This window comes from Gelidibacter maritimus, from assembly GCF_014062315.1.
Taxonomy (GTDB): domain Bacteria; phylum Bacteroidota; class Bacteroidia; order Flavobacteriales; family Flavobacteriaceae; genus Gelidibacter; species Gelidibacter maritimus.
Genome location: NZ_JACGLT010000010.1, coordinates 71,452 through 129,122, shown reverse-complemented (window position 1 = coordinate 129,122; position 57,671 = coordinate 71,452). Strand labels below are relative to the sequence as shown.

Annotated in this window: 48 protein-coding genes (1 of these 48 running past the window's edge); 26 read left to right on the top strand and 22 right to left on the bottom strand. The window is 37.0% G+C overall.

The window, feature by feature from the left end:
* Nucleotides 1–373, top strand: the final stretch of a protein-coding gene (gene ettA / locus H3Z82_RS13080) for an energy-dependent translational throttle protein EttA (RefSeq protein ID WP_182205957.1). The gene continues 1,319 nt to the left of window position 1, outside the view; the window shows 373 of its 1,692 coding nt (coding positions 1,320–1,692); its start codon lies off the left edge, out of view; it ends in the stop codon at nucleotides 371–373.
* Between the two features lie 230 nt (nucleotides 374–603).
* On the opposite strand, the gene H3Z82_RS13075 is transcribed toward ettA, so the two are convergent.
* Together H3Z82_RS13075 and H3Z82_RS13070 are read right to left on the bottom strand one after the other, a co-directional pair.
* Nucleotides 604–837 carry a hypothetical protein gene (locus H3Z82_RS13075; protein WP_182205956.1) on the bottom strand — a complete coding sequence of 78 codons (234 nt, stop codon included), beginning with the start codon at nucleotides 835–837 and terminating at the stop codon, nucleotides 604–606.
* 126 nt (nucleotides 838–963) lie between these two features.
* Nucleotides 964–1,749: an MBL fold metallo-hydrolase gene (locus tag H3Z82_RS13070; RefSeq protein ID WP_182205955.1), complete on the bottom strand. Its 786-nt coding sequence runs from the start codon at nucleotides 1,747–1,749 to the stop codon at nucleotides 964–966.
* A 177-nt stretch (nucleotides 1,750–1,926) separates the two neighbouring features.
* Here H3Z82_RS13070 and H3Z82_RS13065 point away from each other — a divergent pair, with 177 nt between their 5' ends.
* The 7 genes from H3Z82_RS13065 (at nucleotide 1,927) to H3Z82_RS13035 (ending at nucleotide 11,699) form a co-directional block, all read left to right on the top strand.
* Nucleotides 1,927–3,276 carry a coiled-coil domain-containing protein gene (locus H3Z82_RS13065; protein ID WP_182205954.1) on the top strand — a complete coding sequence of 450 codons (1,350 nt, stop codon included), beginning with the start codon at nucleotides 1,927–1,929 and terminating at the stop codon, nucleotides 3,274–3,276.
* A gap of 251 nt (nucleotides 3,277–3,527) precedes the next feature.
* Nucleotides 3,528–4,589 (top strand): hypothetical protein, encoded by a 1,062-nt coding sequence (locus H3Z82_RS13060; protein WP_182205953.1) that lies wholly within the window; start codon nucleotides 3,528–3,530, stop codon nucleotides 4,587–4,589.
* 434 nt (nucleotides 4,590–5,023) lie between these two features.
* Entirely contained in the window at nucleotides 5,024–6,982 is a 1,959-nt protein-coding gene (locus H3Z82_RS13055; RefSeq protein WP_182205952.1) for an AAA family ATPase, read from the top strand.
* Nucleotides 6,983–7,054: 72 nt separating this feature from the next.
* A complete protein-coding gene (locus tag H3Z82_RS13050) occupies nucleotides 7,055–7,642 on the top strand; it encodes an NUDIX domain-containing protein (protein ID WP_182205951.1) in 588 nt (195 codons plus the stop codon).
* A 63-nt stretch (nucleotides 7,643–7,705) separates the two neighbouring features.
* Complete coding sequence (locus H3Z82_RS13045) at nucleotides 7,706–8,989, top strand: DUF6638 family protein (protein ID WP_235982452.1); 1,284 nt, start codon at nucleotides 7,706–7,708, stop codon at nucleotides 8,987–8,989.
* A 386-nt stretch (nucleotides 8,990–9,375) separates the two neighbouring features.
* Complete coding sequence (locus H3Z82_RS13040; RefSeq protein ID WP_182205950.1) at nucleotides 9,376–9,900, top strand: hypothetical protein; 525 nt, start codon at nucleotides 9,376–9,378, stop codon at nucleotides 9,898–9,900.
* A 104-nt stretch (nucleotides 9,901–10,004) separates the two neighbouring features.
* Nucleotides 10,005–11,699, top strand: coding sequence for a hypothetical protein (locus H3Z82_RS13035; protein WP_182205949.1), 1,695 nt, complete (start codon nucleotides 10,005–10,007; stop codon nucleotides 11,697–11,699).
* 55 nt (nucleotides 11,700–11,754) lie between these two features.
* On the opposite strand, the gene H3Z82_RS13030 is transcribed toward H3Z82_RS13035, so the two are convergent.
* Together H3Z82_RS13030 and H3Z82_RS13025 are read right to left on the bottom strand one after the other, a co-directional pair.
* Nucleotides 11,755–12,045, bottom strand: coding sequence for a hypothetical protein (locus H3Z82_RS13030; protein ID WP_182205948.1), 291 nt, complete (start codon nucleotides 12,043–12,045; stop codon nucleotides 11,755–11,757).
* Nucleotides 12,032–13,066 (bottom strand): formimidoylglutamase, encoded by a 1,035-nt coding sequence (locus tag H3Z82_RS13025; RefSeq protein WP_182205947.1) that lies wholly within the window; start codon nucleotides 13,064–13,066, stop codon nucleotides 12,032–12,034. The genes H3Z82_RS13030 and H3Z82_RS13025 overlap by 14 nt, the downstream gene beginning before the upstream one ends.
* Nucleotides 13,067–13,180: 114 nt before the next feature.
* Between H3Z82_RS13025 and H3Z82_RS13020 the strand changes: the two genes are divergently transcribed.
* The gene (locus H3Z82_RS13020; RefSeq protein ID WP_182205946.1) at nucleotides 13,181–14,065 is read left to right on the top strand and encodes a chromosome partitioning protein ParA; all 885 of its coding nucleotides are present in this window, start codon (nucleotides 13,181–13,183) and stop codon (nucleotides 14,063–14,065) included.
* Between the two features lie 98 nt (nucleotides 14,066–14,163).
* Here the strand turns inward: H3Z82_RS13020 and hutI are convergent, their stop codons facing one another.
* Nucleotides 14,164–15,402: an imidazolonepropionase gene (gene hutI, locus H3Z82_RS13015; RefSeq protein WP_182205945.1), complete on the bottom strand. Its 1,239-nt coding sequence runs from the start codon at nucleotides 15,400–15,402 to the stop codon at nucleotides 14,164–14,166.
* A gap of 121 nt (nucleotides 15,403–15,523) precedes the next feature.
* Nucleotides 15,524–16,921, bottom strand: coding sequence for a class II fumarate hydratase (fumC, locus tag H3Z82_RS13010; protein WP_182205995.1), 1,398 nt, complete (start codon nucleotides 16,919–16,921; stop codon nucleotides 15,524–15,526).
* A gap of 553 nt (nucleotides 16,922–17,474) precedes the next feature.
* Between fumC and H3Z82_RS13005 the strand changes: the two genes are divergently transcribed.
* Complete coding sequence (locus H3Z82_RS13005; protein ID WP_182205944.1) at nucleotides 17,475–17,672, top strand: hypothetical protein; 198 nt, start codon at nucleotides 17,475–17,477, stop codon at nucleotides 17,670–17,672.
* Nucleotides 17,673–17,773: 101 nt separating this feature from the next.
* On the opposite strand, the gene H3Z82_RS13000 is transcribed toward H3Z82_RS13005, so the two are convergent.
* From H3Z82_RS13000 to prfB, 5 genes are all read right to left on the bottom strand, one after another.
* A complete protein-coding gene (locus H3Z82_RS13000) occupies nucleotides 17,774–20,290 on the bottom strand; it encodes a TonB-dependent receptor domain-containing protein (protein ID WP_182205943.1) in 2,517 nt (838 codons plus the stop codon).
* A 4-nt stretch (nucleotides 20,291–20,294) separates the two neighbouring features.
* Complete coding sequence (locus tag H3Z82_RS12995; RefSeq protein WP_182205942.1) at nucleotides 20,295–20,708, bottom strand: hypothetical protein; 414 nt, start codon at nucleotides 20,706–20,708, stop codon at nucleotides 20,295–20,297.
* 83 nt (nucleotides 20,709–20,791) lie between these two features.
* Nucleotides 20,792–21,133: an arsenate reductase (glutaredoxin) gene (arsC, locus tag H3Z82_RS12990; RefSeq protein ID WP_182205941.1), complete on the bottom strand. Its 342-nt coding sequence runs from the start codon at nucleotides 21,131–21,133 to the stop codon at nucleotides 20,792–20,794.
* Nucleotides 21,134–21,214: 81 nt separating this feature from the next.
* Nucleotides 21,215–21,832, bottom strand: coding sequence for an HAD family hydrolase (locus H3Z82_RS12985; protein ID WP_182205940.1), 618 nt, complete (start codon nucleotides 21,830–21,832; stop codon nucleotides 21,215–21,217).
* Nucleotides 21,833–22,062: 230 nt separating this feature from the next.
* A protein-coding gene (gene prfB / locus H3Z82_RS12980; RefSeq protein WP_182205939.1) for a peptide chain release factor 2 occupies nucleotides 22,063–23,173 on the bottom strand; the annotation gives its coding sequence in 2 pieces (ribosomal slippage) (nucleotides 22,063–23,109 and nucleotides 23,111–23,173; 1,110 coding nt in all).
* Nucleotides 23,174–23,284: 111 nt separating this feature from the next.
* Here prfB and H3Z82_RS12975 point away from each other — a divergent pair.
* The 3 genes from H3Z82_RS12975 (at nucleotide 23,285) to H3Z82_RS12965 (ending at nucleotide 28,120) form a co-directional block, all read left to right on the top strand.
* Nucleotides 23,285–25,699, top strand: a complete 2,415-nt coding sequence (locus tag H3Z82_RS12975; RefSeq protein WP_182205938.1) for a zinc-dependent metalloprotease — start codon at nucleotides 23,285–23,287, stop codon at nucleotides 25,697–25,699.
* A gap of 5 nt (nucleotides 25,700–25,704) precedes the next feature.
* A complete protein-coding gene (locus H3Z82_RS12970) occupies nucleotides 25,705–26,724 on the top strand; it encodes a threonine aldolase family protein (protein WP_182205937.1) in 1,020 nt (339 codons plus the stop codon).
* A 343-nt stretch (nucleotides 26,725–27,067) separates the two neighbouring features.
* A complete protein-coding gene (locus tag H3Z82_RS12965) occupies nucleotides 27,068–28,120 on the top strand; it encodes a glycosyltransferase family 2 protein (RefSeq protein WP_182205936.1) in 1,053 nt (350 codons plus the stop codon).
* A 20-nt stretch (nucleotides 28,121–28,140) separates the two neighbouring features.
* Here H3Z82_RS12965 and H3Z82_RS12960 read toward each other — a convergent pair whose 3' ends face one another.
* On the bottom strand, nucleotides 28,141–28,464 hold the full coding sequence (locus H3Z82_RS12960) for a YbaB/EbfC family nucleoid-associated protein (protein WP_182205935.1): 324 nt from the start codon (nucleotides 28,462–28,464) through the stop codon (nucleotides 28,141–28,143).
* 177 nt (nucleotides 28,465–28,641) lie between these two features.
* Here H3Z82_RS12960 and H3Z82_RS12955 point away from each other — a divergent pair, with 177 nt between their 5' ends.
* From H3Z82_RS12955 to H3Z82_RS12945, 3 genes are all read left to right on the top strand, one after another.
* The gene (locus H3Z82_RS12955; protein WP_182205934.1) at nucleotides 28,642–30,702 is read left to right on the top strand and encodes a S9 family peptidase; all 2,061 of its coding nucleotides are present in this window, start codon (nucleotides 28,642–28,644) and stop codon (nucleotides 30,700–30,702) included.
* A gap of 71 nt (nucleotides 30,703–30,773) precedes the next feature.
* Nucleotides 30,774–31,814: a PLP-dependent cysteine synthase family protein gene (locus tag H3Z82_RS12950; protein WP_182205933.1), complete on the top strand. Its 1,041-nt coding sequence runs from the start codon at nucleotides 30,774–30,776 to the stop codon at nucleotides 31,812–31,814.
* 227 nt (nucleotides 31,815–32,041) lie between these two features.
* Complete coding sequence (locus tag H3Z82_RS12945) at nucleotides 32,042–33,301, top strand: aminotransferase class I/II-fold pyridoxal phosphate-dependent enzyme (RefSeq protein ID WP_182205932.1); 1,260 nt, start codon at nucleotides 32,042–32,044, stop codon at nucleotides 33,299–33,301.
* Between the two features lie 129 nt (nucleotides 33,302–33,430).
* On the opposite strand, the gene H3Z82_RS12940 is transcribed toward H3Z82_RS12945, so the two are convergent.
* A complete protein-coding gene (locus H3Z82_RS12940) occupies nucleotides 33,431–34,552 on the bottom strand; it encodes a GTP cyclohydrolase (protein WP_182205931.1) in 1,122 nt (373 codons plus the stop codon).
* Between the two features lie 9 nt (nucleotides 34,553–34,561).
* A complete protein-coding gene (locus H3Z82_RS12935) occupies nucleotides 34,562–35,536 on the bottom strand; it encodes a transporter (protein WP_182205994.1) in 975 nt (324 codons plus the stop codon).
* Nucleotides 35,537–35,742: 206 nt separating this feature from the next.
* Here H3Z82_RS12935 and H3Z82_RS12930 point away from each other — a divergent pair, with 206 nt between their 5' ends.
* The 4 genes from H3Z82_RS12930 (at nucleotide 35,743) to H3Z82_RS12915 (ending at nucleotide 41,379) form a co-directional block, all read left to right on the top strand.
* A complete protein-coding gene (locus H3Z82_RS12930) occupies nucleotides 35,743–36,018 on the top strand; it encodes a DUF4834 family protein (RefSeq protein ID WP_182205993.1) in 276 nt (91 codons plus the stop codon).
* 30 nt (nucleotides 36,019–36,048) lie between these two features.
* Entirely contained in the window at nucleotides 36,049–38,478 is a 2,430-nt protein-coding gene (locus tag H3Z82_RS12925; RefSeq protein WP_182205930.1) for a YfhO family protein, read from the top strand.
* Between the two features lie 118 nt (nucleotides 38,479–38,596).
* Complete coding sequence (locus H3Z82_RS12920) at nucleotides 38,597–39,886, top strand: glycosyltransferase (RefSeq protein ID WP_182205929.1); 1,290 nt, start codon at nucleotides 38,597–38,599, stop codon at nucleotides 39,884–39,886.
* Between the two features lie 35 nt (nucleotides 39,887–39,921).
* Entirely contained in the window at nucleotides 39,922–41,379 is a 1,458-nt protein-coding gene (locus tag H3Z82_RS12915; protein ID WP_182205928.1) for an MATE family efflux transporter, read from the top strand.
* Nucleotides 41,380–41,545: 166 nt separating this feature from the next.
* Here the strand turns inward: H3Z82_RS12915 and H3Z82_RS12910 are convergent, their stop codons facing one another.
* Nucleotides 41,546–42,826 carry a hypothetical protein gene (locus H3Z82_RS12910; RefSeq protein WP_182205927.1) on the bottom strand — a complete coding sequence of 427 codons (1,281 nt, stop codon included), beginning with the start codon at nucleotides 42,824–42,826 and terminating at the stop codon, nucleotides 41,546–41,548.
* A 275-nt stretch (nucleotides 42,827–43,101) separates the two neighbouring features.
* Between H3Z82_RS12910 and H3Z82_RS12905 the strand changes: the two genes are divergently transcribed.
* Together H3Z82_RS12905 and H3Z82_RS12900 are read left to right on the top strand one after the other, a co-directional pair.
* Nucleotides 43,102–44,103, top strand: a complete 1,002-nt coding sequence (locus tag H3Z82_RS12905; protein ID WP_182205926.1) for a sterol desaturase family protein — start codon at nucleotides 43,102–43,104, stop codon at nucleotides 44,101–44,103.
* Between the two features lie 269 nt (nucleotides 44,104–44,372).
* Complete coding sequence (locus tag H3Z82_RS12900; RefSeq protein WP_182205925.1) at nucleotides 44,373–45,446, top strand: DUF3667 domain-containing protein; 1,074 nt, start codon at nucleotides 44,373–44,375, stop codon at nucleotides 45,444–45,446.
* Between the two features lie 127 nt (nucleotides 45,447–45,573).
* On the opposite strand, the gene uvrA is transcribed toward H3Z82_RS12900, so the two are convergent.
* Nucleotides 45,574–48,357: an excinuclease ABC subunit UvrA gene (gene uvrA / locus H3Z82_RS12895; RefSeq protein ID WP_182205924.1), complete on the bottom strand. Its 2,784-nt coding sequence runs from the start codon at nucleotides 48,355–48,357 to the stop codon at nucleotides 45,574–45,576.
* A 227-nt stretch (nucleotides 48,358–48,584) separates the two neighbouring features.
* Here uvrA and H3Z82_RS12890 point away from each other — a divergent pair, with 227 nt between their 5' ends.
* Entirely contained in the window at nucleotides 48,585–49,169 is a 585-nt protein-coding gene (locus tag H3Z82_RS12890; RefSeq protein ID WP_182205923.1) for an RNA polymerase sigma factor, read from the top strand.
* Between the two features lie 283 nt (nucleotides 49,170–49,452).
* Here the strand turns inward: H3Z82_RS12890 and H3Z82_RS12885 are convergent, their stop codons facing one another.
* Nucleotides 49,453–50,109, bottom strand: coding sequence for an endonuclease III domain-containing protein (locus tag H3Z82_RS12885; protein ID WP_182205922.1), 657 nt, complete (start codon nucleotides 50,107–50,109; stop codon nucleotides 49,453–49,455).
* A gap of 37 nt (nucleotides 50,110–50,146) precedes the next feature.
* Here H3Z82_RS12885 and bcp point away from each other — a divergent pair, with 37 nt between their 5' ends.
* A complete protein-coding gene (gene bcp / locus H3Z82_RS12880) occupies nucleotides 50,147–50,599 on the top strand; it encodes a thioredoxin-dependent thiol peroxidase (protein WP_182205921.1) in 453 nt (150 codons plus the stop codon).
* Nucleotides 50,600–50,776: 177 nt separating this feature from the next.
* Here the strand turns inward: bcp and H3Z82_RS12875 are convergent, their stop codons facing one another.
* Nucleotides 50,777–52,231 (bottom strand): TonB-dependent receptor, encoded by a 1,455-nt coding sequence (locus tag H3Z82_RS12875; protein ID WP_182205920.1) that lies wholly within the window; start codon nucleotides 52,229–52,231, stop codon nucleotides 50,777–50,779.
* A 90-nt stretch (nucleotides 52,232–52,321) separates the two neighbouring features.
* On the opposite strand from H3Z82_RS12875, the gene H3Z82_RS12870 reads away from it, so the two are divergent.
* Both H3Z82_RS12870 and H3Z82_RS12865 read left to right on the top strand, forming a co-directional pair.
* Nucleotides 52,322–53,083: an MBL fold metallo-hydrolase gene (locus H3Z82_RS12870; RefSeq protein ID WP_182205919.1), complete on the top strand. Its 762-nt coding sequence runs from the start codon at nucleotides 52,322–52,324 to the stop codon at nucleotides 53,081–53,083.
* Between the two features lie 6 nt (nucleotides 53,084–53,089).
* Nucleotides 53,090–53,299: a hypothetical protein gene (locus H3Z82_RS12865; RefSeq protein WP_182205918.1), complete on the top strand. Its 210-nt coding sequence runs from the start codon at nucleotides 53,090–53,092 to the stop codon at nucleotides 53,297–53,299.
* A 153-nt stretch (nucleotides 53,300–53,452) separates the two neighbouring features.
* Here the strand turns inward: H3Z82_RS12865 and H3Z82_RS12860 are convergent, their stop codons facing one another.
* Genes H3Z82_RS12860 through H3Z82_RS12845 form a run of 4 tightly spaced genes read right to left on the bottom strand, consistent with a single transcriptional unit; the run spans nucleotide 53,453 to nucleotide 57,615 of the window.
* The gene (locus tag H3Z82_RS12860) at nucleotides 53,453–54,109 is read right to left on the bottom strand and encodes an alpha/beta hydrolase (RefSeq protein WP_182205917.1); all 657 of its coding nucleotides are present in this window, start codon (nucleotides 54,107–54,109) and stop codon (nucleotides 53,453–53,455) included.
* 2 nt (nucleotides 54,110–54,111) lie between these two features.
* The gene (locus H3Z82_RS12855; protein WP_182205916.1) at nucleotides 54,112–54,438 is read right to left on the bottom strand and encodes a DUF4870 domain-containing protein; all 327 of its coding nucleotides are present in this window, start codon (nucleotides 54,436–54,438) and stop codon (nucleotides 54,112–54,114) included.
* 1 nt (nucleotide 54,439) lies between these two features.
* Entirely contained in the window at nucleotides 54,440–55,693 is a 1,254-nt protein-coding gene (locus H3Z82_RS12850; protein ID WP_182205915.1) for a dihydroorotase, read from the bottom strand.
* Nucleotides 55,690–57,615, bottom strand: a complete 1,926-nt coding sequence (locus H3Z82_RS12845; RefSeq protein WP_182205914.1) for a BatA domain-containing protein — start codon at nucleotides 57,613–57,615, stop codon at nucleotides 55,690–55,692. Before H3Z82_RS12845 ends, H3Z82_RS12850 begins: the two co-directional genes overlap by 4 nt.
* Nucleotides 57,616–57,671 lie beyond the last annotated feature (56 nt).

Sequence of the window (57,671 nt, the reverse complement as noted above, 5' to 3'; positions counted from 1 at the left end):
TAACTTTTCCGGAAGTGAACAGAATAAAAAAGTGAAATTGCTTTCTGGTGGGGAGCGTAACCGTTTGCACTTGGCCATGACGCTCAAGGAAGAAGGTAACGTTTTACTTTTAGATGAGCCAACCAACGACTTGGATGTCAACACTCTAAGAGCCTTGGAAGAAGGTCTTGAGAATTTTGCGGGCTGCGCCGTCGTAATCAGTCACGACAGATGGTTTTTGGATAGGATCTGTACGCATATACTAGCATTTGAAGGCAACTCTCAAGTATATTTCTTTGAAGGTAGCTTTAGTGAATACGAAGAAAACAAGAAAAAACGTCTTGGGGGCGATCTAACTCCAAAACGACTTAAGTACAAGAAATTAGTGCGATAATGCTAATAAAAATGCCGCTCATCGAGCGGTATTTTTTTATTGAGTGAAAGATTATTTATTGTTATTATTAATTGATTTTAATTTTGCTTTAAGCTTATATACTTTATAAATATTCAAACCTAATAAAATCAGTAAAGTAACAACTGCTATTGATAAAATACTGACTATTTTATTAAGGTCTTGAGTGGTTGTGATAATAATACTGAAATTACCCATAATTACGAAATTGCTTAATTATTGTCATATAAATGACCATCCGTAAAATCTTTATAACTCTCATCCACTTCTGCTTTAAAAGCATCGCTATCCGTTAACCGTTTGTTTTCAGCCTTTAATTTGTACATTTTGATTACTGCTATTGCAATAAAAAATAAAAATACGCCTGCAGTTATAAGTAAAACGATAGTAAGATGTTCGGTGCTTACTACGGCGAATTGGGAGACTTTGTGAAATGTAGGAGACATAATTGCAAGAAATTAGATTCGGTTGGCTGTCCAAATATACACTTTTAATTTATTTCGTAACTATATCAAAATAAAAAAGTTACAGCGACGGATTGTTTTTTGCTATAAAATGGATTCGATAAATAGTTACTCATACCAGTCTAACTGCACAACTTCAATGTCAGAATTCGTTTTGTTAACAATGGATCTAAACTTATCAACATCACTCATTCCGTCAGTTCCTCTATAGTGGTACGGATATACTTTTTTGGGTTTAAAATCCAATACCGCACTTGCTGCACTCTCTACCGTCATCGTATATGGAAGATTCATACAAACAAAGGCAATATCAATGTTTTCGAGGCTCCTCATTTCCGGAATGTCTTCAGTATCACCTGAAATATATATTCTTTGATTGTTCCAAGTTAAAACATATCCGTTACCTCTACCTTTTTCATGAAATTTTAAGGCTTCTTCTCTTAAATTATACATAGGGACAGCTTCAATAGAAAAAGCTTCAAGTTCTTTGTTTTCCCCATTGTTCATCACGATAATTTCTTTGGCTTTTAATTCCGGTAATTTTTCTTTCACTGCTGGTGGCACAATAAGTGTCGTTGAATCCAGCACCATATTTTCTAATGTGGATACATCCAAATGATCGCCATGGATATCTGTGATCAGAATATAGTCTGGTTTCTCTTGATCTGAAAATATATTAGAACCACCAACAGGGTCTACATATACCACTTGGTCTTTATATGCCAAAATCATGGTAGCGTGATTAATTGGAATGATATTTATTGCTTCTGGCTGCGTCGACTCGTGAAAATCGTCAGCCATCTCGGAGGCCACTTCTACAGCTTTTTCTGTACTGTGTTTGCAGCCCATCAATAGCATTATAAGTAGTGCTGTAACAATATTTAAATGTTTCATTTTATTTTCATTTTTGTCACTTAAAGATAATGACTTTAAAACTTATTTCTATAGTCTGTAACAATTTTATAAGAATTCATACCAATAAATTAAAGGAATAATAATTTTGATACTGATTTATTTTAACGAAATTGCTGTTCATTAAATTACTTTGAATTCACTTAAATATGAAACTATATGTCAGATGATTTTGATTTATTAGAAACCAATTCCAACGAAAAAACTGGTAAAGTGGATGTCAATTGGGGGAAAGCCGTTGACACCATGAAGTCTAAGCTCGCCCAGGAAGACGATCCACAGTCCCGCCAAAAAATCTTAAATGCCACACTTGATGATGTGGTACATATGGCTGAGAAAGACCGAACAACACTCTTGGATGCCATCAAGGACCTTACAGATTATCAGGACGAAGTGGGGATTATCTTTGAGAAGTTTTCTTCTCTCAATGCCGATGAGCAACGGGTTATTGATGATGCCCAAAAAGCATTGGACCGTGCTCGCATAGAATTGGAAGATGCGCGCAATAAGCCCGATACCTGGTGGAACAATCTATGGGGACGTAAAAGCAAAATCAAACAGGAAGAACAGGAGTTTAAGGAAGCAGAGAAAGTTAGGGCGGGTGCTGATAATAAGGCCAAAGCCATGTTCCAAGAGCGTATTGAAAGCGCCGATGTACAAACGCTTTTGGCCGAACTGTCCTATAAGAGTCAGGCTGCGGTATCCCGTTTAAAAAACAGGGAAGTTGAGATTAAGGAGGTAGAAGATAAGCTTCAAATAGCTATTGTTGAGGCTACTAAAAATCATACCCGTGCCTTAGAAAAGAAAAAAGAAGTAGAAGCCAAACTCGATGATAACTACGCGCTGTTAAAACAGGCCCGCCAAGAATTGGATGAAATTGTTGATAAGCAATCGGCCGACTATGCCCAGTCTGTAGGCAAAGTGACAACCTTGGAACAAAAAATAGAAGAGTTGGAAGGCCTTAAAAACGCCTATACCACATTGGCGGCGAGTAAAGATAGCTTTGTGCATAAGCATAACCTGACCATTAAGGTATTGACATCTCTACGTAGCAATTTACAGACACACCGTGCTAAACTAAAGAGTGATACCGAAGAGCGACTTAAATATTATGACGGTTATGTTGTGGCTTTAAAAGCGCGCACAGATCAGGAATTCGCGGCTATACTTGAACATTTGGGGGTCAAGACCGATGAGCATATTGGAGAAACCTTAGCATCAATGCATACCGCAAGTGCAAAAGCACGTCAGGAAATGATGGATAATATTCCTGTACACGAAAAAGTGATGCAAGGAGTTTATAGCAGTTACGCAGAAGCTTTACAGGAAATCCGTACTAAAGATGCCGATATTCAAAAGAATTTCGCCGAGCGCTACGGTATTGACATGAAAGAGATCTTTGAGGATTACTATAAGGCTGACGCTACAAAACCCTCAGGTAATGACGATGCAGGAAAACCTGCGGCAGCGCCAAAACCAGAAACCAATTCCGACGATCTATTGTCTTGATTCAACGAATGATAGTTGACCTGACTGATTTTCAAAATCTGTCTGGTCTATTGAGTGTTTTGTTCAAAGCGTTCCCACGCGAAAAGCGTGGTCAGGCCTGCCTGCTGGCAGGTAGGTGTTCCGCTGTATCTTTTTTGTTTGAAGGTTTGGCTAAACTCAACCTCCAAACAAACAAGGATGCCGCTGCATCCCTTAACGCGTGTTTAGACTGTAGTTACATTAGCAATAATTCATAATTTTTAAATATAAAAGTGTCCATTAATCACATCGTAACACCATTAGATTCTGCATATCTCGATTCCAAGGAGCAGTATGTGTTTTATCATAAAATGGTCGATTTTGTACTAAAAGAATTAATAGTGAGTGCACAACGTGAAAATCTGTGCACCCACCAGGAACTCATTTTTTTTAAACAATATGCTGATTTGCTATTGTATTCCATTGAAGCCATGCGGGTCAAGTACATGTATGACGAAGAGGAGAATATGAAAGTGGATCTGACCGAATCTGGTTTTCCCAATTATTTAGAATTCCGGTATCTGTTCAATGATTTGTCATTAAAGGCAAACTACGTCAACAAACTTAAAGATGTGAGTGAGTTACAGGAAGAGTTTTTGGATACCTTGCTCCGAAAGAAAGAACCCATCAAAAAAAGTAAATTGTTTCAAGCGGCCTCCATTGTTTATTACACTTCAGTAGAACAGAAGTTTATTTTCAATCGGTTTGTCCAAGGAAAAATCATCAAGGCACCTGAAAATTCTGAAGCCGAATTCATGACCAGTTGGAGTTTTTTTGATGTAGGTTGCAACCGACCTTTTATCTGTTATATGTATTTTGACTTTGAGGGTGCCACTATTGAAGCCCATAAAAAACAGATTTACGAAGTGCTTAAAACCACCGCAGATCGGGTGATGAGTTTAGATGTTATGGCCTATGGTATTGACCGAAAATTGAAGGATATTCGGCCGAAACACATCAAGCGTATTGATCTGGGACCGTTTCATAATGTTTTTGCCAAGGATGAAAATCAAATCACCCATGCTATTCTCAAGAATATTGCAGATAAAGTGGTGCCACTGGAATCCTACGCATTGTCTTTAAGTGTTGACGAAGTATTTTCAGGCAGCGAATTTAGTGAAGGAGGCTATTTTTCAAAGCAAATTTTACAGAAATGGAATGACCCTGTGCATAAAAATTATGTCATGGCGCGACACCGTATCATTCAGTTGTTATACAGTAAAACACCGGAAATAATGAATGGTTTGGCTAAACCGCCGATTCAGATGGCGGATTTGAAAATAAGTGAAGTGTAAAATAGAAGTTAGACCGCTGCGCTTAAAGTACAAAGAATCAAGACTTTTAATTGTTAAGCATTGAAAGTTTTTTAAATAAACGATAAAAAATTCCTTCTCTATTTAAGGGAAGGTGGATTAAATTCCCGTGGAGGAATTTAAGGCGGAAGGGTGTAATCAAGAATCTCGTGGACCTTCAGACCACCATGGGCGGTCAAGCCCACGAGGAGGTATGAATAAGGAATTGCCTTTTCAATCGGGGCAAGCCTCGGGTTATTGAAACCGACTTGAGAGAATCAACCACATCGTCTTCATCCCGTTTTCTCGGGATGAATCCACTCCTCCTATCAAAGGAGCAGAATTAAAAGAGATTATAAAATTTATATAGTCGTACACCCGCCTGAACGGATGGGCAGGTTCGTGGCTAATTCAATACATAATTCATAAATCAACCAATGCAACAAAACTCAACCTTTCCCATAAAACAAAATGATCTCGATATGCTTCGTGACGAAGCCGCGTCGTATCTTAAAAGTATCCAATGGGAACAAGGGCAACGCGCCAAGAACAAAGATAAGGACGCCAAAGACGATTCCATTCTTCTCTATCTTTCAAGGGCCAATAATGGCTCCAATATGGCAGAAACAACGGCAGTTTCCAAAACTATTTTAGAGCTTAAAAAGCGTTTGCTTCCAGATTCCATTGCCATTCCAGTATTACTTAACCAAACGCTGTATGCCGTTCAAGAAGGTTTGACCTTAGGTATTTGGATCAAGGATAGCTACTATGATGCTTCAGGACTATCCAGTTTAAATGAGCGAAAAGCCTCATTGGACAGCATGGGGAAAAGAGAGTATGAAAGCAAAATGCATACGGCAACTGGCTTCATGTTGTTTTCAGCGGCCTATAATATTTTGCACAACTTAAAACCTTATGCATCTGACGATTTGAGCGTGATGAAGCAAAAATTTGCGGGTATCCCTGAAGTTTCGCTTTTATCGCCTCTAAAAGGTGTGGCCTGTACCTTGTTTTATTATGACAAGTATTTGGGACATCCAGATATCATCAAAAGTGATAAGGATGTGGCCGATTTTACAGTGGTCTTCTTTGAAGCATTGATTGATGAAATTCAAATGCGAAAATCTACTTTGGAGTATCAGGAAACCATTGTGGACAGAACTTATAAACTTGAGCATTCCGAATTTGCAATTTCTGGGTGGAATAATGTTTTTGCCGGTGCTGCTAAAAGCGTCGAATTCAACAAAATTAAGTTTGAACAGATTGTCGGAAACAAAGACGCCAAACATTTTGCACGCCGATTAACCGAGCGCATGCTGAGTTACGATTTTACCGCCAAAAAGAATCCGTTTCAGGAATTGGGCGGCTTTATGCCAGTCTTTATGGGTTACGGTATTCCTGGAACAGGAAAAAGTATGCTTATAGCCGCAATTGCTACAAAACTAAAGGAACATTGTGACCATTTGGAGATCCCATTTTTATTCCATCCGATGCCCGATACCTTGATTTCCACCTTTCAGGGCGGTTCTGCCGAAAAAATGGTGGAATGGATGAAGCCCATGCAAGATCCTTCAAAATTGATTTTCGCACCTATTGACGATGCTGAAAACAATCTGCAGGAACGTACTGCTCAAGGCGTTTCTGCTGGCGTTAAAGAGGTTATTGGGGTGTTTTTAAGATACACGGAAGGGGCTTACGCGGTAAATTATGGTAATAGCTCTATCGGATTATTTACTAATTTACCGGAAATGCTGGATAAAGCTGTGATTTCAAGGGTGCAAGGTCGATTCAAAATCGACGGTGCACGTACCGAACATGACTTTTTGGACCAAGATCATTTATGGTGGCGTAAGTTAGAAAAAACGATGCCCGATTTTATAAATATGAAAGATCCAAAACACTATAACTATCTCCAGGATCAAGGTTTGGCCAAGAACATGGGAGAGATTTTAAGCGCCGTGAATAAGCCTACTGAGCAGCGCGTCCATGCTGTTTATGATCAGGTTGAAAAGCAGTTTCAAACCAATGAACATCAATTTTATGCCAATTTATATAAAGAAATCCAAAAAATTTTTCCGTTCTTTTCATCAAGGGATGTGAGAAATATCCAATCGGCCATCTCATTGCGTTTAACCGATTTTGATTTGGAACCCGCTTGGTTCGATAATCCCGAGATCTATTTTAAACAGACCTACGAGACCAAATTCAACATGCTGCAGGAATTGATGCGGGCCAATATGAAAGGTCTCAATTTTTCTGAAATAAGGCGTCAGGAAGTTGTGCGTTATTTGGATAATGTTGCCACCATTGCCGACACCGATTTCAAACGTCAAGTGGATTCAAGGGTCAACCAACTCAACATCGAATTGGAAGCACGAAAAAAGTTTGAAAATTAGGGACTAATTAGTGATTTTTTTGAAATTTAGACAACCGACAACCGACAACCGACAACCGACAACTCAAAAACAATGTCAAAAAACATAAAAAACATCATCTATAAAACACTTTCCAAAGCTTGGGCTACTCTACTGGAGATCAATTATGATTACCGGTTTAAAGATGGCACATGGAAACGCGTTTCGAGAGAAAGCTATGATCGTGGGCATGGTACTGGGATTTTATTATACAATATTGAAAAAGGGACTATTATATTGACAAACCAATTTAGGATGCCAATTTACCATACCAATAAAGACGAAGCGATGTCCATTGAAGTCTGTGCTGGTGCTATAGATGATAATGATTTGCCGGAATCTACAATAATTAGAGAAGTAGAAGAAGAGGTTGGATATAAGGTAAGGGATGTTAAAAAGGTGATCGAAACATATATGTCACCTGGAGCCTTAACCGAAAAGATGTATTTGTATGTGGCACCATATTCTGAAGATATGAAAGTCAGTGAAGGTGGCGGATTGGCAAGTGAACATGAAGAAATTGAAGTTATGGAAATACCGTTTACCAGAGCCTTGGAAATGATAGAGTCTGGAGAAATTCGGGACGCCAAAACTATTATTTTGTTGCAATATGCTCAGATAAATAATTTAATTAAGCATTAAGAACAAAGAAAAACGAGCCTGCACATCCGCTTTTTTTGAAAATCATGTAGAAGCAGGCAGCAAATGAATATCGGAAAAAATAAAGAGATTCCCACCTTTGTGGGAAATGATATGGAAAAACTAAAAACAGCACAATTATTTAGAAACGATCTCATCCCTATCAGTGGGAAATTGGTAGAGCGCTATAATCAATGTCTAAAAATTTTGGGGTTGACTGAAACAAAACTCACAAGTTTTTCAATCGACGGCTTGGGTTGGAGCCCTGAAATTGCTGAAGAAAAAAAGGTAATCCATTATCTGAATAATGGAGAGGCCAATCCGAATGCCATTATCATTACACCATTACAAAAAGGAAAACCGGTGTATATGCCATTTCATACGTTTGATCGGGAGATGATGCAATTGATTTTCAGAACTCATGGTGATATAATTAATGATATTACCAGAGACTGTGCTATTTGCGTTGACTTTGATCAATTTATTGATGCTTTTTATGAACCTTTGGACGTGCTGAAATACAAGGATATCTCCATTAGCTTTAAACTGATCAACAATCTTAATAAAATACAAAAACAACAGTTTGAGTTGATCGACAGGTTTAAACAAGGACATAATTTTATTGACGAAAATCTGCACCAACGCTTGTTGAATTCAGCAAAAACTTATGGCGACTTAAGACACCGGAATTTGGACCTTAAAGAACTATATTTTACTACGGACTCTTTTTACACGAAGGCTTTTGGAGGTGTGTATGTTTTGCGTGATTTCATTACGCCCATTGTGGTTTTTGAAGATGAAAAGTGGCATAAGGAAGCCATTAAGGATACCTCTCATGACGTATTGATTTATCACATTTCACAGCCTGAGTTGTTAGACAAGTTACGCGACCATCTGATTATTGAATATAATTTGGATGACGTGGTTAAGACCGCGCGCTATGAGCGGATTAAAAAGTTCATGTTTTCGCAATTTTTACAAGAAACGCAACATCCCATTAAGGATATTTTGGATGATAAGGTATTATTCAAAGGATACTTGAACAAATTGCCTATTGAGGATCGGAAAAGAGTGATGAGCGTGGAATTGTATCTTGAAAAAATGGAAGTCAGCAATCAATATAAATTAGCAGATACTGTCGATGAGGAACTTTTTGAAGCCTTGCAAAAGCCACATTCGTCCTTAAATGCAAAACATCAGGATTTGATTTGGAAATTGTTGGTAAATATTTCGTCTTTAGATGTTTTGTTCCTGTATTGGTATGACAAAGAACAGTTTTATGAAAAGTATAGAAATTGGGATGATTCGCTGAAAGATTGGGTGATTGCAACGATTCGTAACAATATATAAATTTTTTAGACTAATTTTAAGGGAGGTGAATAGTTTCAAGTTTTCTTTACATGTTCATTGCGTTTGTCGAATTGAATTTGGATTAAATCAGAGAGAAAGCCTTTTAAATGAAGAATAGGTCAACCACCTCGTCTTTACCCCGTTTTCTCGGGATGAATCCACTCTTCCTTTTAAGGAGGAGAAATTTTGAGATAACGATTATTAAAAAAATCCTTCCCTTGAATGAAAGGGAAGGTGGATTTAGGCTCAGTATAGAGCCTGAAGAAGGAAGGGTTTATTCGTAATTATATCAAAACAATCAAAATAGATATTAACGAACTCTTCTTCGCTTTGAAAGCATAATCCTTCTCCTTTAGAAGGAGTTTAATTTATAAAAACTAAAAAAAATGACCTTAGAGATCATCGTTTTCATCGGCTCAATTCTATTCGGAATCCTCCTTTATTGGAGAGAATCTACAGGTAACGGGATGTATCGCTTTTTCAATAAAATGATGTATTCCAAAAAACTCCAAATGTCACCAAATGATCCCACGGGCTTTCTGTATCAGCAAAAATTTATTTTACGTTTGGTATTTATTGCCATGATTTTTCTGGTTGCAATTTTAATTGCGCGCTTTTTGATTCCGATTGATATTGCAACAATCTCCGTATTTGCCTCAAGTATTGTCGGGACGCTCTTGGGAACTTATATTGGAGGATTTGTTTTAAAATCCGAAAAAGTTATCGATGCCCATAGTGAAAATTTAGAAGAAAAATTTGATCATGCCATAGAACAAAGCAAGGATTTTGTTAAGGATATCACTTCAAGAGAACCAAAAGTGGTGGAAGAAGCCAAAAAAGAAATTGAAGAAGAACCACAGCCACCAAAAAAGAGCGCTAGAGAGCGATTGAAAGATAAAGGATTAATGTAAATGGGATTTACGATTTTTGAATGGCGATTTTTGATTAACAATTCATTATTATCTTAACAACCGACAACCGACAACCGACAACCGACAACCCACAACAGAACACTATGATAAAGAACTATTGGAATAAAGGATCAAGACAAAAAACCATCACCATCATTAGTGCCTTGGTTTTAATAATCTTGTTGTTTTTTCTTCGGGACGATTACCAACCATTTTTGTTATTCATTAGAAAATATATTTTTATAATTCTCTTTATTGGTCTGGTCTTATTTTTTGGGCTGCGAAAGTTTAGAAATGCCGTTGGTGTGGGGCGCCGTTTAGGAATCTTAGGACTTTTAATTCTGTTTCTTGGGTTGCTTTATGTAGTAGGTTGGCATTTTAAAATGTATGATTATATGAAAACCTATAATGTTTTCAATAACTTGAATAGAGTTGAAATCAACGAATTGCCATTGACACAAAACGAACGCATCCAACCATTACGCAATATCTTTTCTATGGCCAATGAGTCGGTTGGAGAAACAAAAGATGTGTCTTTGCCTCATTTGGTAAGAATAGATAATGAGAACAGATGGACAATGGCCATCCAGCCTTCCGAGAAATACACCATGCAGCAAATTAGTGAGAATACGGAGGAGATTTTTTCTGTTTCCAGTACGTCGCCATTTCCGAGGTTTTCAAATGAGAATCGGATTCCAGTGACCTTCTCGATTGGCGAATCCTTAAAATTCAGTCGTAATACCTACAATGCGGTGGTGCAGCGCTTCAATATTTTTCAGTTGTTTACCATGGAGCCCGGTGACACCTTTTATATGAAGAACGACTCTGGAAATTGGGTGGAAGTAGTCAGTTTAATCAAGTGGAAGGGTTTCTTTTTTCCTTATCCAACTTTTGGTGGGGTGATGATCATTGATAGTGGAAAGCACGATTTTAACGACTATTTGGAGCGCGTCTTGATTGGAAAAGGCACTTATATCAGTCCTGAGGAAATGAAAAACCATCCGTTTTTGACCAAACAAAATACCTTATCAGAAAATATATCGCGCTTGCAAGCAGAGTCCTTAAAGTTTTTGGGAGGATTTACAGATCCTCTGCCATGGAAAATGCAAACTGCTGTAAAAATTCCGGATATGCCCGATGACCAAAATGAACAACCTTTTGTAACCGATTTTAATTTTGAAGACGTTGATGCCAAGGCTTATAGCGGTTTGTACCATTGGTTTGGATTGGAACCGATTGGCGATGAACGTACCAGTTTAACTTATAGTGTTTTTGTGCCGGCAGATGGCACTGATCAACTTTATTATTATGATCACGCAGCTAAAAAGCAAGGTTATGCCGGCGTATCTGCTATGCCATTAAAAATTATTGAATCGCGAAAGGAATACGACTGGTCAGTGAATAAGCCGGTAGAGTTCAGGCCGTATATTAAAGATATTGCCGGACGCCGGCGCATGTTTTTCTTAGGAACGGTATCAGCCGTACAAGCCGATTCACAAAAGTTTGACGGTTCGGCAACCCCTGATTTGGCTTTGGTGGACAGTGAATATCGGAATGTGATCTGGATTGATGTCAAACATCCAAGTCAGTGGGACAAAACCGTATACGATGAGTTAAATGAAGCTTGGAGAGCAAGTGAAGGAATCGGGTACTATTATAATGAAACCACCGTGCCAACAGACGCGGATGTTCAAAGAGTTATAGATTCCATCCAATCCATTCCTAAAGTCAATGCCAACGCTGATGAAATCGAAAAATTGCAACGTGAGATTGATTCTTTGAGGTCGGTAGGAAACTAAGTTCCAACACCAGTGGATGAACATGTTAGGTTGTTGATTTCTGAGTTTAAAAGAACTAAGCCAATGTGGTATATCCGATCATTACTGCAGCCAATAATGAAAAGAGTAAAGTTAAGATTGCCAATGAAGTGCTGACGGTTTTTTTTACAATAAACCTAAAAATTACAACTAGAGGGATAAAAGCCCCCATAATAAATATCGGAATTGTAATCCACTCCATAATTGCTTTGAAAGTGTTACTACCTGAATCTTCAAACATAAGGTTCATAAATAAGAGGTACAGTAAAACTGAGATACTGCCTATAAATAACCATAAATCGATACGATATTGTTTATTTTGTTTCATAACTTGATTGGTTTGCCCTCATAAAATCGGTAATTAAATAGGTAATGAGTTTGCCCACAATAGTCTCTGTCTCCGGTGTTGGCGCTGCTTCACAAATATGTAAATAAACAACATTTTTTTGTTGTCCGAAATAGTTCACATAAGTTCGAGCTCTTTTGATACTGAAACCGCTTGGTGTCATGGCACTGCTTGGAATATACTGAATGGCATCACAATCTAACTCGACTCCAAAAGGTTTGTCGGCCACATGCTTTGCAGCGCGCGACAATTCCGCTTTAAACTTTTTGTCTTTTCTAATGGTTAAAGCTTCGAAGGTATTGAATTGTAATGCTTTAAATCGGTCTAAGATCTTAAAAATATGATCGGAAGTATAATTTTCATGCAGGCCGAAAATAAAATAGTTCTTCAAGAAACCTTCAGCAAATGCGTAACTGAATCCATTGCCACTATGTCTGCCTTCCTCTCGTCTAAAATCAGAATGAGCGTCAAAATTAACGACATTAATTGGTTTTTTAAAAGCCAATGAGCTACCTTTTAAATTACCATAAGCATTATTATGTCCGCCACCAATAACAATTGGCTTTTTCCCTGAACGCACAATTTGATAAACGAGATCGGTAACATGCTTGTCTATCTTTTCAGTAAGTTTTCTTGCTTTTTCGATGTGTTTTTTGTCGTTTGCATCATATTTATCAATCTTGTCCATTTCTTTGGAGAAGTCTAAATGACCAAGAATGAGGACTTTTTTTACATTTGTAAATCTATTACTTTGAATGTTTAACAAAACCTTTAGAGTTGCTTCCCAGGCCTTGGCTGCACCTCGATTTCCATAGTTTGCAAACACACCTACATCTTCCGGAATTCCAAATATAACGTAGTCAACGTCCAAAGATGTTAGCGAATCGTATATATGGGTAGAATTGGAAAGTAATTGGACATGTTCTCCAAATTTGGATTCATTAGCTCTTTTTATAAGTAATTTATCTAAATCATTTTTATTAAATAGAACAAGTTTCTCCATTTTTGAGAATTTAATTTTACATTTGATGTATTAAAATTACATCATAATTTTTTCCAATAATCAAAAATAACAAAACCAGTGTTAATTTAAGTATCAATAACTAAAACAAAACTTATGGAAAGTTCAAACAGTAACAAAAATACCGGATTAAAGATTGCCTTGGGGATTTTATTGGCCTTGTTTATCGGAACAGGCTTTTATACCTCAAAATTATATAATGATAAAAAACAAAATGAAGCTGAGTTAACCAAAGAGAAGCAGTTGGTTATGAACGATTTAAGTAATATGGCAAAACAGTATGATATTGCCATTGGAGAAAATAAAGTCGCAAATGAAGATTTAGCAGAAGCCAGAAATAGAATTCAAGGTTTAATGGATTCTTTGAAAATATCTCAAAACAGTGTAAACAGTTTAATGAGCTTCAGAAAGAAATACCGATCATTACAAGAAGAAATGAATACTCTTTTAGCTGAAAATGATAAGTTAAAAATTGAAAACTCGTTATTGGCAACCTCTTTGGATAGTACAAATGTAAGATTAGCTGAACGTACAATGTTTACAGATTCACTATTGGTCCAAAATACAGAGTTGGCAACTGTGGTTGAAAATGCTGCGGTTTTACAAACGGTAGGATTAAAAGCATTTGGTGTGATTGAGAGAAATTCTGGAAAACTGATCCCGACCGAAAGAGCGCGTCGAAGTGATAAAATCAGATTGTGTTATACAGTTGCAAAGAACACTTTAGTAGGTGCTGGTGATAAAGAGCTGTATGTTCAGGTTTTAGATCCGAATGATAACGTTTTAGGCGCCAATGAGCAGATTCAATTTGATGAAACAGTATTAAATTATAGTTTGGTAAGCAAGTTTAATTACGAAAATAGAAATCTTAATATTTGTGAATTTGTATCTCCAAATGGTGATTTTTCGAAAGGTAGATACGTGGTAAATATTTTCAACAAGAAAGAGTTGGTGTCTACTACAGAATTCACATTAGAATAATTATAGATTATTTGATATAAAGAAAAACCCGAAAATCTAATGATTTTCGGGTTTTTTTATGGTATGAAAAATAGATAAAACCGTATGATGAGACTTAATTATTCCAATACTTTACCATTTATAATTACCGTGTCAATAAGATTGTCGCCAAAAGCATAAGGCAGGTTATAATAACTCTCAATAGTTTTGGTAATGATTAAATTAGCTTTTTTCCCTCTACAGATACTTCCATACTGATTTGAAATACCCATGGCATAAGCGCCATTGATAGTAGCAGCATTGATAGCTTCTTCAGGTGTCATTCTTAATTTAATGCACGCTGTACTTACCACAAAGTTCATATTTCCACTTGGTGTGGAACCTGGATTATAATCTGTTGCCAATGCCAATGGTAAACCCGCATCAATAATCTGACGTGCTGGAGAATATGGAATGCTCAGGAAATAGGAGCAGGAGGGAAGCGCTACGGGCATTGTAGAGCTATTTTTCAAAACCTCTATGTCTTCTGATCTCATTTCCTCAAGATGGTCTACAGATAGAGCCTTATGCTCCACAGCCAGAGCTACGCCACCAAACGCATTGAATTGGTTGACATGGATTTTAGGCGTGAGTCCCACTGCTTTCCCAGCTTTCAAAATTCTATCTGTGTCTTCCAAATCGAAATATCCTTTTTCACAAAAGACATCAATATAATCGGCAAGTTTTGATTGGGCAACTTCCGGAATCATTTCAGAAACCACGAGATCTACAAAACCTTGCTTATTGTCTTTAAATTCCTTCGGAACTGCATGTGCAGCAAGTAAAGTGCTTTTGATAGTGGCCAAAGACTCCTTTTTCAGTCGTTTAATGACGCGGAGCATTTTCAATTCGGCTTCAACTGTCAAGCCATACCCCGATTTTATCTCAACTGCGCCTGTGCCCAATTGCATCACCCGATTCAGTCGTTTGAGTGACTGTTGATAAAGATCTTCTTCAGAAGTATTCTGTAGAACTTCTGCGGAATTTAAAATACCGCCGCCGCGTTCAGCGATTTCTTCATATGATAAGCCATTGATACGATCCACGAACTCCTGAGATCGGTCTCCTGCATACACAATATGGGTATGGGAATCACACCATGCTGGAAGCACCATCTTGCCATTGGCATCAATGACCTCCTCAGCTTGATAATCAACATAATCTGACATCGGACCATATTCAACTATGGTATCATGCTCAATAATAAGATAGGCATTTTTAATGGTTGGAAGCGTTTTCATATCAGCTCCCTTGACAATGGTCACGTTGTTTTCTCTAACTTGAATCAGCTCTTTGATATTGATAATGAGTATGGACATAATTTTATTTTGTATAAATTGACTGCGTATTAGGTAAAAAAAAAGCAAGTTATTAAAATAAACTTGCTTTTTTATAACATTATGAAGGCTTTAAATCTTTAAAAGCCCCAATCGGGACTGATTATTTAAGTCCGCCAACCATGTCTTCTGGTTTCACCCATTCGTCATATTCTTCTGCAGTAACATATCCTAAATTGACAGCTTCTTCTTTCAAGGTGGTACCGTTTTTATGTGCTGTGTTAGCAATTTCAGCAGCTTTATAATAGCCTATTTTAGTATTTAAAGCAGTCACCAGCATTAACGAGTTATTCAATAAATGTTCAATGACATCATGATTGGGCTCAATACCCTGTGCACAATGCTCATCAAAGCTCTTACAGGCGTCACCCAATAATTGGGCCGATTGCAATAAATTTGCCGCCATCATAGGTTTAAAAACGTTTAACTCATAATGGCCTTGAGTGCCACCAACGGTTACAGCAACATCATTACCCATAACTTGGGCACAGACCATAGTTAAAGCTTCACATTGGGTAGGATTCACTTTTCCTGGCATGATCGAGCTTCCTGGCTCATTAGCTGGAATGATAATTTCTCCAATTCCACTTCTTGGACCGGAGGCCATCATACGGATGTCATTGGCTATTTTATTTAAACTTACCGCTAATTGTTTTAATGCACCATGTGTTTCTACCAAAGCATCGTGCGCAGCAAGTGCCTCAAACTTATTTGGAGCGGTGACAAAAGGTAGTTCCGTAAATTTGGCAATGAACTCTGCTACACGCTTGCTATACCCTTTTGGAGTGTTCAACCCTGTACCAACAGCAGTACCGCCAAGTGCCAGCTCGCTCAAATGTGGCAAGGTGTTTTCTAAAGCTTTTAAGCCATAATCCAATTGTGCTACATAACCCGAAATTTCCTGTCCGAGTGTTATAGGGGTTGCATCCATGAGATGGGTTCTACCAATCTTTACAACATTTTTATAATCGTTAGCTTTTTTATGTAAAGTATTCCGTAACTGAATAATGCCCCGAACCGTATTTTCAACGATTTTTTTGTAAATAGCAATATGCATTCCTGTTGGGAACGTATCGTTTGAAGATTGCGATTTATTAACGTCATCGTTGGCACTAATAACAGGGTCTCCTTCGCCAATTTTCTTACCTGCCAATTGTTGCGCTCTATTGGCAATTACTTCATTGACATTCATATTGCTTTGTGTGCCAGAACCAGTTTGCCATATAACTAACGGAAATTGGTCATCGTGCTTACCTTCCAATATTTCATCACAGACTTGTGCAATCAAATCGCGTTTTTCAATCGGTAGAACTCCCAATTCACAATTTGTAAACGCTGCTGCCTTTTTTAGATATGCAAAACCATAAATAATCTCTATTGGCATAGATGCCACAGCACCAATTTTAAAATTATTTCGGGAGCGTTCTGTTTGTGCACCCCAAAGTTTATCGGCAGGAACTTTAACCTCGCCCATAGTGTCTTTTTCAATTCTGTATTCCATAATATCTGATGAATGATTAGTTAACAAAGTTAGCCATTTTGAGGGAAAATCGATAGTGGAATTATAGAATAATTCCTATGGGTTTCTGAAATAATTAGTTCATTTACAACTCATAAAATATAAACAGTTTTTGTGTGATATCTTACAATACAACTACTTATGAATTATTAACGAGAAAATCAAGATACGATTGCGCCCCCACGTGCGTTAACCCATCTAATATATAGTATCCTAAATAATTGTTTCCTTAGGAAATAAATTTAGTATGGCAGATATTTTAAAATAATATCGCTTCTCAAACCGACTAAGTTTTTAAATGTCGTGGTTATTTTAAGGAGGTAATTTACCGATACAGATCTTAGACGTCATTGATACAACATTTAAAATCATAAATAAAACGTTTTTTGTTGGTGTATAAATATCAAAATTAATGTACGGCTTGTCCAAAAGCGTCTGATATCTTAAAAACTATGTTAATAAATCTTAAAGTAGGTATTGTATAAACTAAACGTTTCTCCTATCTTTGCTATAATTATTAAAAACAACTTGCAACATGTTTACATTTGACCAGTATTTAGGATTTTTGGCGTTTATGACGATATTGACCATGGGTTTTTGGTTAATGATTTTTTTAATGACCTTTGTTATTCCATATTGGGTCTTTGGAGCTTCAATGGAGCGTTTTAAAGAGATGAAAGCAGAACGTAAGGCAAAAAAGGAAGCGTCAGCAAGCACCTTAGAGGATTTATAAAAATCACTCTTAAACATATAACATAAAAAAAGCGGTTTCAAATATTTGAAACCGCTTTTTTTATGTTGGGTGCTCAATGCCATTCACATTGAGCACATGAATTATCCTTGAAATTCGAAATCTTCATCGCCACCATTGCTACGCTCCATATTTCTTTGTTGTTTCTTCTGTTGGTTGAAACGATAGGTGAATGATATGTTATAGCTACGAGGTCTCCACTGAAACTCTGATGAACTTATATACGACGGTGTGAACGACTCCATGGATCTTTTTCTTGTATCAAACAAATCGCTTACGTTGAATGCAATAGAGGCACGATCGTCAAACAGGTCTTTACTAAAGGCCATGTCAGTAGAAAACATGCCATCACGTTTGTTTTGGGCATCCTCACTAGGTCCCATATAAAATATTCTTGTTTGCCAATCAATCTTCCCAGGTAAGGTATATTTATTGTTTAAACGGAAGAACCAACTTAAATTTTCTGCGCCGTAATCTACATTATTGTAAATGCCTTCCGTTTTAGACTGGAACAAGTTGAAGTTTCCATTCACATTCCAATCTTTCGAAGCTCGGTATGCTAAAGTAAATTCAAAACCAAATCTATCGTTTGTAGCCAAATTGATAGGTGTTCTTCTTATCACAGGAATCACACTTTCATATTGAGAGGTTATATTGTCAAAATCGGGTTCATTTTCATTGATTGTAAAGTTGATATCTCTAATATAGTAATCGCCTGTAGCTTCGCTGATGAAGTTGAAAACATCAGTTGCTCTCTCATAATAAATAGAAGAGTTTAATGTAAACTTGTTGAATTTCCATAAATACCCTAAATCAACTTTGTTAGAGAAACTTGGGTCAATATCTGGATTTCCTTGAAATACACTTGTTGGACTACTTCTTGAAGGGAATGGGTTGATAAAATAAGAACGTGGTCTTCTGATACGACGGTTATAGCCTAACTGAATGCTTTGGCTATCGGTTATTTCATAACCTAAATTGACTGTTGGGAACAAATCTGTATAATTCTTTTTTTGTAAATCGTTCGTGGTCAATTGGTTAATGGTCACACGGGAAGACTCCATTCGGAGGCCCATCAAGTAAGAAAATTTACTACCTAACTTACTGCCAAACTGTGTGTAAACGGCATTGACATAATCTCTATAAATCAAATTATTGCTGACATCCGTATCCAATTCATAGTTACCGTTTTCGTAAAACTCCAAGCTATAGTCGGTATCCATTTCATTGAAACTACCGCGATAACCAAGTTCAAACTGACTGCTCTCTCCTAAAGGATGTACATAATCAGCCTGTAACAAAATATTATCTTGAGTTTGAAGTGTATTTATACGCTCAACGTTGGAACCATCTTGAGCGATGAATGATCTATTGTCTTCATCACTTGTTTCATATTGAAAATCGAACGTCAATTTATGCTGACTGTTGTCATTGAATTGTTTGTCAAAATTGACAGAGTACTGGATGGTTTTATCATCTCTTTGCTCAGGATTGAAACGTTCTGATGTTGAAGTCAGATTGTTATTTGAGTCGAATTCTCTACTGAAGTTGGTAGAGGTATTATCACTATTACTATTTCTATAAACCAAGGATGTGGTCAGTGAAGCTGTATTGTTTATATACCACTCAACACCAACGTTGGTAGTAAAGCTATTTCTTTCTCTGTTGGATTCTCTAACCTCATTTAAAAAGGTATCAGGTCTATCCTCAATTATATTACCATCCTCATCACGCTTAATATTGAAAAATTGGGTGTCAGTAAAAGAATTTCCAGGAGATTCTCTATAATTGTATCCTGTAGTATTAAAAAAGTTAAAATCGCCTGTTCTGTAATTAATATTACCAGAAAGCCCTGCAGATTCAGGATATCCGGCATTTGCGGTAATGGCGCCATTCAGCCCTTGAAGCTTACTTCTTCGTAAAATAATATTTAATATCCCGGCAGTACCTTCAGCATCATATCTTGCCGATGGAGACGTAATTACTTCAACACGTTCAATAGATTCTGCAGGTAGTTGGCGTAATGCATCTGTTGAGTTAAGCCCAACCAGTCCTGAAGGCTTACCATTGATTAAAATGGTCACGTTATCATTACCTCTTAAAGCGACATTGCCTTCAACATCCACAGAAACTGACGGAATATTGTCCAATACATCACTTACGGTCCCACCTCTAACGGTCAAATCCTGGCCTACCGTATATATTTGTTTATCTAATTTTATTTCTACACTCGTGCGTTCAGCAATAATGGAAACTTCACCTAAAGCTTGTGCATCAATTGCGATACCTAAAACACCTAAATCTGTATTTTGAATTAAGGTTCTATTAGGTATTGTTTTTGTACCGTAAGAGATATATTCTACAGATATGTCATAGGTGCCTCTTGGCACCTTAATATCAAATGTTCCATCTTCACCGGTGATGCCTCCTGTAACAATTTTGTTTTCTTGCTTACTATAAAAAGCGATGGTAGCATATTCAAGAGGTTGATTGACATCTTTGTCTATTACCTTACCGGTTATGGAAACTTCGTCTTGAGCGAAAATGAGGTTTGAAGTTAATAGAAAAAGTAGGGTAAATACGTAGGGAATTAGTTTCATTAGTTTATTTGTTTTTTTTGGTTTTCTGTAATTTTTTTATTTCACCTTTATTATCATCTACAAAGCGTTGGATGGATGCGATTGTTTTTTCAGTATAGAGTTCTTTAACATCGGCAAAATGTGAAGTTTTTAATTGATCGACCATTGCTTTTTTCTCGTATTCTTGATGAGTCTCAGAAAACATGATCTGATTTCGTTTTTTATAGAAATCATCAATTTTTTGCTTAATAATTTCGCCTTTAAATTCATCTATATTTAAGAGCGTTACAAAAGTATCAACGCGCGCTCTGTATTGCTCCATTTGTTTTTCCATATACTTTTCTCTTTCCTTCTCCATGGCATCTTTGGTTTGGGCATGAGAGATTGTGACGCTTATAAAAAGCATCAAAAGAGAAAGTTTAACTGTTTTTGCAACCATAATAGGGGTGGTTTAGTTATTAAGAGTGCAAAAATAGAACTTGGTTTAATGAGGTTTGGTTAAAGTTGTGTTAAAGAATCCTCTTATAATATGTCGAGGATTTTTTGGGGTGGACGTCCAATTACGGCTTTGTTTCCGTTGATAATTATAGGACGTTCAATTAGTTTAGGGTATTTTGCCATGGCAGCAATAATCTCATCATCTGTAAGGTCAGAATTCTTAAAGTTTTCTTTCCAAATGGATTCGTTTCTTCTAACAAGATCAATAGGTTTGATGTCTAAAAGATGAATAAGCGTTTTTAGATTATCAACATGCAACACTTCGTCCATGTACTTAATAACCTGAAAATCCTTTTTCTGCGCTTCAAGTATTTTTAAGGCTTCTCTAGACTTACTGCATCGTGGATTGTGATAGATTGAAATCATTTTTAATCATGGATTTTAAAAGAAGGTGCAAAGATACGGCTTATAGGATCATCAACCAATAGTCTCCATTAATGGATTATTTCAAATCTCGATGCCAAATTTCTTCAATGCTTCTTCTAACTTCTCAGGACTTTTAAAATGAATGGTATTGATGCCCATTTCATTGGCGGCTACAATGTTTCGGAGGTTATCATCAATAAAAACCGAACGTTCAGCGTCAATATTATAACGTTCTAAAGTCAGTTCGTAGATATCTTTAAAAGGTTTTCGGGTTTTTTCTTCACCCGAGACAAGAATACCTTCAAACCAGTGTAAAAAGTCGAACCTTTCAAGCGCTATCGGAAACGTTTCATGGCTCCAGTTGGTAAGTGCAACGATTTGGAACTGCTTGCTGTCTATGAGCTTTTTTAAAATTTGAACGGTTCCTTCAATAGCCCCACCTAACATCTCCTCCCAGCGACCATAAAACATTCTGATCAATTCTTCATACTCAGGAAAGAGTGCCACCCGATCTTCTGTAGCTTTCTGTAGCGGATAGCCTGCGTCTTGATTTTCATTCCAATCGTGCGTGCAAACATGATCAAAAAACCATTGCATTTTTTCCCTGTCGCCGTCAAAAACATCTAAATATACATATTCCGGGTTCCAGTCAATAAGAACACCGCCTAAGTCAAAGATTATGGTCTCTATTTTTTTCATATCATTTTCCGCAAAAGTGAGGGTTTTTCCTATTGTTTATGGCCTGTCTAATCTTATTATTTGTTATCCCACTAAAAATGGAATGGATAAACGGATGGGCAGACACTATTATGTGTTTATTGTTCAATTTACAAAGTATATGCTTAAATTCAAGGCTTTGAGCTTCTACTTCAACTTCCCGCCTTCGCTAGTGTTCCGGAAGGGCAAGGCAACTTTATCGTTTTAACCATCTAAAGCTCATTGGAGTTATCATCTTTTTGTCCCATCAACATCAAATATGCCTTTAAAAACTCGTCAATTTCACCATCCATGACATCGTCAACATTACCAGTTTCGTGCCCCGTCCTAACATCCTTCACCAATTTATAAGGATGCATAACATAATTTCGAATCTGGCTTCCCCATTCAATTTTCATTTTGCCTGCTTCAATATCGTCTCGTTGCGCCATTTGCTTTTGCAACTCAATTTCGTATAACTGTGACCTTAGCATTTGCATGGCTCGAGCTCTATTGTCATGTTGTGAACGAGTTTCTGAACATGAAATTTGAATGCCAGTAGGTTTGTGGACCAGCTGGACCTTAGTTTCTACTTTATTAACATTTTGTCCACCAGCACCACCAGAACGTGCAGTGGTAATTTCTATATCGGCCGGATTGATGTCAATTTCAATGGAATCATCAACAAGCGGATACACATATACCGATGCAAAGCTGGTATGACGTTTGGCATTGCTATCAAAAGGGGAGATGCGGACCAATCTGTGCACGCCATTTTCACCCTTCAACCAACCAAAAGCAAAATCGCCATCAATTTCTAAAGTAACCGTTTTTATACCAGCTACATCACCTTCCTGAAAGTTGAGTTCTTTTACCTTAAATCCGTTGTTTTCAGCATACATCAAATACATGCGCATGAGCATACTTGCCCAATCGCAAGATTCAGTACCTCCAGCACCCGATGTAATTTGCAGAACGGCGCTCAAACTATCGGCTTCATCGGAAAGCATATTCTTGAACTCTAATTTTTCAATGTGATCGACAGTTTTTTTAAGATGTGCTTCAAATTCTGCAGCCGAAACTTCTTCAGCTTTATAGAATTCATAAAACACTTCCAAATCTTCGACTAAGGTTTTGGCAGTATTGTAATCGGCAACCCAATGTTTTTTTTCCTGTAATGACTTCATAACAAGCTCGGCGGCTTTGGAGTCATTCCAAAAATTTGGATCGAATGTTTGTACTTCTTCGTTTTTTATCTCAATAGTTTTGGCATCTATGTCAAAGATACCTCCTCAACGCACCAAGGCGTTCTACAAGACCTTTAACTTGATCGGATGGAGTCATTATTAGTGTTATTTTTTCGCAAAGATATCATTAAAAATAGGCAGTATTAAAGAATTAATGGGATAATTTTTTTAAGTTAATTTGTGTAATTTTATGAGCTAATTGACCATTATGAAAAAACATCTACTTTGTCTCATTGTAGTATTGACTGCAACCCCTTTATTGTCACAAGTCTTGAAGGATAAAAAAGTAGAAGCCTATAAAGGGTTTTTTAATTTTTACTATGAAGAAAAACAGGATAAAATCTATCTGGAAGTCGCTAAAATTGATCATGAATTTTTGTATGTAAATAGCTTGGCGAGTGGCGTTGGTTCTAACGATATCGGATTGGATAGAGGCCAGTTGGGAGCTCGACGCATTGTTAAATTTATTAAGGCAGGTAATAAACTCCTGTTGGTTCAGCCCAATCAGGATTTTAGGGCCATTACCGATAATATTCCCGAAAAGCGAAGTATAGAACAAGCCTTTGCGAAATCAGTTTTATTCGGATTTAAAATAGAAGACACTATTGAGGGAAAATATATTATCGATTTGACTCCGTTTTTAATGGAAGATGCCCATGGGGTTGCCAAAAGACTAAAAGCACAGAACGAAGGAACTTATAAAGTTGATCTCTCTAAAAGCGCTTTATCTTTAGAACGTACTAAAGCCTTTCCGAAAAATGTAGAGTTTGAAGCCCTTTTGACTTTTGATGGGGATGCCAAGGGCAGAAATATTAGAAGTGTTGCTCCAACATCGTCACTATTAAGTGTTATACAACACCATTCGTTTATAGAGTTGCCAGATGATAATTACAAACCTCGCGAATTTGATCCACGCAGCGGAGCTATTTCTATGTCTTATATGGATTACGCCACACCAATTGAAGAAAACATTGTAAAACGATTTGCGATCAGACACCGATTGGAAAAGAAAAATCCGGAATTGGCGATGAGTGAAGCCAAACAGCCTATCATCTATTATCTTGATCCTGGAACGCCAGAACCGGTGCGTTCTGCATTATTGGAAGGTGCGCGTTGGTGGAACGAAGCCTACGAAGCCATTGGTTTTAAGGATGCTTTTCAGGTGAAAATGTTACCCGATGATGCTGATCCTATGGATTGTAGGTATAATGTGATCCAATGGGTGCATCGCTCTACACGGGGTTGGAGCTACGGTGCCTCTGTGGTCGACCCAAGGACAGGAGAAATTATTAAAGGTCATGTGAGTTTAGGAAGTTTGCGCATCCGACAGGATTTTTTAATAGCCCAAGCCTTGTTGAATCGACCTTTTGCAGATTCTGACACCAACAATTCGCCCATGCTAAAAATGGCTTTGGCCAGAATACGTCAGTTGAGCGCGCATGAGATTGGCCATACCTTAGGGTTTGCCCACAATTTTGCGGCCAGTAGTAACGATGATGCCTCAGTGATGGATTATCCGCATCCTAAAATCACATTGGATAATGGAAATATCAGTTTGGAAAATGCCTATACCGATGGCATTGGCGTTTGGGATAAAGTAACCGTTGCTTATAGCTATTCAGATTTTGATGAAAGCATTGATGAGAAGGCAGCATTGAATGCCATTTTAAAGAAAGCACAAGATCAAGGTCTTCGATTTATTTCGGATTCAGATGCCCGAGCTCCAGGCGGTGCCCATGCTTACGCCCATCTTTGGGACAACGGTAAAAGTGCGTCTGAAGAACTAGAACGCGTTTTAAAAGTTCGTGAACAGGCCATCTCAAACTTTTCCAAAGATAATATCAGAAACTATGAACCTTATTCTGTTCTGGAAGATGTATTTGTACCACTTTATTTTTTCCACAGATATCAGACCGAAGCAACTTCCAAATTAGTTGGCGGACTGGATTATAACTATGCGCTTAAGGGAGATGGTCAATTAATTACAGAAGTGCTGAAAGCAAAAAATCAAAAAGAGGCCCTAAAAGCTTTGCTGTCTACGATTGCTGCTGAAACCTTAGCTATCTCCAAGGAAAAGTTGGAATTATTCCCACCACGAGCTTTTGGTTATAGAAAAACGCGCGAATCGTTTGCAGGGAAAACAGGTGTCGCTTTTGATGCTTTGAGCGCTCCGTCTACGGCCAGTGATATGACCTTAGAGTTTTTGTTAAATCCGCAACGCGCCAACAGACTTGTGCAGCAAAAAAGCCTGGACCACAATCAATTGGGATTAGAAGAAGTACTAAATGAGCTCATTGCAAATTCGTTTGGTAAAACCCATAAGGATCCATATCTGTTTGAAGTTCAACAAATGATCAATTTTAATGTTCTTAAGTACATGATGAACCTTGCCGTAGCTGACGCAGCATACTTTCAGGTTCAAGCCATGGCGAATAAGGCTTTAGGTGAAATTTCTAAAAACTTCTCTGACAAAAAACGAGATGTCAATCCTTATGCGGCCCAATATGTACAAATGATTTCCGAACTCCGGGAACATCCTGATAAGTTCAAATTAGAATCAGCGCCACGTATTCCTGATGGGTCACCTATAGGTACAAACGCTTGCGATTATATTTTAAAATAACAACGATGATTATAGATTTAAGAAGTGATACTGTTACCAAGCCGACCCAAGGCATGTTGGAGGCAATGATGAGTGCCCAAGTTGGTGACGATGTATATAAAGAAGATCCAACCGTAAATGAGCTTGAAGAGCGCTTGGCCGATATGTTCGGTAAATCGAAAGCCTTGTTTTTTCCAACAGGGACCATGGCCAACCAAACAGCCTTAAAACTTCACACTATTCCAGGAGACCAGGTGATTTGCGACAATAATTCACATATTTATCATTACGAAGGTGGCGGTGCGTCATTCAATAGTGGTATTTCTTGTAAATTATTGGAAGGAAATCGTGGCATGTTCACTGCGGAACAGGTAATTGAAGCAATCAATCCCCCCGATTTTTACCACAGTCCGCTAACCGCATTGGTAGAAGTTGAAAATACCGCCAATAGAGGTGGAGGTTCCTGTTGGAGCTTTGAAGAGCTTAAAAACATACGAAAAGTCTGTAACGATCATAATTTGGGGTACCATCTAGATGGTGCGCGTATCTGGAATGCATTGATTGCAAAACCCGAAACTGCACGAGACTATGGGCAGATTTTTGATACCATTTCAGTTTGCTTGAGTAAAGGCCTGGGATGTCCTATAGGATCCGTTCTTATTGGTGACGAAGAGATTATGAAAAATGCATTGCGAATTCGGAAAATTCTGGGAGGAGGGATGCGCCAAGTAGGTTATATGGCTGCTGCTGGTCTCTATGCCTTAGATCATCATATTGAGCGCATAACTGAAGACCATCAAAAAGCTAAAGATATAGAACAGTTATTGTCAAAACTTGAGTTTATCAAAAAGGTGGAGCCTGTGGAAACCAACATTATCATTTTTGAATTAGTAGACAATAAAAACGATACAAAATTTCTAAAACTACTGGCAGACCAAAACATACGATTGAGCAGTATGGGTGGTGGTAAGCTTAGAATTGTCACACATTTGGATTATACAGATGAAATGCACGACAGGTTTCTTGATGTCTTAAAAAACTCTTAACCTGACATAAAGAAGCAAACCTTAGGCGTTTAACAATATGAGCTGTATGTTGCTGATTCATAGATTGATAAATAGAGAGGTTTTGTAAAATGGTAATTAGCGATTAAAAATCTTTTATCACAAAAAAAACTTGTCTTTACTTTCAGTTTAACCAGCTTGTTTGTTGGTTCAGATTCTTATCTTTGCCAGGATGTTTGCTGTTTATGTAAAATGAATAGTAACTTCCAAACTAATGGCCTTGATCAGCAGTGCTGGACCAAGATGCATTTTTATACATATCAAGCAGAGAAGCTTCAAATGTTCTTATGGCAGCAAAGCCGTGAACTTAGAATGAACATAATTTATGAGGTTAAGTATTATTATTCCAGTTTATAATGTTGAAAAATACGTTGCCGAATGTTTAGACAGTGTGCTAAACCAAGGGCTTGATGTCAATAATCATGAAATAATCGTAATTAATGACGGATCCCCTGATGGAAGTTTGGAGATTGTGGAAAGCTACGCTGAGAAACACCAACAAATTAAAGTTATTTCTAAAGAAAATGGTGGACTTAGTAGCGCCAGAAATTGTGGTATTGAACACGCCGTCGGAAAGTATATCTATTTTTTGGATTCTGATGACTTTCTTCTTCCAAACTGTTTAAATACCATAGTTGATACGTGCGAAAATTATGATTTAGAGGTTCTGACATTTTGGTCTGAAAGATTTATATCGTTACCATCATTTGATGCTGCTACGCTAATAGACCAAAAAAATCAGGCCTCAACAAAGGCTCCGCAACTCTCTGAGATTGTATCTGGCGAAGATTACGTGGCCAACTTACCATACCGAAATGAAGCTTGGTGGTACGTCATTAATCGGAAGTTTCTGGATGGCTTAGGAATTGAGTTTGAAGAAGGACGCTTTTTGGAAGATGCGGCCTTTACTTTGGGAGTGTTTTTAAAAGCAAAAAAAATGGCGCACTTACATTTGGATGCCCATCGCTACAGAGAAACTCCTGGAAGTATCTTGACTAATAGAGAGCCGAGCCATTATAATAAGCTGATTAGAGATATGCAAAATGCTGCCTTGGCTTTTGACCCTATTCTTAAAAACTTGGAAAATAAGACCTCCAACCCAATCTGTATAGCGCGTATCAAAGCCAAACAACAGTCGCTCGTGTTTTTCTCTATGATGAGAATGCTTAAATCCACCATGAGCATTGAAGAGGTAAAGCTAAGAATGAATGAAATGACGGCTATAGAGGCGTTTCCTTTGGACTCTTTATTAGGAAAAGATTATAACGGACTTACTTATCAAGTTATGGTACGGCTTTTTAAAACGGAGCCTCGGTTTTATTTTTTCTTTAGAATCGCTAATCCAATATTTAAGCTAAAAAATAAGATCCTGAAATAATATATTCAGAAAAATATTGGTTATTTAAACATATCCAATCCAGGGATATTCGGCATGCCGTCCTTTGCTACAGCGGCGAGCTCTGCTTCGTTGACGCCGGTGGCCTTTTCAATCGCGTTATTTAAGGTCAGAATCAAATAATCTTCAAGCATTTCTTTGTCCTGCAATAATTCATCATCAATAGCAATAGATTTTATCGTTCTGTTGGCCGTTAATGTTACTTTTAGCTTTCCATCGCTACTTTGCTCATCAAGCATAACATGGTTTAAACGCTCTTTAGTTTCTTCAACTTTTTTCTGGGTCTCTTTGAGCTTGTTCATCATGCCCATCATATCTCCAAACATATTCTTCAGTTTTAAATTTTAAACAAAGTTAAAAAAAGATTTAGACAGCTTCTAAGTCTTAGCGGTCTTTAATTTTTTAAATGGATTTTTAAAATAGTTAAACTGCATCTTTATGGTTTCGCTTTGCCGTCTCTTCTTTAAAATGGTATTTTTGCAATCCGATTTAAAACAGATGAAATGATACCAAACATTCAGCCGCCAAAAGCAAATCTAATTCCTAAAACACTGATCGCTCATAACGATGAGCGCCAAGACGATTACTTCTGGTTAAATGACAGAGAAAACCAGGACGTCATTGCCTATCTCAATGCAGAGAATGATTACTATGAGGCGGTCACTTCAAAATATAAGAGTTTTGAAAATTCGCTTTTTGAAGAAATGAAGGCCAGAATTAAGGAAGACGACCAGTCGGTGCCTTATAAATATAACGGGTATTGGTATATAGTGAGATATGAAATTGGAAAAGATTATCCAATTTATCTCCGAAAGAAGGATACTTTAGAGAATCCCGAAGAGTTGCTTTTTGATTGCAATGTGATGGCTGAAGGACACGATTATTTTAAATTGGTAGGTTTGAGTGTGAGTCCCGATAATACCATGATTGCTTTTGGTGTGGATACCATTGGAAGACGTAATTACACACTGCAAATCAAAAGTTTACTTACCGATGAAACATTTTCTGACGCTATTGAAAATACCACTGGTTCTGCCACTTGGGCTAACGATAATAAAACCTTGTTCTACACGGTTAAAGACGGAAAAACACTGCGTTCAGATAAGGTTTTCAAGCATCAATTGGGTAGCGCTTCTGCAGATGATACGCTTGTTTTTTATGAAGAAGATGATACTTTTGGAGTGACTATTTATAAATCGAAATCAAAAAAATATTTGATTATTGCTTGTTACAGTACCATGACCAACGAGTATTATATCTTAAATGCCGATACACCTGATGCTGATTTTAAGATTTTTCAGGAACGTATCAGAGGATTGGAATATAGTATAGCCCATTATAAAGACCAATTTTATATCGTGACCAATGCCGATGGTGCGGTCAATTTTAAATTGATGAAAACAGCTGAAGAGCAGACTAAATTGATGTATTGGACGGAAATTATTCCTCATAGAGATGATGTTTTGCTCGAGGATATCGATATTTTTAAAAACTTCTTGGTCATTAGCGAACGTTCAAATGGACTGAACCATATTCGCATCAAAAGATGGGATGGTACGGAAGATTATTACCTCCCCTTTAATAATGAAACTTACACTGCTTACACCTCCACCAACGTTGAGTTTGATACGGATATCCTAAGGTATGGTTATAATGCCATGACTACTCCGTCATCCAGTATCGACTTTAATATGGTGACAAAAGAAAAAACCATTCTTAAGGAACAGGAGGTTTTAGATCCCAATTTTGATAAGAATAATTATGCTTCTGAACGTGTGTGGGCAACTGCCGACGATGGTACAAAAGTGCCTATTTCCATGGTTTATAAAAAAGGCATCAAAAAAGATGGTACAAATCCCGTACTGTTATATGCTTATGGTTCTTATGGACATACTATAGACCCGTATTTTTCGAGTATTCGATTAAGCTTATTAGACCGAGGCTTTGTGTACGCCATTGCACACGTAAGGGGTGGAGAATATTTAGGGCGCAGGTGGTATGAGGAAGGGAAACTTATGCAGAAGAAAAATACGTTCACCGATTTTATCGCCTGCTCTAAATATGTGATCGCTAAAAATTACACGTCTCCTGATCATTTGTATGCCTTAGGTGGAAGTGCAGGGGGATTGTTGATTGGAGCTGTTATTAACATGGCACCAGAACTTTATAAAGGTGTAATTGCAGCAGTGCCATTTGTAGATGTATTGACGACAATGCTGGATGATACCATACCGCTAACCACAGGCGAATATGACGAATGGGGAAATCCAAATGACAAAGCATTTTACGACTATATGAAGACGTATTCGCCCTATGATAATGTGAAAAAACAAGATTATCCTCATATTTTAGTCACCACTGGGCTTCATGACTCTCAGGTACAATATTGGGAACCTGCCAAATGGGTGGCCAAGTTAAGAGCCTTTAAAACCGACAGTAACAAATTACTTTTAAAAACTAACATGAAAGCTGGACATGGTGGGGCTTCTGGGCGTTTTGAAGCCTTAAGGGAGGATGCTGAGGAGTATGCCTTTTTGTTAGATTTAGAGAATATTGATGCCTAAATCGAAAAAAATCCGTATTTTTGCAAGGTTTTAAATTACATTTTCTAAATTGTAATTGATAAATAGCATTTATGAAGAAAAATATTCAGGTATTTGATAACGTATTGCAACTCATAGGGAATACGCCACTTATCAAATTAAACAGAATGACAGCCGACTATGATGGTGATTTTTATGCCAAAGTAGAGGCTTTCAATCCAGGTCACTCTTCAAAAGACCGCATTGCACTCCACATTATAGAAGAGGCGGAGAGGCAAGGAATCCTAACGCCAGGAGATACCATAATTGAGACCACCTCCGGAAATACAGGTTTTAGTATTGCCATGGTGAGTATCATAAAAGGGTACAAATGTATTTTGGCGGTAAGTTCAAAATCATCAGCCGATAAAATTGACATGCTCAAATCAATGGGTGCACAGGTTTATGTGTGTCCTGCACATGTTAGTGCAGATGATCCAAGATCTTATTATGAAGTTGCCAAACGACTGCACGAAGAAACAAAAGGCTCTGTATATATCAATCAGTATTTCAACCAGCTTAATATTGATGCACATTATAATAGTACTGGTCCAGAAATTTGGGAGCAAACAGAAGGAAAAATTACACATTTGATAGCTTGTAGTGGCACTGGAGGCACTATTTCAGGAACTGCAAAATACCTGAAGGAGCAAAATCCAGATATAAAGATTATCGGGGTGGATGCTTATGGTTCAGTCTTGAAAAAATATCATGAAACTCGAGAGTTTGACCATGATGAAATTTACCCATACCGAATTGAAGGATTAGGGAAAAATTTAATTCCGACAGCCACTGATTTTGATGTTATTGATGAATTTGTGAAAGTGACGGATGAAGAAAGTGCCCACTCTGCAAGGGAGATTTCTAGTACTGAAGGCTTGTTTGTTGGTTATACTAGTGGTGCTGCTATGCAAGCCATAAAACAACTAAATGAAGGCGGTGAATTTAAACCGGGTGATAAGGTAGTAGCCATTTTTCCAGACCATGGGTCGCGTTATATGAGTAAGATATATAGCGATAAATGGATGGACGAACAAGGCTTTTTTGACAGTAAAAAAGTTTCTACAATAGAAACTATTCAATATATAAAATAACTAAAATTACATATACAATCCTATAACTTCATGGCTTTAGTTGTAGGATTTTTTGTATTATAAAATCTTATAAACAGCGGTTTATAACTTAATTATGCTATGAAAAGATATTTGGTTAATTTTGTCCAAACTAATTAAGCTAATCGAAGATGATGACGCCATTGTTCATGAACTATCACCAAAGTTCGTTGAAAAGGCTGCGTATGTCCTAAAAACAGTAACAATACATGAAAGACTTATTTGATAAAATTTATAGAGATAAAGGTCCTCTTGGAAAATGGGCTTCTCAAGCTGAAGGCTATTTTGTATTTCCAAAATTGGAAGGCCAGATCTCAAATCGCATGAAATTCCGTGATAAAGATGTAATTACATGGAGTATCAATGATTATTTAGGCTTGGCAAACCATCCTGAAGTTCGAAAGACGGATGCCCAGGCTGCAAAAGATTACGGTTCAGCCTACCCAATGGGAGCACGTATGATGTCTGGACATACTGAACTTCATGAAACTTTACAGAATGAGTTGGCGGAGTTTGTTGATAAGGAAGCTGCGTATCTTCTAAATTTCGGATATCAAGGTATGGTATCCACCATTGATGCCTTGGTTGCAAAAGATGATATTATTGTTTATGATGTGGACTCCCATGCATGTATAATTGATGGGGTTCGTTTGCATATGGGAAAACGTTTTACCTATAAGCACAATGATATAGAAAGTCTGGAAAAGAACTTGGAACGTGCTACAAAAATGGCAGAACAGACCGGCGGTGGTATATTGGTTATATCGGAAGGTGTTTTTGGAATGCGTGGTGAGCAAGGTCGTTTGAAAGAAATTGTAGCGCTTAAAGAAAAATTCAACTTCCGTTTTTTAGTGGATGATGCTCACGGCTTTGGAACACTCGGTAAAACAGGTGCTGGAGCAGGAGAGGAGCAAGGCGTTCAAGATGGTATTGATGTGTACTTTGCAACTTTTGCGAAGTCCCTTGCAAGTACTGGTGCTTTTATTGCTGCAGATCAAGAAATTATCGATTATTTAAAATATAACCTGCGTTCACAAATGTTCGCTAAATCACTACAGATGCAATTGGTAGTTGGTGCGCGCAAACGTTTGGAAATGTTGAGAACCATGCCAGAAATGAAAGAAAAGCTTTGGGAAAACACCAACGCTTTACAATCTGGTCTCAAAAAACGCGGATTTGATATTGGAACGACACAAAGTTGTGTCACGCCAGTATATCTAAAAGGAAGTATTCCTGAAGCGATGGCTTTGGTCAAGGATTTACGTGAAAATCACGGAATTTTCTGTTCTATTGTGGTTTATCCAGTTATTCCTAAAGGATTAATTTTACTCCGAATGATTCCAACAGCAACGCACGACATTGATGATATCAATGAAACTTTAGATGCTTTTGATGCGATTAGAACCCGTTTGGAAAATGGAACCTACAAAAGATTATCCGCAACTGTTGCAGCAGCGATGGGTGAATAAACTGAACACTGAAAATATAAAACTTCAAATCCCAATTTAACAATTGGGATTTTTGGTTTTATGAGCTCAAGTATCGTCCAATCTCTGGGTACATTTTTGATATGGAGTATTTTCTAATGTGGGATGTGATTACTCAATATCCTTTCTCACTGTTTTTCTTCGCTTATAGACTTTAGGTTTAAAATGTTTCCAAATTTGATGGATGGCTAAATTATCTTCTAATTCTGGAGTACGAATACAATTTTGAATGCCTTTTTTACTGAATTCATGATAATATTCGTTAAAAATAAGCGCGGTAACACCTTTGTTCTGATATTCAGGATGAATGCCTATCAAATAAAAAATAACGTCTTTGCTATGCTTTTTTGCGTGCAAAATATGTCTAAAGCCAAAAGGGAATAATTTACCCTTTGCTTTTTGCAAAGCCTTAGCAAATGAAGGCATGACAATAGCAAAAGCTACCAAATCATCATTTTTATCCACGACAAACTTGATGTATTCGGGATTGACAAAACTGATAAATTTCTTTTTAAAATATTCCTTTTGGATGTCAGTTATTGCAACAAAAGAGGACAGAGAGGCGTAAGTTTGATTAAAAAGATCAAACATTTTATCAACGTAAGGCATCACTTCTTCTGTTTTAGAGAACCCCAATGCCTTTACGCCGTAGCGTTTTTTGATCAATTCTTGAGCCTTGAGAAAGAAATCGGGATGAACATTGGAAAAAGGAAAGCGACTTTCAGAATATAGTTTCTCATCCGTGTACCCCAGCTCCTTGAAATGATCCACATAATAAGGATAGTTATACCAGGTAATCATGCTTCCCAAATACTGGTACCCTTCAGTCAGTAATCCAACTTTATCTAAGTTTGAAAAACCCACAGGGCCTTCAACATAGTCAAGATTGTGAGCTTTTCCTATATTATGTACTTTAGCCAAAAGAGCCTTGGTGACCTCAATATCGTCAATGACATCAAACCAACCAAAGCGCATTTTTTTCTGCTTTTGCTGATTTACTTCCAACCAATTTATTATTGCCGCAACTCTACCAACAATCTCATTGTTTCTGTAAGCTAAAAAAAAGGTAGCTTCAGCATCATTAAATATAGGGTTCTTCTTTTTATTGAAGGTTTCCATTTCCTGCTTGATAATAGGAGGGACCCAATTGTTGGAGTCTTTGTAAAGTTCAAAGGGAAATTTTACAAATGCCTTTAAATCCTTTGGTGAACTTGCTTCTTTAATTGTAATCATAAAGTGGTCTTATAAGTTGCCCTTTTTCTTTTTTTCGATTTCCTTTTCATTTTGGATTTTTCGTTCTTGACTTCGCAGTTCGTCTTTGGCTGAATTGCCATTGTCAATCTCTTTGTCCTGATGAAAGTCTAAACGGTAGGACATTCCAAAATTCACTCCAAATACAGAGGGCGTATCTTTTGTATTAAAGGTCAAAGCGGTATCAAGTTGAAAATTTTTGCTCCAAAGATATGCGCCTCCAAATCGAAAAAGATTATCGGCATAAAAATCGCTGTGAATGCCTTGCGTTTCTCCAAAAATAACCCATTGGGGGTTAAATGAATGGGTTAGAGTTAAAATATATTGAAAATCAGAATAATCCGTGCCTATTCTATCTTTAATCAAATTAATGACAAAGACCCAACCTCCCGAAAAATTATTTTGTGAAATGATGCCAATCTTCGGGCTAAATCCTTCAATTCCTGGTGCGGTATAAGGATTATTCTTCGTATCAAAATTGGCACCGGCATAAATGGCTACAGCAGGAATCAAGGACTTCCATTTAAACCTTTGGTTAGCCTTCCAGCTGTACAAATTGGGTTTCTCTTCAGCTGCATTTCTATACGGATCATAGATCATATATTTTGCGCCAACTGTAAGGTTTTTAAAGTTGGAACGTTTCTCGTCAAATGGAATACTTGACGTGTTAATGGTTTTTGTATCATTTTGATAAGTTCCTTGTACATTGATTTCAAGCTCTTCAAACAACAATCCGTATCGTAGAGCAAAATCTGCCCCTAAACCTGAAACATCATATTTTAAGAGCGTATGTTCTTCTTTAACAAAGTATGGGCCTGCCTCAAATTGTATAACGTTTGGACCAACGGCAAAAGCACTTTGTGAAACTCCAGGCCTGTTGGAATTAATGACTTCTGTATACTGACCAAAAGTGAATTGTGATAAAATGAAGAGTATAAATACTATTGAAAATTTGATCGGGTTCATTGACTTATCTGTTAGGCTCAAAACTACATATTTTTTTTGATTTTGAATTAAATTTAATCGATTCATAAAATGATATTTTAGATGGGCAGATAATTCGGATATGCGATGATACCAACCGAAGCAGCGATAATTTATATAATATTTAAGCATTTAAATCCGTTTTTAAATGCGAAGAATTGTATTTTTGGAAAAAATTTAGATTCATCATGCAAATGGCGTCCCTTATTGGTTTCCTAAGAACCATTTTGATAATTTTATTGGTGTATTATGGTGTAAAAATTCTTATGAGACTTTTTGCTCCATACTTCGTACGCTATATGTCAAAAAAAATGCAGGAACGTTTTGGGGGACAGTTTCAGCAACAGCAGCCAGATAGAAACCGCCCTAAGGACGGCGAAACGGTAATTGATAAAATGCCAGAGCAGCGTCAATCTTCTGATAAAAAAGTAGGAGAATATATAGATTACGAAGAAATTGACTAATTTACCCCAACTAAACAACCTCAACACTTCATGGCTTTGTCTGTAAGAAAATTTCTTCCACATGTCTTAATAATTATTGGTTTTATTGCACTTTCATTGGCTTATTTTAGCCCGGTTTTAAGTGGTAAACAGATTTTTCAGAGTGACATCATGCAGTATATCGGGATGTCCAAGCAGCAAACCGATTTCAGGGCTGCAACTGGAGAAGAAACGTATTGGACAAACAGTGCTTTTGGGGGGATGCCCACGTATCAGTTAGGGGCTTTGTATCCACACAACTATATCAAAAAATTAGATTCCGTTTTGCGCTTTTTGCCAAGACCAGCCGATTATCTTTTTCTTTATTTTATTGGGTTTTACATTTTACTCCTAACCCTTAAAGTTGATTTCAGATTGGCTGCATTGGGTGCTTTAGCTTTTGGGTTTTCTACCTATCTTATAATAATCTTAGGAGTTGGCCATAATAGTAAAGCCCACGCTATTGCTTATATGCCTTTGGTTTTAAGCGGAATTCTTCTCGTTTTTCAGAAAAAGTATATTTTCGGATTTTTATTGACTACGGTCGCTATGGCACTTGAGTTGAGTGCCAACCACTATCAAATGACCTATTACTTAATGTTGCTGGTCTTGGTATTGGGAGCGGTCTATCTTTATGACGCTTATAAAAAGAAGTTGGTGCCACATTTCTTTAAATCAGTGGGGATAATGGTAGTTGCTGTTATTTTGGCTATTGGCTTAAACGCCACCAATATCATGGCAACCCAAGAATATGTTAAGGAAAGCACCCGTGGTAAGAGTGAGTTGACAATCAATCCTGATGGTTCAACCAAAGCAATTTCTAACGGTCTGGACAGAGACTACATTACGGAATACAGTTACGGATTTTTAGAAACTTTTAACCTCTTTATTCCACGACTTTTAGGTGGTGGAAATGGGGAAGATGTAGGGAGGAACTCCGAAATGTATAAGTTTTATACAAGCATTGGCGCAAGTCCTATTGAGGCTTTAAGAGAAGTAAAGCGCACACCTACTTATTGGGGAAATCAACCTATTGTTGAAGCTCCAGCCTACGTTGGTGCTGTGGTGCTGTTTTTGTTTGTTTTTGCCCTTTTTATGGTTAAAGGCCGACTAAAATGGTGGCTTGTTGGTGGTGTGGTTATGTCTTTACTGCTGTCCTATGGAAAAAATTTAGGTTTTTTAACTGACTTCTTTATTCAATATGTACCTATGTACAATAAGTTTAGGGCGGTGACTTCCATTCAGGTGATTTTGGAACTCTGTATTCCGATATTGGCTGTTTTTGGACTGGTGCGCTTGTTCAATGATTTAGAAAAAAGAGACCATAAGTTAAAAGCCTTAAAATTAGCTGCTGGAATTTCAGCAGGTATTGCAATTCTATTTATCCTTTTTAAAGGGTCTTTTGACTTTGTAGGTGCCAATGATGGGTATTATAGACAAGCATATGGAGAATATGGTCAGAGTTTTGTAGATGCACTCAAAGCTGACCGAAAAGCCATGTTTACTTATGACACCTTACGAACTCTAATACTCGTGTTGCTTTCATCTGGTGGAATCTTGTTGTTTTTAAGGAAAAAACTGTCGGAGAATGGACTTATAATTGTATTTGCTGCATTGATTCTTATTGATTTGGTAGGTGTTGATAGGCGTTATGTCAACAGCGAAAACTTTGTCCCGTCATTACAGGTGAATAAACCTTATCAGGCTAACGCGGCTGATTTGGAAATTATGAAGGACGATGGACACTTCAGAGTCTTTGATGTGACCTCCAGTGCTGCCAGAGCATCCTATTTTCACAACTCATTGAGTGGTTATCACGCGGCCAAACTTGGGCGATATAACGAGCTTTTTGATTTCCATATTGCCAAAAACAATATGAACGTGCTGAATATGCTCAACACAAAATATATTATCGCCGATGATGAAAAAGGTAATATTTTTCCTTACGAAAATGTAGAGGCCAATGGAAATGCCTGGTTCATTTCTGAATTGGAAAAAGTAAATTCTGCCAATGAAGAAATGATTGCTTTAGATAGTTTGGACACTAAAATTAAAGCAGTCACCACACAAGAAATACCGTCTTCAAAATTTAGTACCGATGCTTCTTCAACTATTTCAATTGTAGAGTATAAGCCAAATTACTTAAAGTATCAATCTAATAATGATTTTGATGGTTTTGCAGTCTTTTCAGAGATCTATTATGCCGACGGTTGGAATGCTTATATTGATGGCGAATTGCAACCCCATTTCCGTGTAGATTATGTTTTGAGAGGTTTGCCTATTCCAAAAGGACAACATACCATTGAATTCAAATTTGAACCTCAAGTAGTCAAAACAGGAAGTACGATTGCGTTGGCGAGTTCAATTTTGTTTGGATTTTTGATTTTGGGAGGGATCGTCATATTAGTTCGAAGACCAGAACCTCAAGATTCAAGAGACTGAGTTTCTGATTAAGTGTTTCTTTCGGAAAAACTTAATTTGGACTAAGGAAATTTTGTATAAATTAATAGATCAGCTTAACTAAACCTGAAGGTTTACTGCATTCGCAGGAATTTGTAATATGCAAAAAAAAGCACTCATCATCACCTATTACTGGCCACCTGCAGGAGGTCCTGGGGTGCAACGCTGGTTGAAATTTGTAAAATATTTACCTGATTACAACGTACATCCTGTAGTGTACATTCCTGAGAACCCAAGCTATCCAATGCTTGATGACAGTTTGATAGATGAAATCCCTAAGAATATCACCATCGTAAAACAGCCTATAAATGAACCTTATAAACTGGCTGAATTTTTTTCGAAACAATCGTCAAAAACCATCAGTTCAGGGGTAATTCCGAAGACAAAGAAGCAAAGTCATGTGCAGCGCTTAATGTTGTATGTACGAGGAAATTATTTTATTCCTGATGCGAGAAAAGCATGGGTGAAACCTTCCGTGAACTATTTGTCTGAATATATCCGAAAGGAAAACATTGAAATAATCATTACAACGGGACCACCTCACAGTCTACATTTAATTGGATTACAGTTGAAGACCCAATTGGGAATACCTTGGATAGCCGATTTCAGAGATCCATGGACGACGATTGGATATCATAAAAAATTAAAACTGAGCGTAAGCGCCACTAAAAAGCACAAGCAGTTGGAAAAACAGGTGCTTACTACAGCTGATCATATTATTGTTACGAGTCAGAACACGAAAAAAGAGTTTGAAACAAAATCAAACCAACCCATTACCGTAATTACAAACGGTTATGACAACCATAAACTCATTAAAGTATCCAAGGATTCAAAATTTTCTTTGGCTCATATCGGATCATTATTGTCTGAACGCAACCCTATAGTGTTATGGAAAGTTTTAGGTGAACTTATAGATGAACATAAAGACTTCAGACATGAATTTATTTTACGATTAATTGGTGTGGTCAGTGCTGAGGTGCTTCATGAAGTCAAAAAATTCATTCCTGAGCAAAATATAGCTCTTGTTGGTTATGTCAATCATAAGGAAGCTTTAATTTCCCAGAGACAATCGCAATTGTTATTGATGATAGAGATTGATTCTGAAGATACCAAGGCTATTATACCGGGGAAACTTTTTGAATACATGGTAGCTGAAACACCTATTATTTCAGTTGGACCTAAAGACTCAGATGTAGAACGTATATTACAGTCAACCAATACAGGCCGATATTTTTATTATGATGATGGGGCTCAATTAAAGGAGCACCTTCTTTCTTGCTATAAAGAATTCAAAAACTCAGCCTTAGCATCATATCCGATAGGTTTACAGCAGTACAGCAGAAAAGCATTGACGAAAAAGCTGGCAGATCTTATCAATGACTTGTCTTAAAGCGCAAAATTCTTATCTTCGAGTTTTAAACCTTTATGGGAATAGTTACCAACCAATCATTTAAAAACACCGTTACCACTTACGTCGGTTTTGCCATTGGTGCATTGAATACTTTGTACCTCTATGTGTTCTTTATCTCTGATGTCCACTATGGTTTAATCTCTTTTATCCTCTCCACCGCCACGATAATGATGCCTTTAATGGCTTTTGGCGTCCACAATACTATCATTAAGTTTTACTCAACATTTAAGACCAAAAACTCGCTCAATAGTTTCTTGACACTCATGTTGTTTTTACCATTGGCATTTATTATTCCCATCGGATTGATTGGGGTAGTGGCATATGAAACTATTGCAGATTTGCTATCGGAAAAGAATCCAATTATTGGAGCCTATGTGAGCTATATATATTTTGCCGCTATTGCAATGGCTTATTTTGAAGTGTTTTTTGCTTGGTCCAAAACACAATTGCAAACGGTGTTCGGGAACTTTATGAAAGAAGTCTTTCATCGTATTGGAATTATGTTGCTCTTATTTTGTGTCTATTTTGAATGGATATCAGTAGACTTTTTTATTGGCAGTGTAATTGGAGTGTACGGACTTAGAATGCTAATTATGATGTTTTATGCTTTTAGCATCAGGCTGCCAGTTTTTAAGTTTAATAGAATTGACAAATTGAATGCTGTTTTAAAATATGCGTTTCTGATTATTCTTGCAGGGTCTATTGCAAGCGTTATTTTGGATATCGATAGTTTTATGTTGGGCATGTATATTCCCATAGAAGAAGTGGCCTATTATGGGGTGGCGATATATATTGCGACGGTTATTGTAGTGCCTTCAAGAGCTATGCAGCAGATTTTGCAACCATTGACAGCTCAATACCTAAATGAAAAAAACAAAGTGGCTCTGGAAGATTTGTATGTGAGGAGTTCGCAAACTTTATTTATAATCGGCGGACTTATTTTTTTGTTGATCGTATTGAACATAAACTCCCTATATGAAACCATTCCAGCGCAATTTAGTGATGGACTTATTGTAGTATTTTTAATCAGTATGGCAAAACTATACGATTGTTTGATGGGGTGCAATAATGTGATCTTGTTCAATAGTGATTACTATAGGGTCGTTTTACTTTTTGGTGTGATTTTGACGCTTCTTACCATCGGTTTAAACTTGATTTTTATTCCGAAATATGGTATCAATGGCTCAGCACTAGCAACATTTATTGCCATTGCTGTTTACAATACCATTAAAATCTATTTTGTAAAACGTAAGTTTGACATGATGCCTTTTACGTTAGATACGGGTAAGGTCAGCTTTTTGATTATTATAATGGTAAGTATTTTCTATTTTTGGGAGTTTCCATTTCATCCTCTGATCAACATTGCCCTAAAGTCTGCTGTGATTACATTAACGTATGTGATACTAATTTTTAAGATGAATGTTTCTGGGGATATTAGTGCCTTGATCCGTAAGTATTTAAAAGTGAAATAGCTTATTGCCTATTAGTCTATAATTAGGTTTTTTGCAATTTTATTTCTTTGCAGCGTGTATACTGGAAAATATGTTTTTAAAAGATTATAAAAAGGGAAAATCCCACAAGGCGCTTTGAGGCATACTCCTGCAGGACTTTCCACTAACCAACCAAAAAATTTATTTGTTAATTTCCTCTACCTTGTGTCGATCTTGACCTTGAAGGTGAAGCTTGTCTTTTAGCCGTGCTGTTTGTTCTATTGGTACTTTGCGTCGCACGTGCGTTTCTACTTGTGTTTCGCTCTTTACTATATGTACGACTTGCAGCAGCTTTTGGTTTTCGTTGACTCGTACTTCTATTTACCGCGGGAGCTCTATTTGTCCGAGTTGTGGCTGATTTTACACTAGCACTTCTTGTTGATGTGCTTACCTTTGCTGCCGTACTGTTGACGGTTCGTGAAGTGCTACGCGTTCTGGAATTTCTAACATTATTATTTCTATCCGCACTTCTTGAAGAGTTACTGTTGACCATAGGACTGTTGCTTCTTGTAGTTTGAACAGTACGCCTATTCGCAGCTTGTCTCACTCCTCTTTCTGAAGCTTTCCGAGTGGTGCTGTTTGAAACATTACGATTGGTATTTGCGGATTCACTATTCCGCCTTGCCGTTGTATTGCGTGTTGAAGTACCAACAGCTCTCGAACTTCTTTTAGCAGTTGCATTTGTGCTTCTGCGTGGTGTTGCTTCCTGACGATAACGATCACTCACACGTGAATTGGCTGCAACCGTAGTTCTTCTACCTGAACTAATAGAACTGCTACGACGTGGTGTATATCTTACGGGTTCTCTATAATTATTAGTATAAGGTCTGTAATAGTGGTGTCTCACCGGGGTATAATATTGTCTATATGGTCTTGTATATACCACACGATAGTGTACAGATGGAACGGTATAATAACGGTGCCATGGTCTGTGTACATATACTCGGTTATAAATGTTGATATAGCCGGTATAATGTGTAAAACGGTGGTAACGATCGTAAAAAACTCGTAAACTACCTACACGACTGACGTGTCCGTAATTATTATAACGAATTTTGACATTACCCGCTTGGGTGATTCGACCGTAATAGTCATAATAAATAGGTATATTTTCTATTTGTATAATGGCGCCATAATCGTCATATTGTACATATGGACCGTAGTCATACCCTGTATTAAAACTAAACGAGATATTAGGGGTGTTGATGGAAACATTGGCGCTCGGACCATAATTTGGAGCGTAAAAATCAAATTGACCATCAGGGAATACAGAAAACTCAATACCACCTTCGGTAAAAATAAAGGAATTGCCATATCCCATATAAGTACCATTATTGTATGAATAATCTTTAGCGTTGTTGGTGGTTGTTGCGTTTACCGATGTCCCAATTAGGAACACTGCAGTAAAAAGTAGAGCTAATTTTTTCATGAGTGTTTATTTTTTTGTTCAACCTGTAAAATACAAAGAATGTGCCAAGATTCGTTGATTTGCACTATGCTACTGAGCTTCAGGGCTTTGTGTTATTGTGTGGTTTTGTATGGATAATTATTACGCGTTGAGCAAAAACCGTTATATACCCAACCTTATGGTTATAAAACGTTTTTAAATTAATACACAGGACTTGCCAAAGACAAAAATTAATACCTATCTTTTCCCTTTCAACAATAAGCCGTGAACCTTGCAGGCTTTTTTTAAATATTTATATGGATTTTACCAATCCCCTTGTATATGGGGTTCCCTTTTTTATAGGCCTTATTTTATTAGAACTTACTTACAGCAAATCTCACAATCATAAAGATCTTTACAATTGGCGCGACTTGTTTTCAAGTCTCGGAATGGGGGTAGGGTCCGCATTGATTGCGCCTCTGGTTAAAACTGTAACCGTTATTCTTCTTTTCAATTTTGTTTATGATGTATTTAATCCTCTGGTAAATGGCGTCAGGACTAACATTATGGGTTACGAATCTTTTGGATATGCTTGGTATGTTTGGGTATTTTGCATGTTGTGCGATGACTTTTCATATTATTGGTTTCATCGTCAAAATCATATGGTCAGATTCTTTTGGGCAGCACATATTGTCCATCACTCATCCGATAATTTTAATCTTGGTACAGCAGTCAGAAATGGCTGGTTTACGATTTTTTATAAACCCTTGTTCTATGTCTGGATTGTAGCTATTGGTTTCCCACCAGAAATGCTCGTTGTGTGTTTAGGGATTGAAGCGCTATGGCAGTTTCAATTGCATACGGTATTTATCCCAAAACTAGGGTTTTTAGATAAAATTTTAAATACCCATACCATGCACCAGGTTCATCATGCCTGTAATATTGAGTATATGGATAAAAATCATGGAGGAATCTTGAACGTATTTGACAGAATTTTTGGTACTTGGAAAGAGCTTGATGAAAACGTGGAAATAGCGTATGGGGTTACCAGTCCCCCCGATTCTTATAATATATGGGTGATTTTGACCCATGAGTATTCTGATATTTGGAGGGATATGAAAAAATCAAAAAACCTTAAGCACAAGTTTATGTATGTTTTTGGACCTCCAGGTTGGAGCCATGACGGCAGTACACAAACCGTAAAACAGATTAGGAAAGAAATGGCTTTGGAAAAACTTCAAATGACCAATCAAAAAAAACCTGAGCCGATGAAGCGGGAGCTAAATGATGAAGTCTATACGTCAAAGGTCAACGTTTAGGTTTAACAACGAAAACCTCATAACTCTCTATGCTTGTCAGTTTAACCCATGTATTGGCAGCTGTTAACTACCACTAATATTTTATTATTCTAAGGTGCTCAGGAGCTTCAAACATTATTGTATAAAAGATTAAGTTAGGTTTGAACCGCGATTTAATGGCCAGACTTGAGAGGATTTCTAAATCTAAAATTTGTCAATAAACCGCTTGGGGTTTCGGTAGAAAGAAAAGCTATTTTATTTACATTTATAGGCTTTAATCTGATACCTCTATGTCAAGATCTCTTAAGAAATGCAATAACTGTATTCAACAATTTGAGAGTCATCTTCCGTTTTGTCCATATTGTGGACAGAAAGCGGGTGATCAATTGACCTTAAATGTTCTTTTTAACAATACCATCAATAATTATTTTTCTGTTGACGCTCGATTTTTCAAGAGCTTTTTTCCTCTTATGCTCAAGCCGGGACATCTTCCCAAGCAATTTGTTTCAGGTAAAAGGTTAATGTATTTACATCCAGCTCAGATGTATTTGTTTATTTCAATCGTTTTTTTCTTTTTGTTTTCTTTTGTTAGTCGCAAACAAGTAGAAAACATTGATAGCGCCATTAAAAAGGATATTGAACAAAGTCACTTCTATAGGGATTCTCTTAAAAAAGTTTCAAAAGAGAACCCAACTGAAAAATATGTAAATAAATCTGATCTTAAAAATGAGGATTCATTGCGTCTAAGAAAACAGCAGCTAGTGCAGGTGACAGACTCGGTTCAAAACGTTAATAAGAGTTCATCCAATTCAATTTTTAATATAGACATCAATGAAATGGAAATAGATTCAATGATTGCTGCTGGTGCTTCAGATGAAGAACTCTATAGAAAGATGGGAATGAAGACCAGCGACGGGTATCTCACCAAACGAATGTATAAACAAATTCTGAAATTTTTTAAAACTAAAAGTGGAGGCACTATTTTACAAGCCTTCTTGGATAGTATTCCTCTGGCCATGTTTATGCTTCTGCCAATTTTTGCTTTTATTTTAAAATTATTTTATATCAGAAAAGGAAAGTTTGTACACCACCTGGTTTTTACTTTTTACTTTTTTGCTTTTCTTTTTGGTGTATTTAGCTTTTTGGTAATTGCCAATTTAATCTGGAAAGACTTTCCTGGCTGGATCATGACATTAACCATGTTTTCAGCCTTCTTTTATTTATTTTTTGGGGTTAAACGATTTTATGACCAAGGCTATATTTTAAGTTTTATAAAGAGCAGCGCTATTAGTTTTTTCTTTCTGTCAATGGTGCTGCCATTTGCAGTTGTGATTATGGGATTAATGGCTTTTTTATTTTATTAGTGAACCTCTTGTCTGCCGACAAGGCAAATAACACCTAAATGCGAAGCGCACTAACTTGCAACCCATACAGTCTCTTGAAAGCTGCTAACTCCCAACTATAAACTGTCAATTGATGACTGAACGTCAACTAAAGCTTCTCTTTTAAATACTTTCCAGTCACCGAATTTTCTTGCTTCACCAATTCCTCAGGCGTCCCTGCTGCCACTAATTTTCCGCCCTTGGCACCACCTTCAGGACCTAAATCAATAATATAATCTGCACATTTTATTAGTTCGAGATTATGCTCGATGACAATAATAGAGTGTCCTTGTGCTATCAATGCCTGAAAAGATTTCAATAATTTTTTAATGTCGTGAAAGTGCAATCCTGTGGTGGGTTCATCAAAAATAAATAATGCATTGTCACTTCTTGAGCCTTTGCCCAAAAACGTGGCCAATTTAATTCGTTGCGCTTCGCCACCAGAAAGGGTGGAAGAACTTTGACCTAAAGTCACATAACCCAAACCAACATCTTGTAAGGGCTGTAACTTGCTTTGTATTCTTAATTCATTGTGTTTTTCAAAAAAAGCAATCGCGTCATCAATGGTCATTGTCAATATGTCGTCAATGTTTTTACCCTCAAAAGTGACTTCCAGTACTTCTTTTTTAAATCGTTTCCCGTCACAGGTTTCGCATGTTAAATGAACATCAGCCATAAATTGCATCTCGATGGTCACTTCGCCATCACCTTTACAGGTTTCACAACGGCCACCATCAACATTAAAACTAAAGTGCTTGGCTTGATAATTCCGTATTTTACTTAACTTTTGATTGGCATATAGGCCTCTGATATCGTCATAAGCCTTGACGTAGGTTACAGGATTGGAGCGGGACGAGCGGCCAATTGGATTTTGATCAACAAATTCAATGTGTTTTATGTTATTGAAATTTCCTTTTAATTCTGAAAACTGACCTGCTTTATCTCCGAAACCCGTCAAATGTTTTTGAATGGATGGATATAAGATATCTTTGACCAACGTACTTTTACCGCTCCCAGAAACACCTGTAATAACTGTTAACATCTCTAAAGGAAAAGTGACATCAATATTCTGTAAGTTGTGTTCTCTAGCCCCAATAATATCGATATGATATTTTGAGGTGCGACGTTTTTTTGGAAGCTCAATCTCGAGGCTCCCGTTTAGGTACTGAGCAGTTAAGGATTTTGATTTAAGAATATCGGCATAAGTGCCAGCCGCAACAACTTCGCCCCCAAGCGTACCCGCTTCCGGCCCAATATCGATAATTTCGTCTGCAGCTTGCATGATGTCTTCGTCATGTTCTACAACAATTACTGTATTACCTAAATCGCGAAGCGCTTTTAATACCACAATAAGTTTTTCAGTATCTTTAGGATGGAGTCCAATACTTGGTTCATCTAATATATACATCGATCCCACCAAGCTACTGCCCAATGAGGTTGCTAAATTGATACGCTGGCTTTCACCACCCGATAAAGTGTTGGATTTTCTGTTTAGCGTTAAATAATTAAGACCAACATTAGATAAGAATGACAGTCTGTTTGATATCTCTTTCAGCAAGCGTTTGGCAATGGTTGAGTCATACTCGTCCAATTTTAAATGCTCAAAAAATTCCGATAAATTATCTAAGGGCATAGTTACCAAATCTGTAATGGTCACCTCATTAATTTTCACGTAGTTGGCTTCAGGGCGTAATCGTTTGCCGTGGCATTTGCTACATTTTGTCTTGCCTCTGTAGCGTGAAAGCATAACACGATTCTGAATTTTATAGGCTTTTGATTCCAATTCTGCAAAAAAACTATTGAGACCCTCAAAGTATGAATTGCCTTCCCAAATCAATTGTTTTTGTGCATCTGACAGCTGGAAATAAGGCTTGTGAATAGGAAAATCAAATTTGTGCGAATTGTTTACCAATTGATCACGGAACCAGCTCATACTTTCACCTCGCCATGGAAAAATGGCGTTTTCATAAACCGATAGTGCGGTATTAGGAATGACCAATTCTTCATCAATACCAATAACATCGCCATAGCCTTCACACTTAGGACAAGCACCATAAGGGTTATTAAAGCTAAAAAGATGCACGTTGGGTTCTAAAAAAGTCAATCCGTCCAATTCAAATTTATTATTGAAGACTGTTTGTTTACGATCAGATAAGGATTCAATGATCGTACTGCCCTTACCTTCAAAAAATGCAGTTTCGATAGCATCGGCAAGTCTGTTGTAAAAATCCTCTTCATGTTTCACAATAATTCTGTCCACAACCAAAAATACATCTTGTTGAAGATCTTTTTCTAAAGCATCTTCAATGCGAAGCACTTCATTTTCGTGCTGAACACGAGCATAGCCTTGTTGCTGAAGTACTTTGAGTTTATCAGTCATACTGCGGCCTGCTTCCAAATAAATGGGAGCGAGGAGGAGCAGCCTTTCGCCGTCTTTATAAGATTTTATCAATTTTAACACATCTGCGGTGGTGTGTTTTTTGACCAAATTCCCGGAAATAGGCGAGTAGGTCTTACCAATTCTAGCGAAAAGGAGTTTTAAATAGTCATAAATTTCAGTAGTTGTGCCAACGGTTGACCGTGGATTGGTAGAATTTACCTTTTGCTCAATGGCTATGGCTGGCGCAATACCTTTTATATAATCTACTTTTGGCTTATTGAGTCTACCTAAAAACTGACGCGCATAACTTGACAAACTTTCAACATAGCGTCTCTGGCCTTCAGCATATAAAGTGTCAAATGCAAGACTCGACTTTCCCGAGCCCGATAAACCAGTAATAACCACCAATTTATTACGCGGAATGACCACATCCATGTTTTTGAGGTTGTGGAGGTTAGCGCCTTTAATAATGATGTTTTGTTTCGGATTTACTTCGGAAAGATTAAGCTTCATAGTCGTTTTTGCATATAAGAATGCAAAGATACTACATCTAATGCGGTCATGAAAAAAAGTTATTGTTCAATAAAATGTTAAAGTTTCGGCTTAATTTTTGTTTTTTAGGAATGATTGTTGTTATATTTGACCTCAAACTTCTAAAACAGAGTCGCCTATATCATAATATTACTTTATAAAGATTAACCCCAAGCTTAGAGTTGCTCTAGGCCGCTAAAGTAATAACAATGAAACACGAACTTATCACAGACGCTGTTTTGGTGAGCAATTACATAGAAGGAGACGAAAATGCGCTCTCTCAATTGATCACTCGACACAAACAAAAAATTTACAGTTTTATCTATTCTAAAGTTTATGACAGAGATATTACTGAGGACATCTTTCAAGACACTTTCATTAAGGTGATCCGAACGCTCAGATTAGGGAAATATAATGAAGAAGGCAAATTTTTACCTTGGGTCATGCGTATTGCCCATAACCTGGTTATTGACCATTTCAGAAAAAACAATCGTATGCCAAAATTCTCCAATACGGGAGAGTTCAGTATTTTTTCTGTGCTTAGTGATTCGTCCTTAGATGCAGAAAAAGAAATGATTAAAGAGCAAATAGAGTCTGACTTAAGGCGTATTATAGAAGAATTGCCCGAAGAGCAGAAAGCTGTTTTGATCATGCGCATGTATAATGATATGAGTTTTAAGGAAATATCAGAAAAAACTGGTGTGAGTATTAATACCGCATTGGGTAGAATGCGTTATGCATTGATTAATTTGAGAAAGTTGATTGAAGAAAAAAATATAATCTTGACAAATTAGTTATACTAAATTGAGTTTTACTGCGTTAATAGGATTATATTCTAATTATTTAAACTCCTATATAATGGCAAAACTTTACTCTGAATGTCCCCAAAAAAATGACAATCTCAATCCAAAAGAAGAAACAGTAAATTTTCTTTTGAATTATTCTAAGGCTTTAAGTGTTATACAATGTAATAAATGGAAGTTTGAAGCGCTTCTGAACTAAAGAGCAATTAAACTTTCAAGTTTAATTGGTCAAGTTTAACAAGTCCCGAGAGTGAGCTCTTCGGGACTTTTAATTTTACTTGTTCTTTTTGTAGTAGTCTTTTAATACGCTCGCTCTCCCAATGGTTTTGGTGATGATGTCTTTTTCCAAATCCCAGCCTCTTGCAGGGGAATACTCTCGTCCGTAGAAAATCATTTGCAGATGAAGATCATTCCAGGTTTCTATGGGGAAAAGGCGTTTTGCATCTTTTTCAGTTTGAACAACATTTTTTCCGTTGGTCAAATTCCAGCGGTACATCAATCTATGAATATGTGTGTCTACAGGAAAAGCTGGAATACCGAAAGCTTGAGAAAGCACGACGGCAGCAGTTTTATGTCCTACCGCGGGCAATGCTTCTAGTTCTTCGTATGTTTTTGGTACTTGTCCATCGTGTTTGTCGATTAAAATGTGCGATAAGCCGTGAATGCCTTTGCTTTTCATTGGCGATAAACCTACAGGTCTGATGATTTCTCGGATTTCCTCCACAGTGAGTTTAATCATATCATACGGATTGTCGGCTTTGTCAAAAAGAAGCGGTGTAATTTGATTGACCCGTACATCTGTGGATTGCGCGGACATTAATACTGCAATTAATAGCGTGTATGGATCTTTATGATCTAAAGGTATAGGCACTGTTGGATACAGCTGGTTTAACGTATTTATAACAAAATCTACCTTCTCTTGTTTGGTCATAAGTTGTATTTTTACAAATATCAAATTTAAAACAGTTATGACCAAATTAAAAGCAGGAGACAAGGCTCCTAATTTTTCAGCAAAGGATGAACAGGGAAATACAATTTCTTTATCAGATTATAAAGGTAAAAAATTAGTGGTCTTCTTTTATCCCAAAGCCAGTACGCCAACTTGTACAACGGAAGCTTGCAATCTACGGGATAATTATAAGGATTTACAAGACAAAGGTTATGAAATATTGGGGGTCAGTGCCGACAGTGCCAAAAGACAATCAAACTTTAAAAATAAATACGATTTTCCATATCCATTGCTAGCCGATGAGGATAAAGAGGTTATTAAAGCCTTTGGTGTGTGGGGAGAAAAGAAGTTTATGGGACGTACTTTTGATGGCATCCATCGCGTGACTTTTGTTATTGATGAAAACGGCATTATTGAAAAAGTGATTGACAAGGTAAAAGCTAAAATTCATACAGAGCAGATTTTGGAATGATTTCCATGTCCAGCTGACCCCAGGATCTTTATGGCTCTATTGAACTGCTAATGAGAAGTTGGATTTCAGTTCGAGATAATCTCTGGAGGGAGATCTTAATGCTCACTAATGAAATAAAAAAGACCTTAGGATGTTAAACTAAGGTCTTTATACTTATATAGTTATTGGCTTTTCTGTTTATCGACTTCTATAAACTTCTTCAGCTTCAAACCCGAAGAGGCTCTTTTCTTTTATAATTTTTGACACCCCAGGAGGCAGCATCGCTTCCCAGCCTTCGTCGCCGTCTGAAATTGACTTTAGTACTGATCTTGAAAAAATGGTTAAGATGGTTGGGTCATAATCTGTAATATCTACAACCTTCCCGTTGTACTTAAAGAATTTATATAGCTCTTTCATCCGTGGATGTACTTTCAAGTTTTCGCTAGTGCTCAATTCTCCATCTTCATTTTTCATAGGGTAGAGGTAAACGCGCAAATCCTTAAAGAATAATTTACCAAAGGCTTCTAAAATTCCACCACTTAAGTGACGGTAATATTTCTCATCAAAAATATCCACCAAATTACTGACCCCCATGGATAGTCCCATTCTGTTCTTGGAATATTGGGAAAAATACTCTACTAATTTATAATATTCCTGGAAGTTAGAAATCAAAACCGTATGACCAAGGGAACATAGCAATTCCGCTCTGTCCATAAAATCCTGTTCATCAATTTCCCCCTCTGCTCTTAAATTTGAAAGTGTAATTTCAAAAACCACTTGAGTATTATTGATATCGACCTTGTTTTCTTTAATGAACATGTCATAAGACTTCTCAAACATGTCAATATTAACCTTGGTTACGGGCCTGAAACTACCGCGCAATGCCAAAATGTTTTTTTTGTATAAAATTCTTGCCGGTAATACGTTGTTGCCATCGGGAGCAAACATAACGGCATCGGTCATATTATTTTTAACCAATTGTAAGCTCATCAATCGATTATCAACATCTTTAAACACTGGCCCTGAGAAGTTGATCGTATCGATTTCAATCTGATCTTTATCTAGGTGATCGTATAAATAGCGTAATATTTTTTTAGGTTCGTTATACTTATAGTAAGCACCATAAATAAGGTTGGTGCCTAATATACCGAGTGTTTCTTGTTGCAAACGCGCATCATTTTCCTTAAATCGAAAGTGAAGAATAATCTCATTATACGAATTGTGATGTGGTTCAATTTGATATTTGATGCCTACCCAACCGTGGCCTTTATATTTTTTGGCAAAATCTATCGTTGCGACGGTATTGGCAAAAGAGAAAAACATTTTATTGGGATGCTTGTCTCTTGAAATGCGCTCTTCAATTAGTTGAATTTCGTGGGTCAACATTTTTCTCAGTCGCTCTTCGGTGACATATCGACCGTCTTGTTCTGCACCATAAATGGCATCAGAAAAGTCTTTGTCATAAGCAGACATGGCTTTGGCAATGGTGCCTGAGCCGCCACCAGCTCTAAAAAACTGACGCACAGTTTCTTGGCCTGCGCCAATCTCAGCAAAGGTTCCGTAAATATTCTCATTAAGATTGATACGAAGCGCTTTGTTTTTAAGCGATGGAATCTCTTCAAATTCTTTATCGCCTTTTAAGGTAATCTCCATGTCGTAGATTGAGTTATATAAGCTACAAAGGTATCAAATTGCTATCTTAAACAAAATAATAAACTTACTTTTGTTGCAAACAAATCATCTTTGAAAGTTATATTTTTAGGAACCGGCACATCTCAAGGAATTCCTGTTATAGGAAGTACTCATCCTGTATGTTTAAGCAACAATCCGAAAGACAAGCGTCTGCGCGTATCTGTGTTGATAGAATGGGGTAATTATACTTATGTCATTGATTGCGGCCCAGATTTTAGACAACAAATGCTAAATGCCAAATGTACTAAGTTGGATGGGGTGGTTTTTACCCATGAACATGCTGATCATACGGCAGGCTTAGATGATATTAGACCTTTTTATTTTAAGCAGGGTGATATTCCGATTTATGCTCACAAAAGGGTTTTAAAAGCGCTTGAGCAACGTTTTGCCTATATTTTTGAAACAAAAAATAAATATGCGGGGGCGCCGGGAGTGAAGCCCATTAGGATTGAAAATAAGCCATTCCAGTTAGGCGATATAAATGTTGTGCCAATAAATGGGATGCATTATAAACTTCAGGTTTTTGGTTTTAGATTCAATGATTTTGCCTATTTAACCGACATGAAAACCATTGAAGACGATGAGCTTAAAAAGCTCATGGGGGTTAAGGTGCTTGTCGTAAATGCCTTGCGGGAAGCAGAACACATTTCTCACTTTACCCTTAGTGAAGCTCTAGAGGTCATAGCTAGAGTAAAGCCTGAGCGAGCGTACCTGACACATATTAGTCACATGCTCGGTTTTCATGATGAAGTGGAAGAAACCCTCCCAGAAAATGTCTTTTTGGCCTATGACAATTTACAAATTAACCTATAAAAATTTATGAAAGGTAAACTCTTTATGTACATGTTCGTTTTTGCATTGTTGTTAATTATATTTCAATATGTAAACTCCAAGAATATATTTGAAACGTACCAAGAAAAAATGACAAAATTGATAGAAAAAGAGCAAATGCTGAAAGATTCTATTAATCACCTAAATAAAGAACTAAAAGCACTTAAAAGTGAGCTTCCGATGGAGCAACATCCTTAATAGCTTAAATTTTAATATGCTTACATGTACTCATCACAAATATCGAGTGTATCGCAGCTGACAGCTTATTCTATAGTACTATAAATAAAGCTGATTTTCCAGAAGTAACGATGTATTCGTGTTTTGATATTCTGTGAGATTTAAACCTTTGAACTATTTTTCCAAGCGTTTGTTTAGCCAACTTCTCAATTCATAAAAGTTTTCTGGGGCTACACCATGTCCAACAGGAAATTCTTTATAGGTGTTTTTAATTGAAAGTGCATTCAAAAACTGAGGCACTTTTCTTGCCCATTCTACAGGAATGACTTGATCTACATTACCATGTGAACAGTAAAAAGCTAAATGCGAATAGTTTTTGGTTTCTAAATCGTCAGGAAGCATTTCAGGGCTAATATAGCCGCTTAAAGCAATGATGTTTTTTATCTTCTCCGGATAGGTGAGCGCTACAGCGTAACTCAGAATTGTACCTTGGCTAAAACCTAAAAGTGTCAGGTTGTCTTTACTTATAGGATACTTTTCTTTTACTTCATCAATGAAATTAGCAATCAGATCTCTCGATTTGATGGCCTGTTCATTATCATTCCATTTGTTCATCTTGGCGTCAAAATTGATCGCATACCACGCATTGCCATAAGGTTGCATAGGGTAGGGCGCTCGCGCAGAGATGATAAATAACTCTTCCGGCATTTCAGAAGCAAAGCTAAACAGGTCATTTTCATCACTGCCATACCCATGGAACATGATGAGTGTAGGTGCATTTTCCTTTAAACTTGAAGGTCTTGTAATATGATGTAAAGAGAGATCGGACATGATTAATTAATAGTTTTAAACCATTCTTGGAATTTTTCACCAAGAACAGGTATAAGTTTATATTCTTCTTTTATGGCATAATAGAGCCCAAATAGCCAACATGCAAAGGTGACGATCCAAAAGGCAGTTCCCAAAAGACTGTTGACATATTGTTCTACTAAATTTGAAAAGATTAAAAGTATCATTAAGCCTAACATTTGTCTGATATGAAATGCTGTAAATGGATTACGCTTTTCTAAATTCATTATAATGGCCAAGATCATACCTATAAATGTTAAGTAGCTTATGATGGCCAATGTTTTACCCTCTTTGACAATAGAATCTTTCATGTTAATTTAAAACCAGTTGATTGTTTGAGAAAATACCATACACTTTCCCTTTGAGACTTTGGTTTTCAAAGATGGCATTTTTTGAAGTAGAAAGGATCATATTCTTGCCGAATTGATAATTCTTGTCAGGGTTGAATAGGGTTAATTTAGCTTTAGAGCCAATGGCAATAGGCGTTGACGTAATTTCGAATCGCCCTTTCCCTTTGGTCAATAGCTCGATTGTTTTCTTCAGGCTGAAAATGGTATTTAAAGCTCCAAAAGCAGTTTCCAATCCGATAGTGCCATATTTTGCGTAATCAAACTCTATTTTTTTGTGCTCTATATCAATTGGATTGTGATCACTCGTTACCATATCGATAGTACCATCCTTAAGACCTTCAATAAGAGCGTCACAATCAGATTGTGTTCTTAATGGTGGCTTGACTTTAAAGCGTGTATCAAAGGTCTGCAATACCTCATCTGTCAAAATCAAATTATGAATGGCTACACTGCAGCTCACATCTATATTTTTGGTTTTTGCATTTCGGATCAACTCGACGGATTTTGCAGAAGAAATTGTTGGTATATGCAATTTTCCACCGGTATATTCTAATAAAAACAGATCGCGCACAATCTGTAGTTCTTCAGCCAATGTTGGGTTTCCTTTTAGGCCCAAGGATGTGCTCATGATGTTTTCATTCATGACTCCAAGTCCAGAGATTTTAGATTCCTGAGGAAAAGAGTAGATCAATCCACCAAAATTGCTAGCGTATTGTAAGGCCAGTTTCATTAGGTTTGGATTGCTTATTGGTTTTTGGTAATCATAAAAAGCAATGGCTCCAGCATTTTTCATATCGAAAAGCTCCGCTAAATCTTCACCATCGCTATTTTTTGTCAAGGCACCAATCGGATGTAGGTTAACAGAATTTCCATTAGCCTTACCTTTAAGAAAAGATATATCGGCATAACTATCAATCACCGGATTGGTATTGGGGTTAACGGCAACATCTGTAAACCCTGATCGTGCGGCGGTGAAAAGTCCGTTAGCAATAGTTTCACGTTCTTCAAAACCCGGTTCTCCAAAACTTACGCTACTATCAAACCAGCCTTGGGAAATATGTAGATTCTCAAGTGTAATTTCCTGAACGTTATCAGGGTTTTCAATCTGTTTAGAGATATTTGAAATGACGCCTTTCTCAATAAGGATATCACAGGTTTGATTGTGAAAATCGCTTTTTGAGTCCACTATGGTGGCAGATTTTATTAGTACGTTCATTTAAGAAGTTTTAAGATGAGCATTTCAATAATTAAAAAAGCTATTGCAAAAATAACAAACCATTTCCACAGCTCATTGATATTAGTGGTACTTTTTATATCGTCAATAACAGCCGCTACAGAACTGTTGTTGGTGCTATTTTTAATTTGTGAAACGTTCAGATAATTAAGCTGGCTCTCATTCCTATTGTAATTATAACTAAGATGTTGTAAGACCTTTTCTTTATTTTTAACTTTAAATATACCCGCCGATTTAGGGTTTTCGTCAGTAATTATTTGCACCTTATTGCTAAAGGTCTGTTGCATAGGGATCATTGACGTTTTAGCATTCTCGAGTTTTAAAATTTCGTCCTGAAGCAAATTGGCATTGATATCAATGATGTTTGTTATGCCAATGGTGTAGTACAATTGTGGTAATTTTAAACTTTGTTTGCCAATATTATATAGCACGGGCACAATTAATGGTGAGTTTTTAAAATTGGAATTGTTTTCATCTAAACTTGCAGAAAAAGCGTAAATATTATTAAACTGGGCTAAGAAGGTTGCGTTATCTTCAAAGCTCAACACGCTAGCCCCAGATGGATTGGACTGCCTATAAAACGAATTGACCTTTGGATATTGGAAATTAGCTACAGTTTTGTTGAAAACATTCTTTAAAAGCGGGTGAGAAAAATTGATTTTTGTAATTCGTTTTTCTGATAATATCTGAGTAGTGAATCTTGGTAATGATAAAACGCTAAATAATTGATTGTAAGTAGGTGTGTCTGATTTAGTTGAAGGGATTATTAAGATGCTTCCACCATTTTCAGAAAAGGACTTTAGCGATGTAGATAGTGCGTTTGGAATGTCTTGTAATTCATTGAGAACAATCAAATTCTGATCAACGATAATGTTATAATTGAGATCTTTGAAATTGACAATGGTCAGTTCAAATTCGTCTGTGGTATAAAGTTTTCTCAAAAAATCAGCATTGGCATCATTGATTGCCAAAACTTTTATACGATCTTTTTTATCTATATTAAAGTGTAATGTGTTGTCATAGTTTAAATTAACATCATCAATAACAACCTTTCCTTTAAAAGCTTTATTGTTAGGGATTGTAAAAATGGTCTCGATTTTATCATCAATAGAGACTGCACTTTTTGCCATTAGTTGTTGGTCTTCAAATAAGGAAATCGACAAAGTTTCAATTGGGTTTCCTTGATTGCTCAACATAACCGTTAGCTCTAAGGTTTCTACGTTGTCCTTAGAGATATATAGTGAGTCGATACTGACATTTTCAGTGGCTCTTGGTTGTAGTTGTACCAAGCGATAATTGACCAGACTATCTTTATCGAGCGTCAAAACTTCGTTTTTTTGTTGAAAATCTGAAATCAGCACCAAATTTTTGACGCTGCCTTTGTCCTTGGTGAATGCTTTTTTTCCTTTTAAAATAACGGCCTCATAGTCCATTTGATATGGCGAATAGGAGAGTTCTATCAAATCATTTTGAATGGCCTTGATGGTTGTGTTCGAAAAATTGAGATCATTTGTGAAAAGGCTAATGGATTCATTTTCATCTACATGCTCAATTAAATCTTGTACCGCGGCATTTAAAAGTGTACCATTATCGCCTTTAGCTTGCATGCTGAACGAATTGTCTAAATAAATGACGGTTTCATTGGTAGTGGTAAAACTACTTTGATTAGCTTGATATGGTTGGGCAAAAGCGATAATTAGACAAGTTAACAATAGCAAGCGGGTCAACAATGTCAACCATTTTTTGATTTGTGAACTTTTACGCGTTTTTAAAATAATGTTTTTAAGAAACTGAACGTTGGTGAAAGTGACCTTCTCAAAGCGTCTGAGTTGGAATAAATGGACAATTATAGGAATAATGAGCAGCAGTAGTGCATAAAGAATTTCTGGGTTTTTAAACTGCATTCCTATTATATTTTTTGTAGTCGAACAAGCGGACCAAATATAAAAAATACAAGAGG

Coding starts and splice junctions, on each gene's coding strand:
- H3Z82_RS12875 (WP_182205920.1), bottom strand. CDS start 52,231: ATGGAGATTACCTTAAAAGGCGATAAAGAATTTGAAGAGATTCCATCG.
- H3Z82_RS13030 (WP_182205948.1), bottom strand. CDS start 12,045: ATGAAACAAAATAAACAATATCGTATCGATTTATGGTTATTTATAGGC.
- H3Z82_RS13055 (WP_182205952.1), top strand. CDS start 5,024: ATGCAACAAAACTCAACCTTTCCCATAAAACAAAATGATCTCGATATG.
- H3Z82_RS12915 (WP_182205928.1), top strand. CDS start 39,922: ATGGGAATAGTTACCAACCAATCATTTAAAAACACCGTTACCACTTAC.
- H3Z82_RS12975 (WP_182205938.1), top strand. CDS start 23,285: ATGAAAAAACATCTACTTTGTCTCATTGTAGTATTGACTGCAACCCCT.
- H3Z82_RS12890 (WP_182205923.1), top strand. CDS start 48,585: ATGAAACACGAACTTATCACAGACGCTGTTTTGGTGAGCAATTACATA.
- H3Z82_RS12855 (WP_182205916.1), bottom strand. CDS start 54,438: ATGAAAGATTCTATTGTCAAAGAGGGTAAAACATTGGCCATCATAAGC.
- arsC (WP_182205941.1), bottom strand. CDS start 21,133: ATGATTTCAATCTATCACAATCCACGATGCAGTAAGTCTAGAGAAGCC.
- H3Z82_RS12930 (WP_182205993.1), top strand. CDS start 35,743: ATGCAAATGGCGTCCCTTATTGGTTTCCTAAGAACCATTTTGATAATT.
- H3Z82_RS12955 (WP_182205934.1), top strand. CDS start 28,642: ATGATACCAAACATTCAGCCGCCAAAAGCAAATCTAATTCCTAAAACA.
- H3Z82_RS12960 (WP_182205935.1), bottom strand. CDS start 28,464: ATGTTTGGAGATATGATGGGCATGATGAACAAGCTCAAAGAGACCCAG.
- H3Z82_RS12850 (WP_182205915.1), bottom strand. CDS start 55,693: ATGAACGTACTAATAAAATCTGCCACCATAGTGGACTCAAAAAGCGAT.
- H3Z82_RS12965 (WP_182205936.1), top strand. CDS start 27,068: ATGAGGTTAAGTATTATTATTCCAGTTTATAATGTTGAAAAATACGTT.
- fumC (WP_182205995.1), bottom strand. CDS start 16,921: ATGGAATACAGAATTGAAAAAGACACTATGGGCGAGGTTAAAGTTCCT.
- H3Z82_RS13075 (WP_182205956.1), bottom strand. CDS start 837: ATGTCTCCTACATTTCACAAAGTCTCCCAATTCGCCGTAGTAAGCACC.
- uvrA (WP_182205924.1), bottom strand. CDS start 48,357: ATGAAGCTTAATCTTTCCGAAGTAAATCCGAAACAAAACATCATTATT.
- H3Z82_RS13065 (WP_182205954.1), top strand. CDS start 1,927: ATGTCAGATGATTTTGATTTATTAGAAACCAATTCCAACGAAAAAACT.
- H3Z82_RS13035 (WP_182205949.1), top strand. CDS start 10,005: ATGATAAAGAACTATTGGAATAAAGGATCAAGACAAAAAACCATCACC.
- H3Z82_RS12910 (WP_182205927.1), bottom strand. CDS start 42,826: ATGAAAAAATTAGCTCTACTTTTTACTGCAGTGTTCCTAATTGGGACA.
- H3Z82_RS12940 (WP_182205931.1), bottom strand. CDS start 34,552: ATGATTACAATTAAAGAAGCAAGTTCACCAAAGGATTTAAAGGCATTT.
- H3Z82_RS13070 (WP_182205955.1), bottom strand. CDS start 1,749: ATGAAACATTTAAATATTGTTACAGCACTACTTATAATGCTATTGATG.
- H3Z82_RS13020 (WP_182205946.1), top strand. CDS start 13,181: ATGGAAAGTTCAAACAGTAACAAAAATACCGGATTAAAGATTGCCTTG.
- H3Z82_RS12935 (WP_182205994.1), bottom strand. CDS start 35,536: ATGAACCCGATCAAATTTTCAATAGTATTTATACTCTTCATTTTATCA.
- H3Z82_RS12900 (WP_182205925.1), top strand. CDS start 44,373: ATGTCAAGATCTCTTAAGAAATGCAATAACTGTATTCAACAATTTGAG.
- H3Z82_RS12950 (WP_182205933.1), top strand. CDS start 30,774: ATGAAGAAAAATATTCAGGTATTTGATAACGTATTGCAACTCATAGGG.
- H3Z82_RS12885 (WP_182205922.1), bottom strand. CDS start 50,109: ATGACCAAACAAGAGAAGGTAGATTTTGTTATAAATACGTTAAACCAG.
- hutI (WP_182205945.1), bottom strand. CDS start 15,402: ATGTCCATACTCATTATCAATATCAAAGAGCTGATTCAAGTTAGAGAA.
- H3Z82_RS13040 (WP_182205950.1), top strand. CDS start 9,376: ATGACCTTAGAGATCATCGTTTTCATCGGCTCAATTCTATTCGGAATC.
- H3Z82_RS12995 (WP_182205942.1), bottom strand. CDS start 20,708: ATGGTTGCAAAAACAGTTAAACTTTCTCTTTTGATGCTTTTTATAAGC.
- H3Z82_RS13045 (WP_235982452.1), top strand. CDS start 7,706: ATGAATATCGGAAAAAATAAAGAGATTCCCACCTTTGTGGGAAATGAT.
- H3Z82_RS13025 (WP_182205947.1), bottom strand. CDS start 13,066: ATGGAGAAACTTGTTCTATTTAATAAAAATGATTTAGATAAATTACTT.
- H3Z82_RS12970 (WP_182205937.1), top strand. CDS start 25,705: ATGATTATAGATTTAAGAAGTGATACTGTTACCAAGCCGACCCAAGGC.
- H3Z82_RS13005 (WP_182205944.1), top strand. CDS start 17,475: ATGTTTACATTTGACCAGTATTTAGGATTTTTGGCGTTTATGACGATA.
- H3Z82_RS12920 (WP_182205929.1), top strand. CDS start 38,597: ATGCAAAAAAAAGCACTCATCATCACCTATTACTGGCCACCTGCAGGA.
- H3Z82_RS12845 (WP_182205914.1), bottom strand. CDS start 57,615: ATGCAGTTTAAAAACCCAGAAATTCTTTATGCACTACTGCTGCTCATT.
- H3Z82_RS13000 (WP_182205943.1), bottom strand. CDS start 20,290: ATGAAACTAATTCCCTACGTATTTACCCTACTTTTTCTATTAACTTCA.
- H3Z82_RS13050 (WP_182205951.1), top strand. CDS start 7,055: ATGTCAAAAAACATAAAAAACATCATCTATAAAACACTTTCCAAAGCT.
- H3Z82_RS12945 (WP_182205932.1), top strand. CDS start 32,042: ATGAAAGACTTATTTGATAAAATTTATAGAGATAAAGGTCCTCTTGGA.
- H3Z82_RS12985 (WP_182205940.1), bottom strand. CDS start 21,832: ATGAAAAAAATAGAGACCATAATCTTTGACTTAGGCGGTGTTCTTATT.
- H3Z82_RS12865 (WP_182205918.1), top strand. CDS start 53,090: ATGAAAGGTAAACTCTTTATGTACATGTTCGTTTTTGCATTGTTGTTA.
- H3Z82_RS12905 (WP_182205926.1), top strand. CDS start 43,102: ATGGATTTTACCAATCCCCTTGTATATGGGGTTCCCTTTTTTATAGGC.
- H3Z82_RS12860 (WP_182205917.1), bottom strand. CDS start 54,109: ATGTCCGATCTCTCTTTACATCATATTACAAGACCTTCAAGTTTAAAG.
- H3Z82_RS12925 (WP_182205930.1), top strand. CDS start 36,049: ATGGCTTTGTCTGTAAGAAAATTTCTTCCACATGTCTTAATAATTATT.
- bcp (WP_182205921.1), top strand. CDS start 50,147: ATGACCAAATTAAAAGCAGGAGACAAGGCTCCTAATTTTTCAGCAAAG.